Raw genomic sequence first — 57671 nt, forward strand, 5'->3', positions numbered from 1 at the left:
GGTGGCTTTGTCGACGTTGCGCTTGATGTTGTCGGCCGGCATATTGGCCGCCTTGGCCTTTTCAATGGCCAGGCGCAGGCGCGGGTTCATGGCCACGTCACCGCCACCTTGGCGCGCGGCGACGATGATTTCACGCGTCAGCCTGGTCCAAATCTTGCCGCGCTTGTCGTCTTGCCGACCTTTGCGATGCTGGATATTGGCCCATTTGGAATGACCTGCCATTGTTTTGTTCTCCTTGTGCAAGCTCCGCCACGCACGCGCAGGCGTTCAAACGCGGGGGCGAACCCGTGCCTGGCGTGGGCGAGTGGCTTGGTTAGACTTTGATTCTAACTTTTCCCTATACGGAGACTGACGCATGGCTGAACCCATTGCCCTTGCCCGTCACGGCCAGACCGTCTGCGAACTCTTGCCCGAGCTGGCCAACCGCCACGGGCTCATCACCGGGGCCACTGGCACGGGCAAAACCATCAGCCTGCAAAAGCTGGCCGAATCGCTCTCCGCACTGGGCGTGCCGGTCTTCATGGCCGACATCAAAGGGGATTTGAGCGGCATCTCGCAGCCGGGCAAGCCCTCACCCAAGCTGCTGGCCACACTGGCCGAACGGGGGCTTGAACCGCCTGAGCCCCTGGCTTGCCCCACCACGCTGTGGGATGTGTTTGGCCAGCAGGGTCACCCGGTGCGCACCACGGTGTCGGACATGGGCCCGCTCTTGATTGCGCGCATGCTGGACCTCAACGACACGCAGGCGGGCGTGCTGCAGCTGGTGTTCAAGATTGCCGACGACCACGGGCTGCTGCTGCTGGACCTCAAAGACCTGCGCGCCATGCTGCAGCATGTGGGCGACAACGCCAGCCAATTCACCACCGAGTACGGCAACGTCTCGGCCGCCAGCATTGGCGCCATCCAGCGCGGCTTGCTGCAAATCCAGGCCCAGGGTGGCGACCGCTTCTTTGGCGAGCCCATGCTCAACATCCAAGATTTCATGCAGTGCGTGGGCGGGCGCGGGGTGGTGAACATCCTGGCGGCTGACCAGCTCATGACGGCACCGCGGCTCTACGCCAGCTTCTTGCTGTGGATGCTCTCAGAGCTGTTCGAAACTCTGCCCGAGGTGGGCGATCTGGACAAACCCAAGCTGGTGTTCTTCTTCGACGAGGCGCACCTGCTGTTCAAAGACGCACCGGCGGTGCTGGTGGAGCGCATTGAGCTGGTGGTGCGCCTGGTGCGCTCCAAAGGCGTGGGCGTGTACTTCGTGACGCAAAACCCGCTGGACATTCCCGACACGGTGCTGGGCCAGCTGGGCAACCGCGTGCAGCACGCACTGCGCGCCTTCACGCCGCGCGACCAAAAAGCCGTCAAGAGCGCCGCCGAAACCATGCGCGCCAAGCCAGGGCTGGACATTGCCAGCGCCATCAGCGAGCTGGGCGTGGGTGAAGCACTGGTGAGCCTGCTGGACGCCAAAGGCCGCCCCAGCGTGACCGAGCGCGTGTACATCCTGCCCCCGGGCAGCCAGATTGGCCCCATCACGGCGCCGCAGCGGCAGACCTTGATGAACGAATCCTTGGTGGCCGGGGTGTATGAAAAAGCGGTGGATCGCCACTCCGCCTACGAGTCCTTGACGGGCCGCGGCACTGCGGACCAGGCCAGCGCTGCAGGCGGCAGCCCCAGCGCACCGAGCAGCGCCCGCCCCCTGCCTGGCACAGCACCGGGCACCCCGACTCAGGAGCAGGACAGCAACGCGGGTTTGATAGGTGGGCTCAAGGACTTGTTGCTGGGCTCCACCGGCCCACGCGGTGCCCACCGCGAAGGCCTGGCCGAGGCTGTGGCCAAGTCAGCGTTGCGCTCCATCGGCTCCAGCGTCGGGCGCGAGATCGCGCGCGGCGTTTTGGGCTCCCTGCTGGGTGGTGGCAGACGGCGGCGCTGAGGCGGGCACGAGCGTTTGCTGCACGAGCTCGCGCAGCAATGCCCAGTGGGCGCGCTGCGCAGCAGGGCTGCTGCGCGCCCAGTGCGCCAACTCCGGCTGCAGCGCCACCAGCTCTGCGCGCAGCTGCGCCGAAGCCGCCTCGGGCTTGGTCAGTGCGGCGCTGGCGCGTCGGCACAGCAGCTGTACGTAGCGGCGCTGCAGGCGCTCGCGCAACAATTGCTGTGCAGGGCTCAAGGTCGGCGCCGCCGCAGGGGCCAACACGCTCTGGCGCAAACCCTTGAGCAAAGCGGCCACTCCAAAGTCTGAGCCCTGTGCTTGCTGCAGCTGCAGCTGAGTCAGGCGCTCAGGCTCCAACAAGCGCTCCAGCGTCATGCCCTGTGTCGCTTCAAGCCACTGCAGCACGGCGCCAGGGGCAAGGCGCTGCGTCAAGGGTGCTTGCAGCCACCAATCCGGGGCACGCTCAAACAGCTGTTCGCCCAAGAAAGCCAGGGCTCGGCGCTGCTGCGCGGCAGAGGCGGCGCGGTATGTGCTCCCGGCCTGCGCGGGACTGAGGAACCGGTAGTCCCAGCCCCCCACCAGGGCCACCACGTGCTGCAGCATTTGCGCCCAATGCCGCTGCCCGGCCAAGGCCAAATCTCTGAGGGTGTCCTGCGGCAGTGTGTCATCTGCGATCATGCCCGGCAGGGCTTGAACCAAGCGCCGAACATTGCGGATGCCCAGGCCGCTGGCAGTCACGGCGTCAGCGTCGCCCACAGCCTCGTTGACCACACCATAGTCAAAACGCGCTTGCGGCGGCGTGAAGCGCAGCCAGGGCGTGTCGTTTTGCACTTGCACCCAGCGCCGCAGCGTTGGCAGTTCCGCATCTGCTGAGTCGGCACCTTCCACCGGCGCATAGCCCCAGTGAATGGCAAAGCGGTCATAGGGCCCGATGCGCGGCACCAACAGCGCGGGGTCGATGTGGTCTTCCGGCTGCACCAGGTAGTTGAAGCGCGAGTAGTCCATCACCGAGGGGGTATGCCCCATTTCGCGCAGCCACTGCGGGTCGCGCAGACGCTCCACCGGGTAGGTGGAGCTGGCCTTCATATTGTGTTGCAGGCCCAGCGAGTGGCCGACCTCATGGGTGACCACATAGGCCACCAACTCGCCCATCAACGCATCAGGCAGCGGCAGGTGGCGCGCGCGCGCATCCACGCCACCCACCTGGGCGATGTAGGCCTCGCGCAGGAGCTTGATGAGGTTGTGATAAACGACGATGTTGGCGTTGAGAATTTCCCCGCTGCGTGGGTCAGCCAAATGCGGTCCGTAGGCATTGGGCGTTGGTGAAGGCACCCAGCGAATCACGCTGTAGCGCACATCCTCAGGGTCAAACTCGGGGTCTTGCTCAGCACTGGGATAGGGGCGCGCCTGCACCGCATTGCGAAAGCCCGCCTGTTCGAAGGCCTGATTCCAAGCCTCAATGCCCTGTTTCACGTAGGGCACAAAACGGCTGGGCGTGGCTGGATCGATGTACCAAACAATGGGCTTGATGGGCTCACTCACTGCGGCAGCTGGATCGCGCTTTTCGAGCCGCCACCGCGAGATGTAGGCCACGGTCTCATTGCCCCCAAGCGCTGAGCTGTCAATCCCAGCACGCTTTTCGTAGAAATAGCCCACACGATCATCAAACAGGCGCGGCTGCATGGGCTGGCTGGGCAGACGCACAAAGTTGTAGGCCATGTCCACGGTTGCGCTGCGCGCGGGCTGCGAGCCCGGAGGCGGGGGTGGCAATCCCGGCACATCCGATGCAGGCGCCAGAACATAGGTCTGGGTCGAAGCCACACGCACACTGCCTGCAAACACTTTGACCGGGCCCACATAGCTGCGAGAAGCATCCAGGCTGCTCGCCCTGAGCAAGCCACGGGCACTGAAGTCGCCCACCTCGGTAGTGAACAAACGCGTGGCCTCAAACAGTGGCGCGCCTTGAGGGCTCTGAGCCAGCACATCGAAAGAGGCCAGAACCACGTCGCGTTCCGCGGCCAGGGTATTGGCGCGCAGCGCATGATCGCCGGCGATGTGATAGCTGCTGTTGAGGCGTTGCAGCAGCACGCGGCGACCCACACGCACAAAGCGCACGGCCACACCCTCGATTTGACGCCCCACGTGATCAGCACTGGCGGGCACACCCACCGCATGAGCAGCCATCAGCAGGGGCTCCCCCAGCAGCGCCGGGGGAATCTCCATATAGAGCTTGCCATCACCCTGGTACAAGCACAGCAAACCGCAGGAGCGCACCATGGGGGCAGCCACCAGCTGTGCATAAAGCGGCTGCCCCGCAGGTGATGTTGTCGCGGGTGGTGGTGCAGCAGGTGCGGCCACTGCGCCCGGCGGCTGTGCTGCGGCGGCCCAAAGCTGGGAACTCAACCCCACAGCACAAGCGACGAGCCCCACCCAGCGGCCCAATGACTTCAAAATCATGAAACGTCTCCACACAAAGCGAGATGGGCCGGGTCTGCTGGACTCCGGCCCGAAGGGATGCCACACCTGGGCGGCTCACGCCACCCAGTGGCAGATCAGAAGGCTGCTTTCCAAGTCAGGGTGTAGCGCGCCAGACGCGGATCGACAGCACCGCTGACACCCAAGGCCGAGCTGTTGGAGGGGAGCAGCACCTGCGGCCTTTCGTTGGTGAAGTTGATCAGACCCAAGGTGATGCGGCTATTGCCCAGGCCCCGCGCCAAGGCCCCATCAGGCGTGTGCAGCGTGCCTCGACCAAAGTCGTACCACAGTGCGGCGTTGAACTGCCGGGTGGGCCGATAGGTCTCGGCCAGGGTTGCGTTGACCTTGTAGCTGCCCTGCCAGAGCATGGTGAGGTTGCTACCCAGGCCCGCACGCTGCCAACTCACCGACGCCGTCGCACGGTCTGGACGTGTGGCCGTGGTGACGTTGCTGCTAGGGGCAGCACCGGCAAACGGGACACGCTCGTACACGCGAGTCTGGGTCAGGCCCAACTGGGCGTCCCACTCACCCCAGCTGCTGCGAACGCGGTAACGCAGCCTTGTGTCGAGCCCAGCAGTACGGAAGTAGGCGATGTTCACCGGCAAGCGGTCCACCGCTGTGATCGCGCCAACCTTGTAACCATCCGCCACATCGGCCGCTGTCAGCGCAGCGCGAGTAAATTGCTCCGGGAAGAAATACAGCCGCTCTTGGTCAGACAGCGACGCCACTTGATCTTCCACACGCGACTTCCAGTAATCCATGGACAGCGACAAGCCCTTGAGCGCGGTCCAGGGTGACTCCAGCACCAGCCCGAAATTCTGGTGGCGTGAAGTCTCTGGCTTGAGAGCGGGGTTGCCCTTGGTGGTGCCAACCAAAGCCGTCACCGCTTCATTGTTGCGATAAGGGTCCAGCAAGTCGCTGCTGGGCGGCAATGCCACAGGATCAGTAAAGGCGCCCTGGCGCAGGTCGATGAGTTCAGGAACCTTGTAAGCACTGGAGTGACTGGCGCGCAGCGAGATCCAGCGCACAGGCTGAGCCAAAAGGCTCAGCGCCGGCTTGGTGGCCTGACCAAAATCGCTATAGCGGTCGTGGCGCACAGCGCCGGTCAGGGTCAATGCATGCAGCAGTGACATCGAGTTCCCCACCTTGGGCGACACCAGCGGCACAGACACCTCGGCATAGGCCGAGGTGATGGTGCGCGGCTCTTCAGGCAGCAAGGCTTCGGTGAAGGAGAACAAATTGGTGTAGCTCACGGTCTCACGCCGACGCTCCAGGCCCACCGCGAGATTGATGCTGTCCGAGCCCAGTTTCCACAGCGGCCCGTTGGCACTGGCTTGCATCGTGGTGCTGCGCTGGGAGTCGTCATAGGGCTGGCCTTCAGTGACCAAAGCCTCCAAGCGCCCCGGGGTATTCACTGCCGCACCGCGCCAGCTGTCGTTGAGCACCAGCAGCGGCGGCGTGGCTGCAAATTCTTTGGACAGCGCCGTGCTGTCCAGACGCGCCAAGCTGGAGTTGATGGTGGAACGGCTGTAGGCCTGGGCCAGTTGCAGGTCGTAAACCCATTCGTGCGACAACTCACCACGAGCGCCCACCACGGCGTCGCGGGTGCGGTAGCGGTAGAGGCGTTCGGGCTGACCCAGCTCCCAGAAATACTTGTCCACGATCACCGTGGTCTTGAAGGGGTTGCCCGGGTAGTTGGCCGGCAGGCGCAACGAAGTCACAGTGATGGGGTCGGTGGGCGCCGAGTTCTCCACCCAGCGAGCAGCAAAGCTGCCATACAGCTCCAGGCCCGGGCCATGTTGCCAAGTGGCGTCCAGCGACATGCTGCTGCGGCGCGCGTCGTTGATGGCATTGAGCGTCTGACCACGGTCGTACTGAGGCGTGGCGGCGGCGCCAGCGTAGTCAGCCACCGTGAGGTTTTGCCCTGTGGAGTTGGCAGGAATGTAGGCCACCGAGGTATTTAGGCCAGGCAGATTGCGCCCGTTGGTGGAACGCACGCGCCCACCCACCGGCAGCGTTCGGGTTAGGCCGTTGGCGCCGCCGAATTCCCGCCGGTCGTCGGAGCGCAGCCAGCCACGGTCACGCCGCGCCAAGGCGTTTTGGTCTTCGTATGTCCCCATGGCACGCAAGCTGAAAGCGCCCTGGCGCATGCCATGCGCCAAGCTGATGCGGCCGTTGGAGGCGTCTTTGTTGAAGGTGTTGTCATAGGCTGCCTCCAGCTCAGTGCCGCTGTAGGACTTGCGCGTGATGAGGTTGATGACCCCTCCGACCGCATCAGCGCCATACACGGCGCTGCCGCCGCTGAGCAAAATCTCCACACGCTCGATGGCCGACAGCGGAATGCCCGTGCTTTCGTAGCCCTCACCACCGCTGCGCTGGCCACTGCGCGGCAGGCGCCGCCCGTCCACCAGCACCAGGGTGTTGGCACTGCCAAAACCCCGCAAGTCAAAGAGTTGGCGCCCATCAGGCGTGCTGCCGCTGGAGTTGCCGTTGTTGACGCCCGCAGAACCAACGCCCAGCTGCGGCACCAAAGTGGCCAGATCAGCCAAGGTGGTGGCACCGGAGCGCTCAATATCCTGGCGCGTCAGCGTCAGGACAGGCTGCGCCCCTTGCTCGCCCACAAGGCTGCGCAGGTGCGAACCCGTCACCACCACCTTGTCCAGCAGCTGGAGTTTGCCGGTTTGAGGGTTTTGCCCCAGTTGCTGTTCGCTTTGGGCCTGAGCAGTCAAGGTGGCGCCTGCCAGGAGCAGAGCCAAACAAAGTGGACGCAAACGGGGCGCCCCATCAGAAGAGATTGGATAACTTTTCACGGCGATCGATGACAGTTGAGCGAGGGTAGGCCTGCTTGACGACGCCCCACCAAGGGGGCAGTTCTGCGCACACAGGTTCTGGGCGCGGCTAGGCGCTGAGCGCCCCTTGCCGCGGGCCATATGCTCAAGGCATCGATCAGCTCAAAATGAAAAAACTCCCAAAATTCGCCTCACTTGAGACAACATTTTTCAAGTTACCACCCGAATGAGTGGTTTTAGACAGATCTCTCTACAGCACTCACCAAGACAAACAGTCGAAATGCCGCGGGTTAACCTGAATACTCCAAGCCCCCCAAGGGCGTGTAGGGCCAGATGTCGCCAAACCAGTTGCCACTTTCTGCGCTGCCATTGGGGGACTTCAAGTCGCAGCCAGACCCTCAGTTCAGGCGCACAGGAATGAAGATCTTGTCGCGCCCGCGCTGGATGAGCAGGGCCACAGACTTTTGCGCCTCACCCACGAGCTTGCGCACCTGCTCGAGGCTGTTCACCGGGGTGTTGTTCACCGCCAGCAGCACATCACCAGGGCGCACACCAGCAGCTTCGGCCGGGCCGCCGGCCTCCTCGATCAGCAGGCCTTCGCGCACATTGCCAAGCTGGCGGCGCTCTTCCGGCTGCAAGGGGCGCAGCGCCAGACCCAGGCGGCCTTGCTGGCTGGCGTCACGCTCGCCCTCGGCCTTGGCCTCACGGGCATTGGCATCACCCAGCGTGGCCGTCAGCGTCTCGCGCTTGCCATTGCGCCAGACTTCCAGCGTCACGCGCTCGCCCGGGGCGTAGAGGTCCACCAGGCGCGGCAGATCGGCGCTGCTGGAGATGGCTTCGCCCTTGAGCTTCAAGATCACATCGCCTGAGCGCACGCCGGCCTTGGCGGCGGGGCCGTCGTCCTCCACATTCACCACCAGCGCGCCTTCGGGGCGCTCGAGCTTGAAGGAATCGGCAAAGCTTTGGTTCACCTCTTGCACCAACACACCCAGCTTGGCGTGCTGCACCTTGCCGTGCTTCTCGATTTGCTGGCGAATACGCTGCGCCACCTCGATGGGAATGGCGAAGGACAAGCCCTGGTAGCCGCCAGACATGCTCACGATTTGCGAGTTGATGCCCACCACCTCGCCGCGCGCGTTGAACAGCGGGCCACCGGAGTTGCCGGGGTTGATGGCCACATCGGTCTGGATGAATTGCACGCGGTTTTCTTGCGCCAGCGAGCGGCCTTTGGCGCTGACCACACCGGCGCTGACGCTGTTCTCAAAGCCCAGCGGCGAGCCAATGGCCAGCACCCACTCGCCCACGCGCAGCGCGTCGGTGCTGCCAAAGCGCACGGTGGGCAAGCCCTTGGCTTCGATCTTGATCACGGCCACATCGGTGCGCTTGTCCGCACCCAGCACCTTGGCCTTGTACTCGCGCCGGTCGGTGAGTTTGACCACCACTTCCTTGGCGTCTTGCACCACGTGCGCATTGGTGAGAATCACGCCGTCGGCACTGACGATAAAGCCCGAGCCCTGGCCGCGCGTGGGGGCCTCGCGCTGCGGACCTTGCGGCGGGCCAAAACGGCGGAAGAACTCGTAGAAGGGATCGTCCGGGTCGAGCTGCGGGCCGCCACGCTGGCGCATCGAGCCCGTCACGCTGATGTTCACCACCGCCACGCCTTGGCTGGCGGCGATGCTGGCGAAGTCTGGCAGTGCCACGCCGGGGTTGGTCGTGGGGGTGGCTGGAGCGCTGGGAGCGGGCTTGCTGGGCGCAGGGACCAGCGCGGCTTGAGCGGCGACGGGCGCATCGGATTGCGTTTTGATGGCCGTGGCCTTCATGGCCAGGGCACCGCCGGCGGCACCCAACACCCCAGCTGTGGCCAGGGCCCAAACCACTTTACGTGCAGGAATCATCTTTTCCACCTTCTCCATGGTGAGTTGCTCCAATTGCTCGGGTCGTTGCTCACGACGTGGCAGAGTCTGCGCGCGTCGACTTAGGGGAATCTGAAGGCGCCGCCCCTTGGGCGGTGTTCAACAAAGGCAGACGCAGCTCCAGGCGCAAACCTCCCAGCGCCGTGCTGTGACGCAGCGCCAGGCTGCCGCCGTGCGCCTGCGCCACACGCTGCGCAATGGCCAGCCCCAGCCCGCTGCCGCTGGCTTGCTGAGCCTGAGCGGGGGCGCGGTAGAAGCGGTCAAACACGCGCTCGCGCTCGGCCTCGGCAATGCCTGGGCCATCGTCTTCCAGCACCAGCAAGGCCTCGCCACCCTCGGCCACGAGGCTGAGGTCGGCGCGTTGGCGACCGTATTTGATGGCGTTGTCCAGCACATTGCGCAACAGCATGCGCAGCGCCTGGGGTTGGCCTGCCACGCTCAGGGCGTCACAGCGGCCCAGCCCCAAGTCCAGGCCCCTGTGCTGCGCCAGGGTGCTGGCTTCCACCACCGCCTCGCGGCACAGTGCGTCAAGCGCCAGTGTTTGGGGGCTGCCCAGGGCAGCGCTGTCTTGGCGCGCCAGCGCCAGCAACTGCTCCACCAAGCGCGCGGCGCGGTCTATGCCCTGCCCCAGCCGGTCTTGCGCTGCAGCCTGGCTGGTGGCATCAGCCGCACGGCGCAGGGCTTCGAGCTGCAGCTTCAGCGCCGCCAGGGGGGAGCGCAGCTCGTGCGCGGCGTCCGCCACAAACTGCTGCTGCGCATCAAAGGCTTGCTGCAGGCGTGCCAGCAGCTGGTTGAACTCGCGCACCAGGGGCTGCACCTCGGTGGGCAGCTCGGTGGCATTGACGGGCTCCAGCGCGCCGGGGTGGCGCTGGGCCAGTTCGGCCTGCACACGCGCCACGGGCGCGAGCGAGCGCCCCAGCACCCACCACACCAGGGCGATGAGCAGCGGCAACATCAGCGCAATGGGGGCCACCGTGCGCCAGGCCAGCTGCGTGGCCATGCGCTGGCGCACGGCCAAGTCCTGCGCCACCTGCACCAGTTGCGAGCGCCCCAGCACAGCCAGCACACGGTAGCGCTTGCCCTGCAGCTGCACGGTAGAAAAGCCCAGCACCGCGCGCTGCGGCAGCCAGGCGGGCCCAGCCGTGCGGTAGAGCGGCGTGCCATCCAGCCCCCAGACCTGCACGATCAAGTCCAGGCTTTGCTCGTCGCCCAGCGGCAGGGGCGCGCCCTCGCCCATAGCCGCACGCAGCGTCAGCGCCACCTGCTGCATTTGGTAGTCGAAGATGTCATCGGCTTCAGCCAGCGCGGTGCGGTAGGCGCTGGCCCCTTGGATGACCGCTGCCAGGCCCATGGCCAGGGCCAGAAACAGCATCAAGCGGCTGCGTAGCGAGCTCCCCTGCCGCCTCATTGCACCGCCACCCGGTAGCCCACACCGCGCACGTTCTGGATCAAATCAGCCCCCAGTTTTTTACGCAGGCCGTGGATGTAGACCTCCACGGCGTTGCTTGAGATTTCGTCGTTCCAGCCATAGAGCTTTTCCTCCAGCTGCTGGCGCGACAGCACCACGCCCGGGCGTGCCAGCAGCGGCTCCAGCACCGCCCACTCGCGCGCCGACAAAGTCACCGGCTTGCCCTGCGCACTGCACTCACGCGTGGCGGGGTTGATGCGCACGCCCAGGTGCTCGTACACCGGCTCAGCCCGCCCGGCGGAGCGCCGCAGCAAAGCACGCAGCCGTGCCAGCAACTCATCCAGCTCAAAGGGCTTGAGCACATAGTCGTCCGCCCCCGCGTCCAGGCCCGCCACGCGGTCGGCCAAGGCATCGCGCGCTGTGGCGATGAGCACCGGCACACGCTGCTGGCGCGCGCGCAGCTGGCGCAGCACCGCCATGCCGTCGCAGCCCGGCAAACCCAAGTCAAGGAGCACCAAGTCGTAGTCATGCGCGCGCAGCGCTGCCTGCGCGGCCAAACCCTCACGCACCCAGTCCACGGCATAGCCCTCACCCCGCAGCAAGTCCTGCAGCGGCTCGCCAATCATGGCGTCGTCTTCTACCAATAGCAGTCGCATGGGCTGCATTTTGGGCGAATGCGCAGGCACTCCCTTCACTGCTGCAGTCCGTTGCGCTGTGCGGCAATAGTTGACAGCCGCGCGCCCAGGCACTGTGGCAGTGCAGGACCGCCCACAACACAATCCACTGCCAGGCATTGGCAAGACTTGCCCCAAAACTTTCAGGAGTGCGCCATGGCTCAAGAAGACCTCCAGCTCCACATGACGGTGTTGATGACCCCGGACATGGCTAACTTCGCTGGCAACGTCCACGGCGGCGCAATACTGCGGCTCATGGACCAGGTGGCCTACTCCTGCGCAGCGCGCTACGCCAGCTGCTATGTGGTGACAGCCTCGGTGGACCGCGTGTCGTTTCGACGCCCGGTGCGGGTGGGTGAGCTGGTGACTTTCATGGCCTCGGTGAATTACACCGGGCAGTCCTCCATGGAGGTGGGCATGAAGGTGGTGGCCGAGGAGATTTGCTCACGCACCCAGCACCACTGCAACAGCTCCTACTTCACCATGGTGGCGGTGGACCCATGTGGGCGCCCCGTGCAGGTGCCGCGCCTGGTGCCCGTGACGCTGGAGCAGTGGCGCCGCCACGAAGAGGCGCAAATCCGCCGTCGCCTGAAGTACGAGATGGAGCAGCAGCACAAGGAGCTGATGGCTCAACTCGACGCGCTGCCGCCGGGCAACTACCGCATGTCCTCGGAGGTGGAGTACATGCAAATCGCGTCCTGAAGCCGCTGCAGGCGGCCGTCAGCTCGGTGCCGCGTTGCGCAGCACCGTGGGCTGTGCGTATTCCCGGCCCACCACGGCACGGGCAAAAAGGTAGTTTTCCCGCGCTCGCTCGCTCAGCCCATCGAGCTCTACTTGGCCCTGTGAATCACAGGGAAAGGTCAGGCTGCGACCGCTTTGAAAGAGCGACTCAAAACGCAGCTCAAAGCCCAGAGCCTGAGCTGCGGAAGTCTGCTGTGAAGCCTTGTCCATGGACTTGCTCCTGCCCCAAACACACGGGGCCTGTGCGCACACAGTAGCGCGGCGCGGCCGCCGCTGTGACGCCAATCAACGCTGGTTTTAGGCTGCAGTTGTGCTCACCGGCAGGGCCCCGAACACCTGCAACTCCAGCTCCGCCGGAGCGTTGATGGTGCGAATGTGATGGTAGAGCGCCTGTGCCTCGGCGTAATGGCGGCGCAGGTAGTTCAGCCACTGTTTGAGCCGACCGGCCTGGTGGCGCGCAGCCACCTTGCTGCGCACCTGGGCCCAAAAGCCTTGCATGAGCACCAGCACCTCGGCCCAGCCCAGTGCTTTGGCGCTGCCGCCATGCAGTGCGGCGTGCACGGCCAGCGCGAGCCCGGGGTTAGCCACCATGCCGCGGCCCAGCATGAACGCGTCACAACCCGATTCCGCGCGGCAGCGCAAGGCGTCCTCCACGCTCCAGATTTCGCCATTGGCCACCACAGGCACGGCCACCGCCTCGCGCACCCGGGCAATGCGGTCCCAATACGCCGGCGGCTGGTAGCCCTGGCGCTTGGTGCGCCCATGCACCACCAGCTCACAAGCGCCTGACTGGGTCAAGGCCTGAGCACACTCCAGCATGCGGCCGTGGTCCTCGTTGCCCAGACGCATCTTGGCCGAGACAGGAATGTGCGCAGGCACAGCCCGGCGCACGGCCTGCACGATATGGGCCAGCAGCTCAGGCTCGTCCAGCAGCACGGCACCGCCGCGGTGGCGGTTGACGGTTTTGGCGGGGCAGCCAAAGTTCAGGTCTATGCCCTCGGGATTCAGGCCCGCCAGGCGCGCAGCGTTGTCAGCCAGGCAAGCGGGGTCAGAGCCCAGCAGCTGCGGACGCACAGGCACGCCTGCAGCCGTGCGGCTGCCCGTGCGCAGCTCAGGCACCACGCGCGTGAACACGCGCTGGGGCAGCAACTGATCGGTGATGCGAATGAACTCCGACACACAGCGCTGCACACCGCCCACCCGGGTGAGGGTGTCGCGCAGCATGTGGTCCAGCAGCCCCTCCATGGGCGCCAGCAGAATCATGGGAATAGGCAGTCCTGAGCCGACAAGGGGCGAGAGCATAGCCCAAGCCCGCCTGCGACTTGGGGCAGGCCCACACGAAGGCCAGATGGCGCCAGCGGCGATGAACAGACTCAGCTCGACGGCGCCCCGGGCAGCTCCCGCAGCGTGAGCCACAGCCGCAGGTCGAATTCGAGCTGGGCATAGGCGGGCTCCATGTGGTGGCACAACTGGTAGAAGGCCTTGTTGTGATCCAGCTCGCGCAGATGAGCCAGCTCATGGACCACGATCATGCGCAGGAAGTCGGCTGGGGCCTCCTTGAAGAGCGTGGCCACGCGGATCTCACGCCGCGTCTTGAGCCGACTGCCATGAACCGTGGTGGCACGGGTGTGGGTGCCCAGAGCATGTTGAACCACTTTGAGCTTGGCGTCGTAACTCACACGCGCCAGCGGCTCAGCATTGCGCAGATGGCGTTGCTTGAGTGCCTGGGTGTAGTCAAACAGCGCCTTGTCGCTGCGCACCTCGTGCCCCTGGGGATAGCGCTCGGCCAGGTAGGCCTCCAGGCGTCCGGCCTCGATCAGCCCCTGAACCTGGGCCAGCAAGGCAGACGGATAACCCGCCAGGTATTTGAAGGAGGGCGTCATGGGATCAGGTCGTGCACCGTGCCCACCACCCTGCCCAGCAACACCAGAGTAGCCACCAGCGGCAGAACCATCAGTAAACCGGTGACAAAGGTGCGAAGCAGATGGTGGCGAGCCGAAGCGGCAAGAGTTTGGACCGAGTTCATGGCAGTTCCGAGCGCAAGTCTTAACCCCACAGCGGCGGACAGGCAAGAAAAGCCGGCATCATGCCAGCATGGATGACCACTGCCCCGACCTCTGCGGGACAGACGCCACGGGCCTGGGCCCAGCAGGCGGATTGAAGCTCCGGCCAGAGCCATGAACGAGCGGGGGCATCGTCGCGGCGCACCCTCACTCATCCCCAGCTGCTGTGGACAAGTCCGTGCACAGCCTGCAGACGGCCGCGGCAAGTGCTTGATTTCACGCCACTATCCTGAGCCTGCTAAAAATAGTGGCAGCACCGCTGGCGGCGCCGGTCGCGGGCCTGGGACAATCGACAATCGCACGCTTTGCCCGTCAGACCCTCCCATGCATCGCACCATCTTCAGCACACCACTTGTGAACAGCGCCCTGCGCGCCTTTTCACGCCTGTTTCTCAGGCTGAACGGCTGGACGGTGGAGGGCGCGCTGCCGGCCGATCACCCCAAGTGCGTGCTGATCGCCGCTCCGCACACCAGCAACTGGGATCTTCCGTACACCCTGATGGTGGCCTTTGCGCTGCGACTGAACATCTATTGGCTGGGCAAGCAACAGATCTTCCGCTGGCCTTTTGGTCCGGTGATGCGCTGGCTGGGAGGCATTGCGGTCAACCGCGAGCAATCTACCAATCTGGTGGCGGCCTCGGCCGCGGCCTTGCGGGCGACAGATGGGTCGGTGCAACTGATCGTGCCGCCGGAGGGCACCCGCAGCAAGACCCGCTACTGGAAAACAGGCTTTTACTGGATCGCGCACGAAGCCAAGGTGCCCATCGTGCTGGCCTATATGGACTATGCGCACAAGCGCAGCGGCCTAGGGCCGGTGTTCCAGCCCAGCGGCGACATCGAGGCCGACATGGCCGAGATCAAGCGCTTTTATGCCCCCTTCAAGGGCAAGCACCACGATCAGTTCGACCACCAATGAGCCCCCCGCCCCATAGTCCTCGCCAGGACCCGCTGCACGGCATGACGCTGGAAGCCATCGTGACCGCCCTGGTGGCCTACTTCGGTTGGGCTGAGCTGGGGCAGCGCATCGCCATTCGCTGCTTTCAGAGCGACCCCAGCGTGGCCTCCAGCCTGAAGTTCCTGCGCAAGACCCCCTGGGCCCGCGCCAAGGTGGAGAGCCTGTACCTCTACATGAAACGCCAGCAGCGCGACCGTCAGTCCAGGAAAGCCACTTGACCTCGTCGGCAAGTTTTTCATCAGCCCCTCCTTGGGCTGTTGCTTGCGCACGAAGGCAGCGGCGTCGTTAGATCACTAGGCCGCTGCGGCCGGCCCCAGAGGGCATGAACTCAGCGCTGGGGCTCGGGAAGCTCGATCTTGACTTCCAGCACTTCCAGGTTGTCTTGGCGCTCCATGTGCACCTTGATGTCGTCCGGGTTGATCGTCACGTACTTGGAGATCACCGCCACCAGCTCGCGCTGCAGCTGGGGCAGGTAGTCGGGGCTGGCACTGCGCCCGGTACGCTCGTGGGCAAGAATCAGCTGCAGCCGCTCCTTGGCCACGCTGGCGGTTTTCTTCTTCTCACCCAAAAAGAAGGACAGGAATCCCATGTTCACTCCCTCCAGGCTCAGCGGCCGAACAGCCGCTTGAAGAAGCCAGGCTTTTCAGCCTCGATGAAACGCATGGGTTTTTCCTCCCCCAAAAAGCGCGCCACCACATCGGCATAGGCCTCGGCCACGTCGCTGCCCTTCATGTGGATGGCGGGCACGCCCTGGTTGGAAGCCTGCAGCACGGATTCACTCTCGGGAATGACGCCGATGAGCGGTGTGCGCAGGATATCGTGGATGTCCTCCAACGACAGCATTTGTCCGCCCTCAACCCGATTGGGGTTGTAACGCGTGATGAGCAGGTGTTCCTTCACCGGATCGAGCCCGTCGATGGCGCGCCGCGTCTTGCTGTTGAGCATGCCCAGGATGCGGTCGGAATCGCGCACCGAAGACACCTCGGGGTTGGTCACCACCAGCGCCTCGTCGGCGTAGTGCATGGCCATGAGCGCGCCGGTCTCAATGCCTGCGGGGCTGTCGCAGATGATGTAGTCAAAGCCCATTTCCTTGAGCTCGATGAGCACGCGCTCCACACCCTCTTGCTTGAGGGCGTCCTTGTCGCGCGTCTGCGAAGCGGCCAGGATGTAGAGCTTGTCGAGCTGCTTGTCTTTGATCAGCGCCTGGCTGAGCTTGATCTCATCGTTGATGACGTTGATGAGGTCATACACCACGCGGCGCTCCACGCCCATGATCAGATCAAGATTGCGCAGGCCCACGTCGAAGTCGATCACGCAGGTTTTGTAGCCGCGCAGGGCCAAACCGGTTGCAAAGCTGGCGCTGGTGGTGGTCTTGCCCACACCGCCCTTGCCCGATGTCACCACGACAATCTTGGTCATCGATGCGTTCCTTTCTGAGTCTGAATTTGCGTTTCATCGGGCACGCGCGGGTCGCGTGCCAATACTTTCAAAGTCCCAGGGCTTCCATGACCAGCTTTTCGCCGTCCAGACGCACCTGAGCCGCCTTACCCGCCACTGCCGCTGGCAATGGGTGTTCCGAGGTGCGGTAGATGCCGGCAATCGACAGCAACTCCGCCTCCAAGCAGGTGGCAAAAATCCGCGCACCTGTGTAACCGCGAGCCCCTGCAATGGCCTTGCCGCGCAAGGGCGCGTAGACATGGATGCTGCCGTCAGCAATCACCTCCGCGCCGTTGTTCACCGCCGCGAGCAGCACCAGATCCGCCCCCTTGGCATAGACCTGCTGGCCCGAGCGCAGAGGCTTGTCAACAATCACTGTGTTGGCGGCGGCGGGCACTTCGCGCTCCACCACGACCTCGCGCACCACTTCACGCACCACCTCGCGCACGGGCTCAGCGGTGTTGGCGCGCTGCGGGGCGGCCGCATCCAGCGAATCCGCCAGCCCCAAATCCAGGGCAGCTTGCAGCTCCGCGGCCGTGCCGCCTTGCACGCCCACGGGCTGCAGGCGGTAGCGCCTGAGCAGCTGCAGCAAGGCTTGCAGGTCAACACGGCTGACATCACGCGGAGCGCTGGGGAGCTGAGAAAAATCGATCAGCACCGGGTCATGATGGAAAGCATCGGGCGTGGCCGCCAGGGTGGCCTCCAGCGCCGGCCCCCAGGACTCGGATTCTTGCTGCTTGAGCACCAAGGACAGCAGACTCAGCGACGCGCTTTTGAAGTCAAAGGAATCTTGGGCGCGTGGCGCGGGCTTGCCGGACATGGGCATGAGCAAAGCTCTGTGTTGGAAGAATGTTTCAGATTTTAGCGGGCGCATCTGCCACATCTGCTCGGGCTTGCTCTGCGTTGCTCAGAGCGCAAATTGCGCGGGTTTTTCCCGCCAGATCCTCGTTTTAGACGATGTCCACGGGGTCGCATGTCTTGACTTATCCCCATTGCAGCGCCACCGACCCTCCTCCGGTCTCGCTGCTGCATCGCAGCTGAAGGAAAACCCGAAATCTCTCTAAGTGGTTGATTTATATAGACGAAGAAGTGCTGCCCAGAAATGAAGCAGCTTAAGGCAATGCCCCTATCCAAGCGGGTTTGGGGGCTTGCCAGCATGGTTTCCCACAAAGTTATCCACAGATGCAGTGGACAGCTTCCCCAGCCCTTCCAAATCAGCCACTTAGCGTCATTGGTGAGGATGCACTTGAAGAACAACGCCTATCTTTGACCCCATTTCTTACCTTTGAGGCCCGCAGCCGTCTGCGCGATGAGGCAGCTCGGTGCAGTGCAACAGCAACTAAAATCCGCCCCTTCGCCCCGAATTCGATTTCCCCGGGGCCACCAGCCTCAGCACCCGCCATGACACGCAAGCTCTTCGTTACCACTGCCCTGCCCTACGCCAACGCCAACTTCCACATTGGCCACATGATGGAGTACACGCAGGCCGACATCTGGGTGCGCTACCAGCGCATGCAGGGCCACGAAGTTCATTTCGTCTGTGCTGACGATGCCCACGGCGCGCCCATCATGATTGCGGCTGAAAAAGCCGGCAAAACACCGCAGCAGTTTGTGGCCGACATCGCCGCCGGGCGCCAGCAGTACCTCGACGGCTTTCACATCCGCTTTGACAACTGGCACTCCACCGACGGCGCCGAAAACCACGAGCTCTCCAAAGCCATCTACGTGGCGCTGCGCGAGCAGGGTTTGATTGAGGTGCGCACCATCGAGCAGTTCTTCGACCCCCAAAAGGCGATGTTCCTGCCCGACCGTTTCATCAAGGGCGAGTGCCCCAAGTGCGGCGCCAAAGACCAGTACGGTGACTCCTGCGAGTCCTGCGGTGCGGTCTACACCCCCACCGAGCTGAAAAACCCCTTCTCCGTGCTGAGCGGCGCCACGCCCGTGCTCAAAAGCTCGGAGCACTATTTCTTCAGGCTCTCAGACCCGCGTTGCATTGAGTTCCTGCAGCAGTGGACGCACAGCAGCGGACGGCTGCAGCCCGAGGTGCTGAACAAGATCAAAGAGTGGTTTACCAAGGACGAGGAAGGCAACGGCGGCCTGGGCGACTGGGACATCAGCCGCGATGCGCCCTACTTTGGCATCGAAATTCCTGATGCGCCGGGCAAGTACTTCTACGTCTGGCTGGATGCGCCCGTGGGCTACCTGGCCTCGCTCAAAAACTACTTTGCCAAGACCGGCCGCGACTTCGACGCCTTCCTGGCCGACCCGACCGTGGAGCAAATCCACTTCATCGGCAAAGACATCACCTATTTCCACACCCTGTTCTGGCCGGCCATGCTGCACTTCAGCGGCCGCAAAACGCCCGACCGCGTCTATGTGCACGGCTTCCTGACCGTCAACGGCGGCGAGAAGATGAGCAAGAGCCGCGGCACCGGCCTGGACCCGCTCAAATACCTGCAGCTGGGCATGAACCCCGAGTGGCTGCGCTACTACCTGGCGGCCAAACTCAACAACCGCGTGGAAGACCTGGACTTCAACCCCGAGGACTTTGTGGCCCGGGTGAACTCAGACTTGGTGGGCAAGTACATCAACATCGCCAGCCGCGCCGCGGGTTTTCTGAGCAAGCGCTTTGAAGGCCGACTGGCCGCTGAGCTGGGCAGCGATGGCGAGGCGCTCTTGACGGCGCTGCGTGCCGCAGCTGCGCCACTGGCCGAGCTCTACGACGGGCGCGAATTCGGCAAGGCCCTGCGCGAAATCATGCTGCTGGCCGACCGCGTGAACGAGTACGTGGACCAGAACAAGCCCTGGGAGTTGGCCAAGCTGGAAGGTCAGGGGCAGCGCCTGCAGCAGACCTGCAGCGTGTGCATCGAAGCCTTCCGCGTGCTGTCCATCTACCTCAAGCCCGTGCTGCCAGCCTTGGTAGGCAAGGTCGAGACCTTCTTGAAGGTGGCGCCCCTGCAGTTCTCTGACGCTCAAAACGCCCTGGGCGCGCACCAAATCGGCACTTACGAGCACCTGATGCAGCGCGTGGACCCGCAGCTGCTGGAGGCCCTGTTCGAGCCGCCCGCACCGCCCAAGGTGGTGCCCGGTGGTGAAGAGCTGGCGCCGGAGATCAAGATCGACGACTTCGCCAAGGTGGACCTGCGCGTGGCTAAAATCGTCAAGGCCGAGCATGTCGAAGGCTCTGACAAGCTGCTGCGCCTGACACTGGATGTGGGCGAAGGCCGCCTGCGCAACGTCTTCAGCGGCATCAAGAGCGCCTACAAGCCCGAACAGCTCGAAGGCAAGCTCACCGTCATGGTGGCCAATCTGGCTCCGCGCAAGATGAAGTTCGGGCTGAGCGAAGGCATGGTGCTGGCCGCCAGCCACGCCGATGAAAGCGCGCACCCGGGCATATTTGTGCTGGAACCCTTCCCTGGCGCCCAACCGGGCATGCGCGTGCGCTAAAGCCACCACAGGCCCACACGTAAAATCGCCCCAAACCCAACCACACGCAGCCGCCGCGCCGCCACGACCATGCCTTTGTTCTGGAAACCCTATCAGTCTGATGTCACGCAGTTCATCGAGCAGCTCAAAGCCCAGCGCCCGACGCTGGAGCAAGAGCAGCGCGAAGGGCGCGCGCTGCTGTGGGACAAGCCGGTGGACCGCCAGGCGCAAGCGGAGTTCCGCACCGCCCGCGTGGCCCAGCAACCCTATGTCTACCAGAACAAGGTAGGCTGAGGCGATTGCCCGGCGCCACACAGCCCATGAGCACAGAGCTCACGCCCGGCGCCCCCCAAGAGCTGGCTTTGCCGCAAAGCGAGGCCAGCGACTTGCCCGAGGTCGTCGACGGAGTGGCTGTGGCGCGGCTCTATGGCGAGCCGCTCTTCAAGCTGCCCCAGGACCTCTACATCCCGCCCGACGCGCTGGAGGTCTTTCTCGAGGCCTTCCAGGGCCCGCTGGATTTGCTGCTCTACCTCATCCGGCGCCAGAACTTCAACATTCTGGACATTCCCCTGGCCGAGGTGACGCAGCAGTACCTGAGCTACGTCGAGCAAATCCGCCGCCACAACTTGGAGCTGGCCAGCGAGTACCTGCTCATGGCGGCCATGCTCATCGAAATCAAATCGCGCATGCTGCTGCCGCCCAAGAAGGCGGACCCCAACAGCGAGCCCGAAGACCCGCGCGCCGAACTCGTGCGGCGGCTTTTGGAGTACGAAAAAATCAAGCTTGCGGCGCGGCGCTTGGATGAGCTGCCGGTGCTGGGGCGCGATTTTTTGCGCGCGCAAATTCACATTGAACAGTCGCTCACGCCGCGCCTGCCCGAGGTCAGTGCAGACGATCTGCGCGCGGTCTGGGCCGACATGATGCGCCGGGCCCAACTCAAGCAGCACCACAAAATCTCGCGCGAGCAGCTCTCGGTGCGCGAGTACATGAGCCACCTGCTGCGACGCCTGCAGGGCCAGCGCTATGTGGAGTTCGAAGACTTGTTTGAGCTCGACCGCGGTCCGCAGGTGCTGGTGGTGAGCTTTATTGCCATGCTGGAGCTGGCTCGCGAACGCTTGGTGGAGATCACCCAAGCCGAGGCCTTTGCGCCGATCTACGTGCGGCTGGCCTACACACCCGCTTGAAGCCGAGGCAGGGCTTGCGGCCCCGCTTGGTGGGTTTTAGCGCACCATCGCACTCAAGACACCGCTGGCTTGGCGCTGCTGCGCCATCTGCCCCACAGCCAGCACAGCCTGCGTGCGCGAGTTCACACCCAGCACTTTGAGCACTGCGGCCACATGGTCCTTGACGGTTTCCACCGAGACATTGAGGTCGCGTGCAATGGCCTTGTTGGACTTGCCCTGCAGCAAGCGGGCCAGCACATCGGTCTGGCGCGGGGTGAGCTGCAGGCCTTCGAGCCCGGGCATGACTTGATGCGGGCTTTGCGAGGCCAGGGCCTGCACCGACGCAATGCCGCGCGCCACCACCGAGGCACCTGCATAGGCCGGTGGTGGGTCTTCGCTGCTGAGCGACATGGGCGGCACGTAAATGCCGCCAGACATCACCAAGCGCAGCGCCTGAGCCAGCACCTCGTTGCTGGTGCGCTTGGGCACAAAGCCCATGGCGCCTTGGTCGATGGCGCGAATGACATCGCTGGCGCGGTCTGAGGCAGAAATCACCACCACGGGCATGTCGGGGTATTTCTGGCGCAATTCGGTCAGAACATCAAATCCATTGGCGTCGCCCAGCTGCAAGTCCAGCAGCACCAGATCGAACGCGGCCTGTTCGGCCAGCACTTGACGTGCGTGATCGGCGGTTTCGACCCCCAGCACTTCCACGCTGGACTCCAGGCTCTGAATCAGCGACCGCAAGGCCGCCAAAATCAGCGGATGATCGTCAACCAGCAACACCCTCATGGGGACTCCTATCACTTGTTTGCAATTGGCGGGAGATGATGACGGCAAGCGGCACATACCCACGCGCGTACTGCGGTCAATCATAGAGCGCGGCCCACGCCTCTGAATACGCCCCCAAAGGGTGGGCGAACGGCCCTGTCTTGCGCGGTCTGCAGCGACAATACCGCCATGTTTGCCCCCTCTCAAATTGACGTGCGCCGTTTCTTTTGCGGCACCTACCGCAAGTGGCGCGACGCCCTGCCCCTGACCCCCATGGAAGCCCTGGCAGCGACTTGGATTGAGGCGCACCCCGAGTACCACGCTGAGTTGGCCGATGAAGAGGCGGCGGTGGGCGCGGTCTACCAAGTCGAAGACGGACGCAGCAACCCGTTTTTGCATATCGGCATGCACCTGAGCCTGACCGAGCAGCACCAGATCGACCAACCGCGCGGCGTGCGTCAGGCGCTGGACTTGTTGGCGGCCAAGCTCTCCTCCCAGCACGAAGCTCACCATGTGGCCATGGAATGCCTGGGGGAGATGTTGTGGGAGTCGCAGCGCAGCGGCCTGCCGCCCGATGGGCACGCCTACTTGGACCGGCTGCGCCAGCGCGCCACGCGCTGAGCGCAAAGCAAAAAGGCGGCCTCTGGGGCCGCCTTTTTGCTGCGCATGGCGTTCAAGCTTGGATGGAGTTGCCCAAAGAGTTTTTACGCTCTGCCTTGCCTTGGGCCGAGTAAAGCCCAGCCTGGGTATCGGGCATGAGCACGTCAATGGCCCGGTCCAGCGCAGCAGTGGCGCGGGCCAGAGACTCCCGCTGTGCCGCCACATGGCCACCGGCTTGCATCAAACGGTTGCGCAGACCCGGTGGCACTTCGCCGCTGCGCGCAGCGGTGGTGAAACGGTCGATGGCATGCGCCAGCGCCAGGTGCAGCGCCGCGGCGTGCGCTTCAATGGCTTGAGAGTCGCGGCGCAGCAGCGCTTCCCCGAGCTGGCTAAGGCAGCTCTCCACCTCGACCAGGGGCTTTTCCAGCTCCTGCGTCAGCAGGTCGAACGGGTCCTTGGAGACAGACATGGGGGCCTCACCTCAAATCAGTGAGATTGACCCGACGAAGTTGTCGAGCCAGAGCCCGACCTTGCCAGCATCTCTTGCACATTGGCAAGTAGCTTGTCGGCAATGGCCTCGGCGTTGACCGTGAATTTTCCATCTGCAATCGCTTGCGATATGCGCTTGACCTTCTCGGCATCAAAGGAGGACTCGTCGCGCCCGCCCGCCAACAGCTCCGAGGCCTGGGGCGATAGCGCCACTTGCGCGCTTTGAGTTCCTTCAGCGGCCTTGGCCCCGGCTGGGGCGGCAGACTTACCTTGGGCGCCCTGTGTGGTGCGCTCCGCGGTGGCCTGCTTGTAGGCTTGCAGTTCAGGGTTGTGACCGATTTTCATGGCTTCTCTCCAAGGGGCCTCCGGCAGAGGCCCGCCTCGCATTGTTCGGTATTTCGGCGTGTGAGCGCTGAACTTGAGAAGTATTTTTCGAGACGACGAGCGGTCATGGCATCTCCACCAATCTTTGCCCTACAGCACGGCCTTGCACCACGCGCCCTGCGTCAGTGCGCACCCGCACATCTTGCCCATCCAAGCCCGGACCCAGCGCCTGCCCCTCGGTGTCCACGGTGAATCCGGGGCCTTGGGTGCGCACATTGACACGCTCACCCGTGGCGAACCACTGCAGGCGTTTGAGATCATCCTGACGCAAGGCTTCGCCCTGCGCCAAAGGACGCTGCAGCACACGCCCCAAGGGCACGGTGGCTGCGGCAATTGCGTTGCTGGTCCCGTCTGCAATATCGACTTCGGCCAGCTTCAGCATGTCTTGAGTCAGCGCCGTGCCCATGGGCAGAGGCTGGGCAGCCACCCAGGCCTGAGCCCACACGCGCACCTGCAGCGGCAGCGTCACGCTCCAGCGCTTGGGGCCCTGCAAGCAGCGCAGCCCGATGCGGGTGCGGCCCCACATGCGCAGGCCCGGCGGCATAAAGGGCTCCACCTGCTGGCAGGGCGCCAGTTGCAGGCGGGGGTCTAGCGCGCCAATTTCCACAGCCAGGCGTGCCGAGGCAGGCAGCCCCTGCTGCGCCGAGCTTTGTGCCAGCTGCTGCAACTGCTGTTGCCAGGCTTGGGGCGTGTTGTCTTGCGCATGAGCGCCACTGAGGGCAGCCAAGCCAGCAGCCAGCAGCCCACGACGCAACGCCGCAAACGTGCTGCGGTGCTGTGGGCGGGGGGTGCGACGGTCTGACATGGCTGCCAATGTAGGCGGCCCGGACATGCAGCAGCCGCGGGAATTGCACGGCAAAGCCCATGTTTATTCCCCTCATGTTTGGACGACTGCCTTCCCACAATGCCGTCACCTGCCCATGGTTTGCGAGCAGGTGGAGCCCAGCATGATCAACCGCCTCACCGATGCGCTGAACTTTCAAGCCCAGGCGCTAACGCTGCGCGCTGAGCGCCAGCGGCTGCTGGCCAGCAATATTGCCAACGCCGACACGCCCGGCTACCAAGCCCGCGACATGGACTTCTCGCGTGCTCTGCGCGAAGCCACCGGGCAGCTGCCCACCGCAGGTGCCCTGGCCACCACGCAAAGCGCGCACATGGCGCCTGAGTTTCCACTGGGTAGCGCACGCAGCGAAGAAGGCTTGCTGTGGTCACGCAGTGCTCAAACCAATCTCGACAGCAATGGCGTGGACATGGATAGGGAGCGCGCCAGTTTTGCGGACAACACCGTGAAATATGAAGCCACGCTGCGCTTTTTGAACGGCAGCGTGCGCACCACGCTGGACGCGATGAAGTCGCCCAACTCGCCCTGATGCACTGCCCAGCGCTTGAGCGCCTAAGGAGCCCTCCATGTCCATGTTCAGAATCTTTAACATCTCTGGCAGCGCCGTCAGCGCGCAAAGCCAGCGCCTCAACGTGGTGGCCTCCAACCTGGCCAACGTCGACACCGTGGCCGGCCCCGATGGCCAGCCCTACAAGGCGCGGCAGGTGGTGTTTCAAACCCAGCTCATGGGTGCCAAAGACGACATCACCGCCTCAGGCGTGCGCGTGGCTGGGGTTCGCGAAGACCAAACCCCGGCACGGCGCGTGCACGACCCGCGCCACCCGCAGGCCGACGCTGAGGGCTATGTGACCTACAGCAATGTGAGCTCGGTCGAGGAGATGGTCAACATGATCAGCGCCTCGCGCTCCTACCAAAACAACCTGGAAGTGATGGGTACGGCCAAGTCGCTGCTGCTCAAAACGCTGCAACTGGGTCAATCCTGACTCGCACACCTGAGGCCCACACATCATGGACTACTCCACCATCAACGCCACGCAAAGCAGTGCCGCGTCCGCCAGCTCGGGCGCCAAGCTGCAGCAAGGCGCGGCAGACACGCAGGACCGCTTTCTCAAGCTGCTCATGGCGCAGATGAAGAACCAGGACCCGCTCAACCCCATGGACAACGCACAGGTGACGACGCAGCTGGCGCAGATCCAGACCGTCACCGGCGTGGGCACGCTCAACACCAGCATCCAGACCCTCACCACGCAGATGAGCCAAATGCAGGCGCTGCAAAACGTAGCTTTGGTGGGCCGCGATGTGACGGTGGCCAGCAATGCCGTGGTGGTCAAAGACGGCCAGGCGCAGCTGCAGTTCGATCTCGCCAGCAAGGCCGACAAGGTGAAGGTCGAAGTGCTCACCAGCAGCGGCGGCGTGCTGGACTCCATCGATGTAGGCGCCAGCGGCGCGGGGCGCCAGTCCATCACCTGGGATGCCCAAAAAGCTGCGGGCCTGAGCGGGCTGCAATTCCGCGTCACCGCCACCAGCGGCAGCACCAAGGTCGACGCCACCGAGCTGGCGCGCGACACCGTCTCGGCGCTCAACACCTCCGGCACGGGCTTGCAGCTGCAGCTCAAAAACCTCGGCAGCGTCGACTACACCAAGATTTACGCCGTCAACTGACCTCCCCCATTTCAGCCGCCTGACCAGGCGATTTGTAAGGACTCGACATGAGCTTTCAACAAGGTCTCTCCGGACTCAACGCCTCCAGCAAAAGCCTGGAGGTGATTGGCAACAACATCGCCAACTCCAGCACCTACGGCGCCAAAAGCTCGCGGGCGGAGTTCTCCGATGTCTACGCCACTGCGCTCAATGGGGCTGGCAGCAACCCTGTGGGCATTGGCGTGCGCATCGCGGCGGTGGCCCAGCAGTTCACCCAGGGCAATATCAGCATCACCGAAAACCCCATGGACCTGGCCATCAACGGCGCGGGCTTTTTTCAGGTGACTGACGGTGCCAACCCCGTGGTCTATACCCGCAACGGCCAGTTCAAGGTGGACCGCGACGGCTACATCGTCAACAACGATGCGCTGCGTCTGTTGGGCTACCCGGCCGATGTCACCGGCGTGATTCAACCCGGCCTGGCCCAGCCCCTGCGCCTGCCCACTGGCGGCATTGAACCCAAGCAAAGCAGCACGCTGAACATGGAGTTCAACCTGGACTCCCGCGCCAAGCCCACAGCGCCCTATGTGCTGGACAACGCCACCGTACCGCCCAGCAAGGTGGACCAGCCGGGCATGACGCTCAACGACCCCAAGACCTACAACAACGCCACCTCCATGACCATCTACGACGCCAAGGGGCAACCCATCGCGTTGACGGTCTACTTCCAGCGCACCAACGAAACCCTGCCCGACGCCAACGGCCAGCCACAAACGCAGTACCGCGTGTTCGTCACCGCCAACGGCAAGCCGCTGGAGTACGACGCCCAGGGCAATGACATCACCCCGCTGGACCCCAACAACCCCCAGCAGCCCTACACCACCATGCTGTTCCCAGTCAGCGGTGGGCGGCCCAACTTCCCGGGGCCGAATGATTTCTTGAATCTGAAAATTCCCGGCAGCGTCAACGCCGCCGGTGCCCCTACCCTGCCCATTCCTGCGCCACCAGCCGACTCCAGCGACCCCACCGTCAAAGGCATCACGCTGGACCTGCGCAGCGCCACGGAAAACGGCTCCAGCTTTGGCGTGACCAACCTCAAGCAAGACGGCTATGCGCCGGGTCAGCTGGTGGGCATCAAGATTGAGAGCTCGGGGGTCGTGACGGCGCGCTACTCCAACGGCGAATCCAAACCCGCTGGGCAGCTGGAGCTGGCCACCTTCCGCAACCCACAAGGACTGCAACCCTTGGGTGGCAACATCTGGGCGCGCACCAACACCTCGGGCGACCCCATCGTCGGCGGGCCTGGCGAGGGCAATATGGGCAAGCTGCAATCGGGCTCGCTGGAGGACTCGAACGTGGACCTGACCTCCGAGCTGGTGAATATGGTCACCGCACAGCGCGTCTACCAAGCCAATGCCCAGACCATCAAGACCCAGGACCAGGTGCTGCAAACCCTGGTGAACCTGCGCTGATAGCGCCAAGGTCAGGCCCATAAAGGGGGTTCCGCATGGACCGCATGATCTACCTCTCGATGGCGGGCGCCAAAGCCGCCATGCAGCGCCAGGACGTGTTGTCCAACAACCTGGCCAATGTCTCCACCAATGGCTTTCGCGCCGAGCTGGCGGCCTTTCGCGCCGTGCCGGTGCGGGGCGACGGCGCCAGCACGCGGGCCTATGCGCTGGAGACCACCATCGGCTACTCCGACGCGCCGGGTGTGATCACCAACACCGCACGCAACCTGGACGTGGCCATGAAGGGCAACGCCTGGCTCAGCGTGCAGGCGCTGGACGGCACGCAGGCCTACACCAAGGCTGGCAGCATGGACGTCAACGCCGAAGGGCTGCTGGTGCTGCGCAACGGCCTGCCCGTGCTGGGCGACGGGGGCCCCATCAACATTCCCGCCGGTGCGGAGGTGCAAGTCGGCGCGGACGGCACGGTGACAGCACGCAAGGGCAATGAGCGCCCCGCCAACGTCGGGCGCATCAAGCTCGTGACCCCCGAAGCACCGCTGCAGCGCGGCCCCGACGGCTTGTTCCGTGCCGCCGACGGCAACGAACTGCCCGCTGACGCCACCGCGCGCTTGCAAGACGGCGCGCTGGAAGGCTCCAACGTCAGCGCAGTCGACGCCATGGTCTCCATGATCTCCGCCGCACGCCAGTTCGAGCAGCAAATGAAGCTGCTGCAAATTTCCCAGACCCAGGCGCAAAACGCCGCCAAGCTGCTCGCGCCGAGCTGACCCCTGCTGGAGAACACACCATGATCCGCTCGCTCTGGATTGCCAAAACCGGCATGGAAGCCCAGCAAACCCAGCTGGACACCATCTCGCACAACCTCTCCAACGTCTCGACCAACGGCTACAAGCGCTCGCATGCCGTGTTCGAAGACTTGATCTATCAAAACCTGCGCCAAAGCGGCGGCGCCACCACCGAACAAACCCAGCTGCCCACGGGCTTGCAAATGGGTCTGGGCGTGCGGCCCGTGGCCACCTCGCGCATCTTCAGCCAAGGCAATCTGCAGCAGACCACCAACAACCTGGACATGGCCGTCAAAGGCAATGGCTTTTTCCAGATCCAGATGCCCGACGGCACCACCGCCTACACGCGTGACGGGGCCTTCCAGCTCAACGCGGGCGGGCAGATCGTGACCAACAACGGCTACACCCTGCTGCCCGGCATCGTGGTGCCACCGGACACCAAAAGCCTGACCATCAGCCAAGACGGCATCGTCACCGTCACGGTGGGCACCAACCCCGCACCGCAGCAGCTGGGTCAGTTGCAGTTGGCCAGCTTCATCAACCCCGCCGGGCTGGAGCCGCTGGGGCAAAACCTGTTTGCGGAAACCGTGTCGTCCGGCACCCCCAACGCCGGCGCCCCCATGGCCAACGGCCTGGGCGGCCTGCAGCAAGGTTTTCTGGAAACCTCAAACGTGAATGTGGTCGAAGAGCTGGTGTCCATGATCCAGACCCAGCGCGCCTACGAGCTCAACTCCAAGGCCGTGCAGACCTCGGACCAAATGCTGCAAAAACTCGCCCAGCTCTAAGCCCAAGCCATGCGCCGCATTGCCCGCTTTCTCAGCACCACCGCGCCCTGTCTGGCTCTGGCTAGTCTCTTGGGCGCGTGCTCGGCCCTCTACCAACAGCCGCGTGTGGAGCTGGACCCGCCGCCGGTGGTCAACCCACCGCAGCAGCCCACACAAACCACGGCCAACGGCGCCATCTACCAAGCCAGCAGCTACCGCCCGCTGTTTGAAGACCACCGCGCACGCCTGGTGGGCGATGTGATCACGATTCAAATCGTCGAGCGCGTCACGGCCTCGCAGTCCAGCTCCAGCGAGCTGAACAAAAAGGGTGAAGTCGCCTTGGGTGTTTCTGCCATTCCGGGCATTGCCGCCAACTCCTTCACCGGCGGCCGCTTGGATCTGACGGGCAGCAACAACGCCAAAAACAGCGGCAAGGGCAGCAACGAGAACACCAACAACTTCTCCGGCACCATCACCGCTGTGGTGGTGGCCGTGCTGCCCAATGGGCACTTGCTCATCAGTGGCGAGAAGCAAATCGGCGTGAACCACAACGTCGACGTGCTGCGCTTCTCCGGCCAGGTCGACCCGCGCACCATTGCCGCTGGAAACACCGTGCCCTCGGCCTCCGTGGCCAATGTGCGCATTGAACAGCGTGGCCGCGGCGCCACCGCCGACAGCCATTCAATTGGCTGGCTCTCCCGCTTCTTTTTGAATCTTTCGCCGATCTAAAGATTCTCACAATCGGTCCGAGCGCGCCGCTGGGCGGCAACAAGGGCAACACAGCTGCCCCCCAAAGCCCCAGCTCAACGGTGCAACGCCTCTGCCCTGGACCGATATGCCACACCGCCACACCGCCTTTGCCAGCCGCCTTCGCCTCCGCCTGAACTGGCTGTGGCGCACACCGCAGGCGTTGAGCCTGCTCATGCTGGTGCTGGCCTTCACGCTGGTGCTGGGCGATGCGGCCCAGGCCGGCACCCGCATCAAAGACGTGGCCGCCCTGCAAGGCGTGCGCAGCAACACCCTGACGGGCTACGGGCTCATCGTGGGGCTTGACGGCACCGGGGACCAAACCACGCAAAGCCCCTTCACCGGGCAAAGCCTGGCGGCCATGCTGCAGCAGTTTGGCGTGACCCTGCCCCCAGGGGTGGCCATGCAGCCGCGCAATGTGGCCGCGGTCATGGTCACCGCACAGCTGCCGGCTTTTGCGCAGCCTGGGCAATCGCTGGATGTGGTGGTGGCCTCGCTGGGCAACTCCAAGAGCTTGCGCGGCGGCACCCTGGTCACCACGCCGCTCAAAGGCGCGGACGGGCAAATCTACGCCCTGGCCCAAGGCAATGTGCTGGTGGGCGGCGCAGGCGCCTCGGCGGGCGGCTCCAAAGTTCAGATCAACCACCTCAGCGCCGGGCGCATTCCCGGTGGCGCTTCTGTAGAGCGCAGCGTGCCCACGGCCGCGCTGCAGCAAGGCGAGCATGTGCAGCTGGACCTCAACGCCAGCGATTTCGGCACCGCGCGTGCCGTGGCGCGCGCCATCAACCGTGCCAAAGGCGAAGGCACAGCTCAAGCGCTAGATGGTCGCGTGGTGCGCGTGCGTGCGCCCACGGCTCCGGACGCGCGCGTGGCCTTTTTGGCCGACATGGAAAACCTGCCACTGGAGCTGGAGCAGCCCGCGGCCAAGGTGGTCATCAACGCCCGCACAGGCTCCATCGTCATGAACCAGACCGTGACCGTGGCGCCCTGCGCCGTGGCCCACGGCAACCTGGCCGTCACCATCAACAGCACGCCCCAGGTCAGCCAGCCCAACGCCTTGTCCGGTGGGCAGACCACGGTCACGGAGAAGGCCGACATCTCCATCAGCCAGCAGCCCGGCACGCTCATCCAGATGCCTGCCGGCACCAAGCTGGCCGATGTGGTCAAGGCCCTCAACGCCATGGGCGCCACGCCGCAGGATTTGCTCGCGATCTTGCAGGCCATGAAGAGCGCGGGCGCATTGCAGGCAGAACTTGAGGTGATCTGATGAGCACCACCCCGCAAAGAATCAACACCCCCACGGGTGACACGCGCAGCATCGAGGCGCTCAAAGCCGCCGCCGCGCGCGACCCCAAGGCCGCCATCAAAGAAACAGCGCGCCAGTTCGAGGCGCTGTTCATGCAGGAAGTGATGAAAAGCATGCGCCAGGCCACGCTGTCCAGCGGCATGCTGGACAACTCTGCCACGCAGCTGGGCACCGAGATGCTGGACACGCAGTTCGCGGGCAAGCTCACCGGCATTCCCGGCGGGCTCTCGCAAGCCATTGAGCGGCATTTGCAGCGCCAGATGGGCTTGAGCGAAACCACCCCGGCCACCGGCCGTGGCGCTGGGCCTGCCGCGGCAGCGCCCGCCGCCCTGCCCACGCTGGCGCAGAAAAACGTTCAGCCCCATGTGCAGAGCTTCATCCTCAAACACGACGCCTCAGCCCGTTACGCCCAGGCCAAAACAGGCATTCCCGCGAGCTTCATGATTGCCCAGGCCGCCCATGAGTCGGGCTGGGGCAAGCGCGAAATCATGCAGGCCGACGGCAGCACCAGCCACAACATCTTTGGCATCAAAGCCGGTGCCAACTGGAAGGGCAAAGTGGCCGAGGTGCAAACCACCGAATACATCGACGGCAAGCCCCAGCGCGTGACAGCGCGCTTTCGCGCCTACAGCAGCTATGCCGAGGCTTTCAAAGACTACGCCCAGCTGCTGACCAGCAACGACCGCTACCGCGACGTGGTGGCCAAGGCCGGTAACGCGCAGAGCTTTGCCCAAGGCCTGCAGCGCGCGGGCTACGCCACCGACCCGGAATACGCCAACAAGCTCACCCGCGTCATCAACACCACCATGCGCGTGCAGCGCGCCCTGGCCTGATGGCTAAGGCCGCACCCCTGCAACCACACAAGGAATAGGCATGAGCACCTCCGGTCTACTCTCGCTGGGCATGCGTTCCATGTTTGCCTCACAAGCAGCGCTGCAGGCTGTGGGGCAAAACATTGCCAATGCCAACACGCCGGGCTATTCGCGCCAGCAAGTGGTGCTCACCACGCCGGAAGGCCAGTACACCGGCGCGGGATTTTTCGGCAAAGGCGTGATGGTGCAAACTGTCACGCGCGCGCACAACGAATTTCTCACCCGCGAGGCCGTGGGCGCCAAGTCCAAGGCCTTCATGGACTCCACCGCGCTCAATCAGCTGCAGCAGCTCGAAAAGCTCTTCCCCACCGGGGAACAAGGCATGGGGCAGGCCGTCAACCAGTTCCTCAACGCCATGGTGGATGTGGCCAGCCGCCCGGCCGACCCTTCGGCCCGCCAAGTGGCACTGGGCCGCGCCTACGAGCTGGCCGCGCGCTTTCAGTCTGCCGGGCAGCAGTTTGCTGACTTGCAAGCCGGTGTCGTCAGCGACATGGATGCCGACGTCAAAGTCGTCAACCAGCTCGCCCAGCAAATCGCCGAAGCAAATAACGAAATTGCCCGCACCGCGGGCGACTCGCATACACCCAACGACCTGCTAGACCGGCGCGATCAACTCATCTCCGAACTCAGCCAGTACGTGCAAGTCAGCACCGTGCCCAACGGCAACGACGGCACCGTGGGCGTGTTCATCGGCGGCGGCCAGCGCTTGGTGCTGGGTGGCATTGCGCAGCAGCTGGCCGTCATTGCCGACCCCTACGACAGCTCGCGCGCGCAGCTGGCCATGAAGGAAGCCGGTGGCAACTTGGTGTTGGACCAAAGCGTACTTACCGGCGGCAGCTTGGCAGCCATGCTGCAATTTCAAAACGTGGACCTCAACGACGGCCGCAACATGATGGGGCAGCTGGCGTTGGCGCTGGCGCAGCGCGTCAATGACCAACAAAGCCTGGGGCTGGACCTCAATGCCCAGCAAGGTGCAGCCTTGTTTGCACTGGCCGACCCCCAAGCTCGGCCCGCCGCCACCAACACCGGCGGCGCGGATTTCAAAGTCAGCGTCCTGCCCGGTGCCGCCAGCCGCGTGCCAGCGTCCTCGCTGCTGGTGCAGGCCGACCCCGACCAGCTCCCGGACCGCTATCGCGTCACCATACAGCCCAATGGCAGTACCGAGCTGCTCACGCGTGAGGACATCGAGAAACGCTGGGGCTTGAGCTTCAATCTGCAAGGCAGTATGGCGCCGGGAGACAGCTATAGGGTTGAACCGGTGGCCAATGCCGCGGCCAGCTTTCGTCGCGTGCTCGACAACCCCGTGGGCCTGGCCGCCGCCTCGCCGCTGACGGCAATACTCGATAGCAAAAACCGTGGCACCGCGACCCTCGATTCGGTATACGCCGTCAACAGCCAGTTTGATCCCAGCAATCAGCCCATCAGCCTGCAGTTCGGTGCGGTCGATAACCTCACCAAGACCATTGCTTACACCCTTACGCTGTCTGATGGCACCATCTACAACGGCAGCTGGAAGTCTGGCGCCACCATTGGCAACGACCCGCAAAACGGCATCGACCTGGGCTTTGAGCTGCGCTTAAACGGCATGCCAAGGGGCGAAGAAATCGACCCCAGTACCGGCATCGTCAAACCCGGCGACATCATCGTGCTGCAGCGCTCCAACGCCGCGGTGAGTTCCAACAACGGCAACGCCAAAGCCTTCTTGAACCTGCAGCGAGAGCCCATTGTGGGCCGCGTGCTGCAGCCCGACGGCAGTTTGTCGCGCGGTCAAACCATGACCGAGGCCTACGGCACGGCCATGGCCAATATCGGCGCACGCGTGCAAGGGGCGGGCTATTTGTCGGAAGTCTCCACAGGCGTGGCCGCCGACGCCGAGGCCACACGCGCAGGCTTTGCCGGGGTCAATCTGGACGAAGAAGCAGCCAAGCTCATGCAGTTCCAACAAAGCTACCAAGCCGCCGCCAAGGTGATGCAAACCGCTCAGGCCGTGTTTCAAGAATTGCTCAGCATCATGCAGCGCTGAGTGAGGCAGCACCAAACTTGATCCCCTTTTGGAGACGCCCATGCGCCTGTCCACCTCCAACCAATTCGACGCCGCCATCGCCCTGCTGCAAAGCCGCCAGCAACGCCTGCAGGAAACTCAGCAACGGCTCACCTCAGGCAAGCGCATCGAGCAAGCCAGCGACGACCCCACCGCCGCCGCACGTGCCGAGCGCGCTCAAACCACCATCGGCCAAGCCGACGCCAGCCAGCGCGCCCTGGACGCCAGCCGCAACGCCATGACCTTGGGCGAGGCCGCTTTGGGCGACGCCGCCGAACTCCTGCAGCAAGTGCGCGAAACCTTGGTGGCTGCCGGCAATGCCAGCTACACCGATGCCGAACGCAAAGGGCTGGCCGACAAGATCAAAGGATTGCGCGACCAAGTTTTTGCCATTTCCAACCGCAATGACGGTGCGGGCACCTACCTCTTTGGGGGGCAAGGCACTGACGGCCCTCCCTTTCTCAGTTTGCCCCGCCATGACGCCAGTGGTGCCCCCATGCCCGACGGGGGCGTGCGCTACGTCGGCACTCCTGGAACCATCAGCACGGGCAATCTGGAGAACTACCCACTGTCAGTGGACGGCCGCAGCGTCTTTGAACAAACGCGCACGGGCAACGGCAGTTTTGTGACGGCACCGGAGCCCAACCTGATCGACCCCAATATCGCGCAAGGCGGCTGGATTGACTCGGGCCGGCTGATCGACCCGTCCAAGCTGACTGGGCACGACTACCGCATCGACATCAGCGGCAGCGCCCCCACCCAGACCTACGCCATCACGGACCTGACCAGCGGCACCCCCGTCGCGCTGACCGACAACACCTTCAAGCCCGGCATGACGCTGAGCTTTGACGGCATGGCCATGACCATCGCCGGCGCACCGCGCGACGGCGAGAGCTACAGCGTACGGCCTTCCAGCAATGAGCTGCGCTTGTTCGAGGTGCTTGACAGCGCCATCGACGGCCTGCGCACACCCCAGCGCACTGGCGCCCAGGTGGCCCAGGCCAACCACATTGCCTTGCGCGATCTCGATGCCGCCATGGGCGGCGTGCAAAACATGCGCGCCCAGCTGGGCGAACAACTCAATGCACTGGATGGCGCCGAGACCCGCCTGTCTACCCTCAAGTTCTACAGCCAATCCGAAAAATCGGCGGCCGAGGACCTGGACATGACCCAAGGCATCTCCGACTTCCAAAACCAACAAAACGGCTACGACGTGGCCCTCAAAACCTATGCCATGGTGCAGCGCATGACGCTGTTCCAATATTTGAACAACTGAAACCGCACGACTTCTTTGGCACCCCTCCATGAGTGAAACCAACGTCAATTTGGGGCGCCTGGCCCTGGGCTATGCACCATTGCTGAACAAAGGCAACGACGTGCTGGGTACGCGCGTCACGCTCATGCCGCTGCGTGCCGATGCTGAGCTCGACGCCGCGCCATTGCTGCAAGTGCTCGAAGAATTTTTAGGCAGCCAGCCCGTGGTACTCAATGTGCAACACGAAGCACTGCTGCGCGACCTCGTGCAAATGCCCTTGCCCGAAGCCTGGCGCCTGGAGCTGCCCGCTTTTTTGGCCGCCGACGCCAGCCTGGCCGCGCCGCTGGAGACCTTGCGCCGCCGCCAAGCACTGCTGCTGCGCGGCACCGCCACAGCGCCCAGCGCCCAGCAAACGGTGGTGCTGGACGCCGATCAACTCGCCCATCATCTGGCCCAGGGCCAGGTGCTCAGCAACCCCGTGCTGCTGTGCAGCGTGCGTGGCCAAACCGCCCTGGCGCAAGCCTTTGAACGCGGCGCCAGCGGTGTCATGGGCTGGCCCATGGGCGGTCACTACGAAGCTCTGGCGGACCAAACGCGCCAAGACGTGGGGGCCGATCTGCGCGTCATCATGGACTTGATGTCCAAGGTAGACCAGGGCGAGGACGTGGAGCAGCTCGAGACCACGCTCAAGCGCGACCCCAATCTGGCCTTCAGGCTGCTGCGCTACATGAACTCCGCCGCCTTCGGCCTGCCGGTGGAAGTCTCCTCCTTCCGCCATGCCCTCATGCTGCTGGGCTATGGACGGCTCAAGCGCTGGCTGGCGCTGCTGCTGGCCACTGCCAGCAAAGACGCCCGGCTGCGCCCCATCATGTTCGCGGCGTTGCGCCGCGGGCTGCTGCTGGAAGAACTGGGCCAGTCGCTGAGCGACGCCACCCAGCGCGACGAGCTCTTCATCTGTGGGCTGTTCTCCCTGCTGGACCACCTGCTGCAACAGCCTTTTGCCCAGCTGCTGGACAGCATTCCCGTCCCACAGCGCGTGCACCAAGCCTTGGTGGAGCACAGCGGCCCTTACTTGCCCTATGTGCAGCTGGCTCAGGCCATCGAGGCCGAATCGCTGTTTGACATCCGCGACACAGCCACTGCCTTGATGATCACGCAGAGCGAAATCACCCGTGCCGTGTTGTGTGCCCTCGCCAAGGCCCATGTGCTGAGCTGATCCCCCCCACTACACTGGGCAGGTGCAAGCCCCCCTGCCCCCCCTCCTTTGCGACGGACCAGATCCCGCGCCCCTGGGTGCGGCCGTCGGCCCTGCCCCCCTAGACACCCAAGCCCTGCAAGCGTTGTTGGACACCCCCCAGCAGGCAGTGCTATTGCTGGACGACCAGCTGCGCGTGCTGCAGGCCAATGCCCTGGCGCAGCGCGCCCTGCACCTGCCCGCCAACACGCCGCTGCCTCAGCTGCCACCGCTGCGCACCGGCGCAGGTGCACGCTTGAGCGACTGGCTGCGCCAAGCCGCACAGGCCCAGCGCGAAGGCCGCCGCAGCCCGCCCGAGCCCACGCTGCGCCAAGTCGACGGCAGCCGCCTTGTGTTTCGCCTGCAGGCGCTGGAGCCGCTGAGCGACCCTGCTTGGCCGCACCCCGCCTGCTGGCTGTTGCGCGGCCTGCCAGGCCGAGCCGCAGCCCAGAGCAGCAGCACAGCCAAATCGGGCGCCGTAGGCCTGCCCGCAACGCCGGCCCTGCACCTGCTGCCTGAGCTGCTCACCCCTGCCCTGCTCTACGACCTGCAAGGCCGCATTCACCACTGCAATGCCGCCGCCCAGCAGGCCTTGGGCGAATGCCCCGAGCACATGCAGCAGCTGCCCGGCGAGTTGGCACAAAGCCTGGGCTGGCCCGAGCTGGCTGCCGTGCCGGACAAGCCCCTCATGCACAGCGTGCTGTGGCGCGACGCGCAAGGCGCCCCGCGCTGGGCCCGCACCCAAGCCAGCGCCTGGGCTGCAGCGCCGGGCTGCGTGCTGGCCAGCTGGGTGGACGACAGCGCCAACGCCGCACTGGAGCTGGCGCGCCAGCAGCTCGAAGCACTGAGCGACCTCTCCGGCGCCGCCCTGGCCAGCTACCAAGACGGTGTGGGCTGGCTCAACACGCAGCCCCAGTTCTACACCCCACGCCGCGTGCAAAGCAGCGCCGCACAGGGCGTGAACCGCGACATGGTCTGCCCCGAAAGCCTGCCCGCCTACGAACAACTGCGCCAAGCGCTCAAGCGCGGCGAGCATGCCGAGCTGGCCTATGCCGTGCAGCACCCCGAGCTGGGGCGGCGCTGGCTGCGCACACGCGTCACACCCAGCGTTTTGCCCCTGGGCCAGCGCGTCACCACGGTGGTGACCTTGGACACCAGCGCACAGCAGCAAGCCCTCAGCCGCAGCGAGCTGCTGCGCCAGGAGCTCTCCACGCTCATGGACGGCGCAGGCCTGGGCCTGGCCTGCCTGCGCAACGGCCAGCTGCTGCGCACCAACGGTGCCTGGGGTCGCATGCTGGGCCACGAGGCAGAGCCTGCCCAAGGCACACCGCTGGCGCGCGTGTTTGCCAACTGCCCGCCCGAGGTGCAGCAGCAAATCCAGCAAGCCCTGCCCGAACTCGACGACCAAGGCGTGGTGCTGGAGTTCTGCATGCAAGAGCCCCAGCGCTGGCTCAGCCTGGCGCTGCGCCGCGTCAGCGAGGCCCCCGACGACAGCGATGCACCGGCCGAGCTCATCGCCGTGCTCACCGACATCAGCCGCCTCAAGGCCCAGCAGGCCGAGTTGGCGCAGCTGGCGCAGGACCGCGAGCTGATGTTCAGCCTCACCGATGTGGGCATTGCCTTCATCCGCGGCGAGCGTCTGGAACGCGCCAACGAAGCCCTGGCCGCCGCCCTGGGCTACCGCATCCACGAACTCTCCGGCCTGGAACACCACGAGCTGTTTGAGTCGCGCGGGCACTACCAACATGAGTCGGCCCTCATTCAACAGGCCCTGCGCCAGCAAGGCCAGTGGCGCGGCGAGCGCCGTGTACGCCGGCGCGACGGCTCGGCGCTATGGATGCAAGTCAGCATGCGCCTGCTGCGCCCAGGCGACGCGCTGGCCGGCGTCATCGCCACCTACGTGAACGTGGACGACCGCCACCGCGTGCAGCAGTCGCTGCTCATCCAGACCGAGCGCGAACGCGCGGTGCTGGACTCGGTGCTGGTGGGCATCGTCACCGTGGGGCGCGGCGGCATTGAGTGGATGAACCGCTCGGCTCGGCGCATGTTTGGCGGCGTGCTGGCAGAGTTTGCGGGCAAGCCCATGGAAGTGGTAGCGACACCCGACCCCGACCACCCCTTCCGCCTCACCCATTACCTGGACGAACTGGCCGAAGGCCAGGCGGAGACTTTCGAGTGCCGCCTCAAGGCACGCGATGGGCGCGAGTTCTGGGTGGTCGGCAACGCCGTGGTCACCGACGGTGGCAACGGCCGCCAACTCACCTACGCGCTGCTGGACATCGAGCGGCGGCGCCAGGCCGAGGCGCTGTCTGAGCGCGCGCAAGCCTCGCTGCGGCGCATCATCGAAGCCGCGCCCATGGCCATCAGCCTGCACGACGCGCGCACGCTGGAGGTGCTGCAGCTCAACCAAGCCGCCACCGAGCTGGTGGGCCACAGCGGCACCTCGCCGCACAGCCTCAAAGGCGCCAGCCTCGACGCGCTCTTTGATGTGCAGCAACGCCAGGCCATACGCGCTGACATGCAAGCCGCACTGCAAAGCAATGCCGTGGCGCAGCACGAGTACCGGCTGCACCGCGACGATCAGCCCCAGGTCTGGGACGTGCGCATGCTGCACCTCAGCAGCGTCAGCGACGCCGACCCCGACTCCGAACAACTGCTGCTGGTGGCCAGCGATGTGACCCAGCAACGCGCCCAAGAAGCCGAGCGCCTGCAAGACGCCATCGCCCAGCGCGAGCTGCTGGTGCGCGAAGTGCACCACCGCATCAAAAACAATTTGCAGGGTGTGGCCGGGCTCTTGCAGCAAATTGCCGCGCGCCGGCCTGACGTCAAAACCATCCTCACCGAAGCCGTGGGCCAGGTGCAAGCCATTGCCCAGGTCTACGGCCTGCAGGTGGGTGCCAGCGGCTCACTGCGCATGGCCAAGGTGGTGGAAGCCATCACCGCTTCGGTGCAGCGCATGTTTGGCCGCCCCATCCACACCCACATCGACGGCCCACTCGCCGCCCAGGCCATGCGCTGGACCCTGCCCGAGGCCGAGTCCATCCCCATCGCCCTCACGCTCAACGAGCTGCTGACCAACGCCATCAAGCACAGCGTGGACGCGCCAGTGCGCTGCACCCTGGTTTGCGAAACCGACCGCGTGCGCGTGGACATCGTCAACCAGGGCCAGCTGCCCGAGGGCTTTGACCTCGCGAAAATCCCCAGCGGTGTCTCAGGTCTGGGCCTGGTGCGTGCCCTGCTGCCCCGGCGTAGCGCCACCTTGAGCCTGGAGCCCGCAGGGTCCAACGAGGTGCGCTGCAGCGTGCTGATCCTGCCGCCCAGCGTGAGCTTGGCCGATGAATAAATTCAATGGGTGACAATTACAAGAACACACAGAGAAAGATCAAGGGGCGGGAAGTGAGCAACAAAGGAAAGATTCTGGTTGTCGACGACGACCGGCTCGTCTTGGCCACACTGGTGCATGGTCTGGCCCAGGCGGGCTACGCCATCATCGATGCCGACAATGGTGACGAAGCCATCTTGCTGGCCCGCCAGCACCGCCCCGATCTGGCCTTGCTAGACATCCGCATGGAGGGTCTCAGCGGCTTTGATGTGGCGCATTACCTGCGCGACCACCTGCGCATCCCGTTTATGTTTTTGTCGGCCTTCTCCGACGAAGACACCCTGCGTCAGGTCAAAGACCTCGGCGCCCTGGCCTATCTGGTCAAGCCGCTGGATATCCACCAAATCGTGCCCGCGGTAGAGGCTGCATTTGCCAACCGCCGCGCCGCGCCAGAACCTGCAACCAAGCCCAGCACGCCAAGCTTGGCCAACCTCGACCCACTGGCTGTGGCGCTGGGCATCGTGATGCAGCGCCACGACCTCACGCGCACGGCCGCCTTGGCTCGGCTGCAAGAAGAAGCGCGGCTGGCCGAGCTCACACCGCAGGGCTGGGCGCAGCGGCTGATTGCAACTCTGGAGGCGCAAGCGGGAGCGTGAAGTAAAAGCGCGCGCCCTGCCCCACGCTGGACTCCGCCCAAATGCGCCCGCCGTGGCGCGCCACGATGCGCTGCACCGAGGCCAAGCCCACGCCCGTGCCCGGAAAATCGCTGGCACTGTGCAGGCGCTGAAAGGGGCTGAAGAGCCGCTCGGCAAAGCGCATGTCAAAACCCGCGCCGTCGTCTGAGACCACCAGCACGGACTCCTCGCCCTGCTGCTGTAGCTGCAGCGAGATGTGGGCACAAGCGCACTTGGCGCTGTACTTCCAGGCGTTGCCCAAGAGGTTTTCCAGCAGCATGCGCAAGAGCGTGGGGTCGCCCTGCACCCACAGCTGGGGCTGAATGTGGCAAACCACTTGGCGCGACGGCGTGGCGCGGCGCAGCTCTTCGAGCACCTGCTCGGCCAAGTCTGAAAGGTGCACGCGCTCGCTGCGCAGAGGCTGGGCCGAGAGCTGCGACAGCGACAGCAGCGCGTCGATCATGTGATGCATGCGCGCGCTAGCACCCAGCACACGGTCCAGGTGGTCTTGCGCCAGTGGGTCCAGCTGCGGGCCAAAGTCCTCTTTGACGATGCGCGTGAAGCCCTCCACCACGCGCAGCGGTGCCCGCAGATCGTGCGAAACAATGTAGCTGAAGGTGGCCTGCTCGGCCTGCAGCATCTGGGCCGCTTGCAGCGCCTGGGCCTGCAATTGCAGCTGGGGGTTGCGCCGCCAAGCACGCAACAGCACGGCCCCGGCCAGGGGCAGGTCCGGGTGGGAGAAGGCATGGCGCTGGCAACGCCATGTGCTCGCGCCACTGGGCAAGTCCTGCAGGGCTTTGTTCAAGCTTTCGGGGAGCCTTTCGCGCAAGGTGCGCCACGCCGTGCCGGTCGCTGCGCTGGCATCACTGTGTAAAGCCAGCGCAGCAGCATTGGCATGCAGCAATACGGCGTCGTCGCCGCTGCCACTGAGCAGCCAGCACGGGCTGCTGCCGGGTTCCATCAGCGCGTCGAGCACCCCTTGCGGACACAAACGCCGCGCACTGCCCAAATGCCCATCAAAATGGCCCACACGGTCCCACAAGGGTTGGGCCTGAAGGCGCCACAAGGCGCCACGCTCATCAAGGGCCAGCGTCGCGGGAAGCGCCTGGTGGGCCAGCAGGGCCTGGCCCAGCGTGGGCTGACCGGACTGTGGCAACAGGCAGAAATGTTCCGCCAGCACATCACCCGGCTGCAAGGACCAAGCGGTTTCAGCGGCCAAGCCTTGAGGCGCTTCACTGTGTTGCCAGTGCAACAGCCGATGGGCGGCATCGGTTTGCCATTGCACGCCAGGCACCAAGCTGCGCAGGCACAGGTATTGCTGGCGCAGCCTCAGCACATCGCTGCCTTTGCGGCCATGAACGTGGCGCAGTGTCAAATACCAGCTCTGAACCGAGGCCGCCAAACCCACCAACAGCGCAACCGTCAGTGCCCAGCGCAGGGCTTGCTGCCCCTCTTCACCCCAAGCCCAGCCCAGCACCGCTGCCAGCAGCACGAGCAGCAGCAACAAAGCAGCCCAGCCAAACCAGGCACGCCACAACATGCGTCTCCCAACCGCAGGGTCACCGGGAAATCTCATGCGCTGCATTGTATGTAGGGCTTTCAGGCGTTCTCAGCGAGCCCGCTGTGGCAAAGAATCTCACAGGTCTTGCCCAATTGACTGGAGTCCGTGGCAGACATTCATGCGACCCTAGGAACTACGGGAGTTGTTCGCCCACAAAACAACATGAGCTTTGACACGATCACCACAGCTGTCTCTCACTTGGACCCATCTGCCTTGCAAAAACTGCGCGATCTCGACCCCGAAGGGCAGCATGGCCTGCTGGCCCGCTTGGCCCAGGCTTTTGAGCAGTCGCTGGAGCGCTATGTGCCGGTGCTGCACCAGCCGCGCCACAGCGAGCAGGACTATGAGGCGCTGCGCCTTGTGGCGCACACGCTCAAATCGTCAGCTTCCAGCCTTGGGGCTGTGGCACTTTCCCGTCTTTGCGCGCGCATTGAGCTGCTAGCCCACCAGCGTGAGGAAGCCGAGCTTCCTGCCCTGCTCAACAATGCCCTGACCCAAATTGAAGAGGTGCGCCAGGCCCTGCGCGATTTGGTCTCAAATTAGCTTTCGGCGCCCGCCTCAGTTCATGCCGTTCACGCCCTCGCTCCAAGAAGCACCGCCCCAACTGTTGTTGGTAGACGACGACCCTTTGTGCCGCACACTCACCGCTGCAGCATTGGAGGCTCAGGGCTTTGCCGTGAGCTGCTGCGACAACGGCTTAGCCGCCTTGCGCAGCGCGGCACAGCAGCGCCCAGATCTCGTGCTGCTGGACGCGTTGATGCCCGGGCTGGATGGCTTTCAGACCTGCGAGCTGCTGCGCTCCAGCCACGGTCTGGAAGACCTGCCGGTGCTCATGCTCACCGTACTGGACGACGATGCCGCCATCGAGCAGGCCTACCGTGCTGGGGCCACCGATTTCTTCGTCAAATCCAACCACTGGACGCTTCTGGCTGGGCGTTTGCGGCATTTGCTGCGCTCGGCACGTACGCAAGTAGCGCTGCAGCGCAGTCAAAGCCGCCTGGCTCGAGCCCAACAGCTCGCGCGCATGGGGAGCTTTGAGTGGCTGCGGCTGCCGCGGCTGGGGCCCGCTTTTCAACTCAGCACCGAGGCGCTGCAGGTGCTGGGCCTGCAGCCGCAATCGCGGCGCGATTTCATCGGGTTGTTGCGCCTCTTTGGCGCCGCCCAGCGCCATGTGCTGATGCGTCAATTGCGCTCGGCTTGGTCCATGCGCTCGCCCCTGCAGCTGGACTTGACGCTGGGCAGTGAAGTGCCGCGCACCATCCACCTCGAAGCCGAGCCCCAGTTCGATGCCTTGGGGCGCCTGAGCGGCTACAGCGGCATTGTTCAAGACGTCAGTGAGCGCCGTCAGGCCGAGGCCCGCATACGCCAGCTCAACAACTACGACCCACTCACCCGGCTGCCCAACCGCCACCAACTGCAGCTGCGCGCCGAGCGCGCGCTGGATGCGGCGCGCCAAGGCTTGCACCCCATGGGGGTGCTGATGGTGGACCTGGACCGCTTCAAAAACATCAATGACCACCTAGGCTATCAGGCGGGTGATGCCTTGTTGGTGGCCGTGGCCGAGCGACTTCGCAGCTGCATTCAGCACGTCAACACCATGCCCGCGCCGCGAGGCTCGCCCCAGCACCACCGCCTGCTCGAGGGGCTGTTTCGCCTGGGTAGCGATGAGTTTGTGGTGCTGCTGCCCGATTTGCAGGACGTCGCCCAGGCCGAAGACACCGCACAGCGCCTGCTGCAAAGCCTGCGCGAGCCCTTCAATCTGGGCGGACGCGATTGCTTCGTCACCGCCAGCGTGGGCACCGCCCTGTACCCACGCGACGGCAACTCCCTGGGTGAGTTGCTACGCAATGCCGATCTAGCCCTCAACGCCGCCAAGGCCCAGGGACGCAATGTCAGCGCCATGTATGCGCCACACCTGCGCAGCGGGGACTGGCGCGAGCGCCTGGAGCTGGACAATGCCCTGCACAAGGCCGTAGAGCGCGACGAGTTGTTGCTGCACTACCAACCCAAAATCGACGTACGCCGAGCCGAGTGCCACGGCCTGGTGGGCATGGAGGCGCTCATGCGCTGGCAGCATGGCCAGCGCATGGTGCCCCCGGACGAGTTCATTCCTCTGGCCGAAGACAGCGGACTGATCGTCCCGCTGTCCGAGTGGGCGCTGCGTCAGGCCGCACGCCAGGCGAGGCGTTGGTTGCAGCAGTTCGGGTTTGAGGGCAGTATCGCTGTCAACCTACCCACCCGCATGTTTGAGCGCACCGACTTGGTCGAACTCATCCACAGCTGCGCACGCGAAGCCGACGTACCCCACCGCATGCTGCAGCTGGAAATCACCGAGACGGGACTGATGAAAGACCTGCAGTCCGTGATCCCAGCGCTGTACCGGCTCAACGAGATTGGCGTCCAAGTCGCCATTGACGACTTTGGCACCGGCTACTCCTCTTTGGCCTACCTGACCACGCTGCCGATTGCCGAGGTCAAGATTGACCGCAGCTTTGTGCGCGGCCTGGGCAGCACGCCGCAAAGCACCGCCGTGGCGGGGACCATCGTCACACTAGGGCGCAGCCTGAATTTGCGCGTGGTGGCCGAAGGCGTCGAGAACCTGACGCAGATGCAAATCCTGCACACCCTGGGCTGTCACCAGATGCAGGGATTTTTATTCAGCCAACCCCAGGCGGCGCCCGAGCTGGAGCCCTGGCTTGCACAATGCACGCAAGGGGCTCAGATCAGCTGGCTGGCTGGCGCTGCGCAGGGGCCAAGCGCCTCGCCCCTTCCCCAATTCGTGCAGAGCTCCTTGGAATGAGCACATCCACCACACCGGCTCTGCTGGCCAAGGCCGCACTGTCGCGCTTGGCCAGAACCAAGCAAGAGCCCACGCCTGAAAACTACGCCCGCGCCTACGCCGCCGAGCTGGGTGAAGCGCCCCGCCCCGAGGCCCTGCCCGCGGAGCTGCACAAGTTGCTAACCCAGCTCACCCAGCTGGGCGTGAGCGACGCAGCCCAGCGCCAAAAACTGCAAGCCCTGTTGCGCGAACAGCGCTATGCCGAAATGCTCGAGGCCCTGCCCAGGCAGTCGCCGCAAGCGCTGGGCGAGGCTCTGGCCACCACGCTTCAGCGCCTCACCCGCGAGCTGGAGCGCGGCGGCAGACAGTGGACGCTGGCGCGCAAGAAGGACGCCCTGCAGCGCGTGCTAGACACCCAGCGCAGCGACGCCCACCGCCTCACCGCCAGGCTGCAGCAACTGGTGCAGAGCTGGTCACGCGACGCCAGCGACAACGCCCCCGAGGTGGACGCAGCCGATGAAGAGGCCTGCACGCCCAGCCAGTTTTTTGAAGAAGACGCGCCCCCATCGCAGCTCGAAGAGCTGGCGCCAGAGCTGCTGCCCGACGCCCTCAGCACCGCGTCAGAACCCGACCCCGTGCACTGGCCGCACATCAGCACCAGCTTGCACGGCACGGTGCAACACGCGCTGCGCACCGACGACAGCGCCCGCGCCACCGAGCTCATGCTGGAGCTGCAGTCACTGCACAGCCTGACGCTGCAGCAAGGCGCCAACGCACCGCGCGCTGAGCAAATACAGGCCCTGAGCCAGCGCGCGCAGCGCCTGCTGGACCACCGCGGCCACGCTTTTTCGGCCCTGGGCGAGCTCTGCCAGGACTTGACGCGCAGCCTGGCCCTGCTGGCCGAGGACGACGCCTGGGCGCAGGGCCAATGCCAGGCCATGACGCAGACGCTGGAGGAAGGCTTGAGCACGCGCTCGGTGCGGGCCGTGCGTTCCATGCTCAGCAGCACGCGTGAGCGCCAGCAGGGCCTGCGCGAGGAGCGCAGCCGCGCGCGCGAGTCCCTCAAAAGCCTCATCAACCGCATGCTGCAGGAGCTGGCTGAACTGGGCCAGCACACCGACCGCTTCCAAAGCAATGTGGGGCGCTACGCCCAAGTCATTGAAGAAGCCGACTCGCTGGAGACCCTCACCGATGTGGTGCGCGAGATGGTGGAAGAAAGCCGCAGCGTGCAGTCCCTGGTGCAACAAACCCAGGAGCGCTTGAGCCAAGAACACGCCAAGGCCGATGCACTCAACCGCCGTGTCAGCGACCTCGAAGAACAGCTGCGCCGCCTGGCCGAAGAGGTGCAAACCGACCAGCTCACGCAAATCGCCAACCGGCGTGGGCTGCTGGAGCGTTTTGCGGTGGAGCAAGCCAAGATTGAACGCGACCCTCGCGACTTGGCCCTGGCGCTGCTGGACATCGACAACTTCAAACGCCTCAACGACCAGCTCGGCCACGCCGCGGGCGACGAGGCCCTCAAAGCCCTGGCCACACGCGTGAGCACCATGCTGCGCCCGCAGGACCAGGTGGGACGCTGGGGTGGCGAAGAGTTTGTGCTGGTGCTGCCCGACACGCCGCTGGACGAAGCGCAGGCCGTGCTGCTGCGCCTGCAGCGGGCGCTGTCTGCGGCGCTCTTCATGCACGAGGGGCGCGATGTCTTCGTCACCTTCTCAGCCGGGCTGACGCTCTACCGCGCGGGTGAATCGCTGGAGCAGGCGCTGGAGCGCGCCGACGAAGGCCTTTACGAAGCCAAACGCAGCGGCAAAAACCGCTGCTGCGTGGCACTCTAGACCTCCCCTCAACGCCCCCCAAGCACCTTCAAAACGCAAGCGACACTGCCGAGCGCGCGACCTCGCACAGTACGCTCAGAAATGGAAAGCCAGGCGTAAACCACCCCAATGGCGGCCCTGCACGGTGATGGGTGCGGCCGCCTCTTTGAGCAAGACGAAGTTGCCACCGCCCATGTCGCGGCGGTAGGTTTGCAGCAAAAAGGGTTTGGTGTTGCGCGCCGAGGCCAGCCCAGTGCGGTCGTTGAAGATGCGGCGGTAGCGGCTGTGTGCGGTGTTCCAGGCCACATCGCCGCTGCGCTGGGGCTGGCAATACTGGCGGTTGTGCGTGGGCACGTAGCCGTTGCGATCAACCGCGATGCAAAACACCACCTTTTTATCCAGGCTCAGAACGGGCTCCTGCAGCGCAGGGAACAGCCGGTCGGCCAGCGCGGTGAACGCAGCCGTGAATTGCTGTGGCTGTGTGCCGGGAATGAGCCGGTAGTCCTCGTCAAACAAGTCCGCCGGGCTGAGCGCGCCGCTGGCCAAGGCCTGCTCCAACGCGGCTGAGATGTCCTCGGCTGTGCGCTGCACCGCCTCGATATAGAAGCTGTCTTGCACCTGCACGCCCGCACCGGCGATTTGCGCAATCATGTCTTCTGACAGGCGCAAAAAGCGGTCGCTGCAGGCAAAGGCGGCGTCCATGTTATGCATGGCTTTTTGCACGTCCTGCGACAGGCCCTGCACCCGCTGCCCCAAGGCTTGGGTGGTGTTCAAGCTGCTTTTTGCGGCCTCGCCAATGCGCGCCACATCGCTTTCGACTTCGGCAAAGGCTTGGTGAACGCTGCTGCGTGCTGCGGCGTTGCCAGAGGCGCTGAGCTCCGCCGCAAAGGCCGCCACGCGGGCATCGAGCCGACTGATGGTGCCCATGATGGCTTTGGATGAAGCCTCGACACGGCCGGCGAGGTCTTTCACGGCATCGGCCACCACGCCAAAGCCCCGGCCCGATTCACCCGCGCGCTTGGCCTCGACCGAGGCGTTGAAGGCCACCAATCGGGTTTGCAGCGCAATGCCTGTGATGTCCGAAGCCACTTGCGAGACTTGGTGCAGGGTGTTGACGATGTCGGCCACCTCGGTGCCCATCTGGTTCAGCACGTCGCGCGCACGCGCCACGGTTTGGCGGGTTTGGTCGGTGCAGCGGTGAATGCTGTCTTGGGCGTTTTGCACCGACTCCAGTTCGGTACCCAGTGCATCCATGGCCTTGATTTGGTCTGTCACCACCTGCTGGGTGTCGTCCAACAAACCTCGCACCTCGGCGGCGTCTCGCCCCAGGCTCGACACGCCGCTGCTGAGTTGTGTGACCACCCTTGCCAGCGCAGGCGGTGTGGCTGCCACGTCTGTCATATCGATTCGTTCAAGTGCTTGACCGGGCGACACGGAAGTTTGAGTGCGCCTGAGCAACTGATCCAACCACATAAGTTGTCTCCTTGGGCCTATTCACGGCACGAACAGGCCGGGACAGCACTTCGCTGCATGCGCCCATTCGTCCAACTCCACAGCGATCCATGATGCCAGCCACGGGGTAGTCCATGGCTTCGAAATATGCAACTTATGGCCGTTTACCAAGTTGCGCATGCACTTCGGACATCGAGTTCAACACCAAAAGTGGCAATTCGAAAGATCTTATGTTTCGAATTTCACAACTCAATTGTTAATAAATATTTGTTTTTCATACAAAAACAGGGAAAACCACCGATTTCCAATCCATTGTTAATTTTCATTTTTTCCTATGATTTTTTCGTGAACTCAGCGGACAGTTTTCTTGGCCCGCACACCGAAGGCACGTTCACTAGCGCTTTTGTTCGAATGACATTGCCCAGGCCTAGCGACTTGGGCAAGACATGCAGGACCCATTGCAACCTAGGCCGACGGACCAGGAGCGGCCAACAACCGAAAAACTGGACGAGGAGAACCGAGATGAAGATGCGAAAGAGCCGCCGCCTCTTGAGTGGCATTTGTGTCAGCAGTGCGCTGTTGAGTGTGCCGGCATGGGCGCAGCAAACTCCGACAGAAGCGCGAACGAACAATACTTTGGACAAGGTGGAGGTCACCGGCATCCGCGCTGCGCTGATCAAGGCCCGCGACGAGAAACGCTTCAGCCCGGAAATTCTGGACGCCGTATCGTCCGAAGACGTGGGCAAATTCCCCGACAAAAACATTGCCGAAGCACTGCAACGCGTCCCCGGCTTGACGATTGACCGCAATCGGGGCGAGGGTAACTTTGTGTCGGTGCGCGGGCTGCCCGCTTCGTTTGTGCGCGGCTCGGTCAATGGCCGCACCATTGTGAGCGCCACCGAGTCGTACAACTCCACCCTCAGCGGTGGCGTGCAAAGCAGCACCGGGCGCGAGACCAATTTCGATGTGCTGCCGTCGGAAATTGTGGACGTGATGCAGGTCTACAAATCCAACTCCGCCGAGCACATCGAAGGCGGCGTGGCCGGCGTGGTGAATATCCAGACAGCCCGCCCCCTGATGCTGGGCCACCGCGCCACGCTGTCGGGCTCCGACCTCTACAGCACGCTCAGCGGCAAACACGCGCCCAATCTGTCGGGGCTGTGGAGCTGGAAGAACGCCGACAGCAGCTTTGGCGCCTTGGTCTCGGCAACGTTCTCCGAGCGCCACATCCGCCAGGGCAATGCCGACAGCTTTGCCTACTCCACCAACGGCACCTTTGGCTACAGCGACAAATTCGACACCAAGGGCGCGGGCAGCACCAACGCGCAAAACGTCCTCTTCCCCTTCTCGCTCAACCCCGAGGTGTTTGACGAAAACCGCAAGAACCAGGGTCTCAACACCACGCTGCAATGGCGCCCCGCCAAAGACACCGAAGTGCGCTTCGACGCGCTCGTTCAGCAACGCCGCTTGAAGCACACCAGCCTGCAGGGCATCTATCAAGTCTCACCCGGCTTGTTCAGCGACATTTACAGCAGCGTGCCCAGCGTTTTCGGCCCGAAAAATCCGGACGGCAGCATCCCCTTCGCGAGCCTGGTGGTCGGCCCGGACAACACCGCTCGCACCTACCAAACCGCAGCGGACTTGACCTCGGTGACCGATGTGCAGGCGGGCGACGATCGCAGCGTCAACCTGGGTCTCAATGCCAGCACCCGGCTGAGCGACTGGAAGCTCAGCGCCGACCTCGCCTATGCCAAGGCCCATGGTGAGGAGCGTTTTGACCGCGCCACCTTCATGCCCAAGATCGGTCTGAACGCCATCCCGGGCTTGGTGACGGTCAACACCACAGGCGGAGCCATCGCCGTCACCCCCGACGCGGCGTTTGCCAAAACCATTGCTGATGCCTCGCTCTACCGCACCAACAACTTCCAGCAAGAAAGCCGCAAGAACGACGACAGCGAACAGGCTTTGCGGCTGGACGCGGAGCGCGCGCTGTCCAACCTGCCGTTCTCTGAGTTCAAAGTAGGGGTGCGTCTGTCGCAGCGCCGCAAAGAGCTGGCCGCCAATGCCCTGGCCTCAGGGCAGTTCAAAAACGCGGCGGGTCAGCCGGTTTCCCTGTCGCTGACCGAAGCCAATGCAGGCGTCACCCACCTGCCCACCGACTTGGTGCCCGGGCTGAGCCTGGGCTGGAACCATGGGCTGATTCCCTTCGCCCAAGACCCCACGGCGGTGATCAACGCCCTGGCCAAGCTGGCCAAACCCGGCACTTTGGACCCGATCTTCAACGCGCTGCAGTCGTATTCGGTGGAGGAAAAGACCTCGGCCGCCTATGCGCAACTAAACATTGACACCCAGCTGGGCGCCACCCCCATCACCGGCAATGTCGGCCTGCGCTATGTGTCGACCAACACCACCGCGACCGGCTATCGGCGCCCCTTTGAAATCGTCACGGAAAACAACCTGGGCACCATTCATTACACCTCGCCCGACGTCAGCACGCTGAGCTCGGACAGCCACGATGTTCACTGGCTGCCCAGCCTGAACCTCAAGGCCGAGCTTACGCCTGAACTGGCCGCGCGCTTTTCGTACTCGAAGTCGCTGACCCGCCCGCTGTTCTCCGACCTGACGCCGGCCTATACCGGTACGCCCAACCCCACGCAGAAGACAGCCGCCATCGGCAACTCGAATCTGAAGCCTCTCACCGGCGAAAACTTCGACCTGGCGCTGGAGTGGTACCGGGGCAAGGACGGCATGGTCAGCCTGGGCGGCTTTTCCAAGCGGCTCAACGGCATTGTGGGCAACACCACGGAGTTGAATGTCAATTACGACAACAACCAATGGGTGTCGCTCACCAAGCCCAGCAACCTGGGCAAGGGCCGCATCAATGGCGGCGAATTCTCGGTGCAGATGCCGCTGGATGCACTGTCCACCGCCCTCCAAGGTTTGGGCCTGACCTTCAACTACACGCGCACCAACAGCAGCACGCACGACAACAAGGGTGCAACCATTCCCTTCCCTGGCGTGTCCAAGTACAGCCTCAACACCTCGGCGTATTACGAGCGCGGCCCAGTTCAAGTGCGCTTGGCCTACACCTACCGGGACCAATACATGGTGTTGTCCAGCGATGTGTTTGGTCAGCAGATCTTTGCCAAGGGCTATGGGCAGATGGACCTGAGTGCCGCATATGACCTCAACAAGACGGTGTCCCTGTTTGGCAATGTGATCAACCTGGGTGGTGCGCGGGAAACGCTGTTCTCCAGCAATGTGGCCAACCCCGCCACGGCGGACTCGCGGCCGCAAAGCGTGAGCGACGTCGGCCGGCGCTTTGTGCTTGGCCTGCGCATCAAGCTCTGACGCCGCAAGACACCCGAAACCTCCAACTCCTCGGTACAGACCACGATGCGCACAGGAATCATCGGTTTGGGCGACCGCAGTGGCCACCTGGTCACCGCCTTTCACACCATCATCCCTAACTGCCAATTCGTGGCCTATGCCGACCCTCAGCCTGCGCGGCTGGGGGCCTTGGAGGCCAAGGGCATTCCCATGGGGCAAGGCTATGCCAGCCATCTGGACATGCTGCGCCAGGAGCGGCTGGATCTGGTGATCGTGGCCTCCCCCAATCACCTGCATCTGGAGCACATCCGCGCCTGCCTCAATGCCGGGGTTCGGGTGTTTGCTGAAAAGCCGGTGGTGCGCACCGAAGCGGAGTCCTTCTTGCTCATGGACTTGCTCAAAGTCCACGGCCGTGACGCCGTGATGGTGGGCCTGGTGCTGCGCTATGCCCCGCTGTACAAGGCCTTGATGGCGGCGCTGCGCGCGGGCCAGCTGGGTGACGTCTTGAGCCTGGAGGCCGCCGAGCACATCGCACCGGAGCACGGCGCCTTCTTTCACCGCGACTGGCGCCGCCATCAGGATCATTCGGGCGGCTTTATGCTCGAAAAGTGCTGCCATGACCTGGACATCTACAACAGCGTCATGGGTTGCCGGCCGCGGCGCGTGGCCAGCTTTGGCGGCAAACGGCACTTCGTCGCGGCACGCCAAGCGCTGGAAAGCGACCCGGTCTACCACCAGCGTCAATCGCGCTGGGGTGGTGGTGAGCGGGCTTTTGGCTCGGACTCGGACATCGTCGATCACCAAGTCGCCCTGCTCGAGTATGAAAACGGCGCGCAAATGGCCTTTCACACCAATATGAACGTGCCCGACGAATACCGGCGGTTTTGCGTCGTTGGCACCGATGGGATGGCGGAAGGCGACTTCGTGCGCAACTTTCTCAAGGTGCACGATGCCCGCAGCGCGGCCTGCCTGCTGGATACCAACTTTGCGCTGGGCGACCCCACGGTCTCGATTCATTACGGCGCGGAAGAGCTGATGGCCCAAGAGGTGCACGAGCACCTGCACCTGGGGCAGCCCTTGCCGGTGTCCGTGCTGGACGCCCTCACGGCCGGTCTGACCGCCATCAAGCTCGACGAAGCGCGCGTGATGGGTCAGGTCTTGGATTTGTCGCCCATGTGGGATCGCTTCGATGCCTACGCCCTTTGAGCTCCCACCCAAAGACTGAACGCCATGCACACTTTTGACTGGATGATCATTGCCGGGTTTGTCCTGGCCTCCGTGGGTTTGTCGCTGTGGCGTGGGCGCCATGCCGGGAAAAGCGTGGGTGAGTTTTTCATTGCGGGCCGCTCCCTGGGCTGGTTCATGGCAGGCACCTCCATGGTGGCCACCACGTTTTCGTCAGACACCCCGCTGTTCGTCGCGGGCGCGGTGCGCCAGGATGGCATTTACGCCAACTGGATTTGGTGGAGCAGCGCGCTCGCTACCCTGGCGTCGATCTTCTTCTTCGCCAACCTGTGGCGGCGCTCGGAAGTGACCACTGAGGTGGAATTGATCCACCTGCGTTACACGCGCAGCCCGGCCTCCAATGCGCTGCGCCTGTTCAAAGCGGTGCTCGATGGCGTGGTGATCAACGCCATGATCATGGCCTCGGTCACCTTCGCCGCCATGAAAGTGGCCACGGCCATCATGGGCCTGTCCAGCACGCCGCAGTTCACCCTGCCGCTGCTGGGTAGCGTGACGCCGGTGATGCTGGTCATCGCCGTGCTGGGCACGGTGGCCGTGGCGTATTCCACCGTCACGGGTTTCAATGGCGTGGTCTATTCGGACGCCATGCAGTTCGGCCTGGCCATGCTGGGCGCGATGGTGCTGGCGGTGGTGACCTGGCTGGACGTCACACAGCAAGGGCCGTTTGCCGAAGTGGTGTTGGCCGCCGCTCACGACAAGCCCAAGCTGCTGCACATCTTTCCGGAGGTGGAGGCCTCGCTGCCCTTTGCCACCTTTGTGATCCTCATCACCGTGTCCTGGCTGCCGCTGGCTCCCGGCACGGGCTACTTTTTGCAGCGGGTGCTGGCCTCCAAAACCGAGCGCGATGCCGTGCTGGGCTTTTCCTGGTTTGCCTTTTGCCACTACGTGCTGCGCAGCTGGCCGTGGATTTTGGTGGGCGCGGCCTCGGTGGTCTATTTCCCCGCGCTGACCGATGCCGAAAGCAGCTATCCGCTGATGATCAACCACATGCTGCCCTGGGGCCTCAAGGGCTTGATGGTGGCCTCGCTGCTGGCGGCGTTCATGAGCTGCATCACCAGCCAGCTGAACTGGGGCAGCTCCTACATCGTCAACGACATTTACAAGCCCTATGTGGCCCCCGGCAAAGCCGAGCGGCACTATGTTCGGGCTGCGCGCCTGTCCATGCTGGGCCTGGCGCTGGTGACCGCACTCATCATCCCCAGCCTGCAAAGCATTTTGGGGGTCTACAAATACCTGGGCGTGGTGGCCACGGGCTCGGCGGTGGCCTTGATTGGCCGCTGGTACTGGTGGCGCATCAATGTGTGGAGCGAGATCACCGGGGCCGTATCCGGCGTGGTGGTGGGCAGCCTCTTGTTTGTGATCTGCCCCGACAGCCCGGGGCAAGACCTGTTTGCCATCCGCCTGCTGCTGAACCTGCTGATCTGCTCCGTGCTGACCTTGGCCGTGGCCTATTTCAGCAGCCCCGCAGAGCCAGATGCCCAGTGCCAGGCCTTTTACAAGCAGGTTCGCCCGCCAGGGCCAGGCTGGGAGCGCGTGCGGCGCATGCCAGGCATGCCCGCCTCGCCCGACCACTTGCGGGGCGCCGCAGGCCGTTGGGTGGCCGCGGCAGCCCTGCTGTACGGCGCCTTGCTGTTTCCAGGCTTTGCCCTGCTGGGCCAATGGCCCGCGGCTGCGGCCTGGCTGGCGCTGGCGGGCCTGGGCGGCTTCACCCTGTGGCGGCTACACACCGCGCCCCGAGTGCCCGCGCCTGGGCACGTCACCGAACCTTCCCACTGAAAGGACGACCATGAAATTCAAAGCCTGGATGCATGCGCTGGCGACCTCGCGGCGCTGGCCCTTGATGCTGGCCGGAGCGCTGGGTGGCCTACTGACCGCTGGGGCGGCGTGGTCGGGCACGGATTGGGACATTCCCAGCGACAAGACGAAGTTCCACGTCTTCATCATCGGCGGGCAATCCAACGCCTCGGGCGTGGCCCCACTGGAGGCGGGTGATACCAACCCCGTGCCGCATGTGCTGCGCATCCCCACGGTGGGCAACCTCGCCTGGGGGGCCGCCGCCCACCCCTTGCACAACCGGCTCAGCTCCGACCAATTCGGGCTGGGTTTGGATTTCGCCCGGCAATACATGAAGACCCACCCCGGCGTCACTGTGGGGCTCATTCCCGTGGCTTGGGGCGGCGCGCCGATTTCGTATTTCGCCAAGGGCTCGGTCACCTATCAAGACATCATCACCAAAGTGAACTTCGCCAAGCAATCCGGCGTGCTCAAGGGCATGCTGTGGCAGCAGGGCGAAAGCGACACCGTGTACCAAAGCCTGGCGGACGCCTATGAAGCCGCGCTGCACACCTTGATCAGCAACATCCGCGCCGACACCGGCGAGCCCAACCTGCCCTTTGTGGCCGGAGAAGTGGGCTCGTTCTACGGCGCGCCGGACGACCCCGAGCACCTGCCCAATATCAGCCGGATTCGCACGCTGCGAGGCATCTTTGCGACCCTGCCCAGCAAGGTGTCTTACACCGCCTTCGTCAGCAGCGCGGAGCTAGGCCACATCGGTGACCACGTCCATTTCAACCGCGCCAGCCTCATCACTTTGGGCCAGCGCCATGCCGACGCCCTGGCTACAGCCAAGTCCCAGCGGCCCGCGATGATCACGCCGTCGAGCATTTCCCTGCAGGCCAGCCACGAGCTCAACCACAACGGCAGCTACTATGCGGTGAGCCACCTCATCGATGGCAGCGGCCTGAGCAGCAGCGCCAGCGTGACCAACGCCGGCACCGTCACTCACAGCTCCAGCTTGGCCAACACCTGGTGCACCCTGGAGCAGACCTTTCCCAACTACGTGAGCTCCAGCGCCAACCCGAACCCGGTGTTGGTTGCCACGCTGCCCACGCTCTCCAACATCCAAGCCTTGGTGACTTGGGGCTATGGCGACGGCGGCCCGGGCAGTGGCAATTCGGCGGCGAAATTCCTGGTGGAGTTTTCCTCCGACCAAGGGCAGACCTATCCGCTGTCCGAAACCGTCAGCACCACACATTTGCTGCAAAGCGCCTCCCAGACGCTGCAATTTCGCCGCAGCTATCTGGCCAGCCACATCCGGGTGACCGTGCTGGCCAATGCTGCCGGTCTGGGCCATGGCGGCTCTGGCGGCGACCGCCACTGCATGAGCGAGCTGCGCTTTGTGGGCTACGCCAGCCAAGCCAACGCCAGCTACAGCGTCATCAAACCCAGCAGCATTTCCCAAGATGTGGGCAGCTCAGAGTTTCCGCTGATCAACATCATCAACGCCAGCGGCCTGAACGCCGAGCCCACGGTGGGCGGCCTCAATGGCAGCAGTCATGTGCTGGATGGCGCCAATGTCTGGGCCACTTGGTACAGCCCACCGCAGTACTTTGACGGCAGCAATCCGAATCCCCGCATGACCCTGACCCTGCCCAGCGCGCAAACCCTGGAGGGCTTGATTCTGTGGGGCTACGGTGGCATTGCCAACGCGGCCACCAATTTCGATTTGGAGTTCTCCGCCAACGGCGGCACGACCTGGTCCTCGAGGGTCACGGTCAACACCACATCGGAGCTGGGTTTGGCCTGCGAGGTACTGAGCTTTCCGGCCGTGCGTGCCAATGCGGTTCGCATGACGGTGCATGGCAATGCCCGCTTGCGTTCGCAGGGCAGCCAACTTGGCGGTGACCGCGTGGGCATCAGCGAAATCCGCTTTCTGGGACGGCCTTGAAGGCCCTGGGCACATCGCGCCCATCCACTCTTTTAGGAGACATCTCATGACGTCCATTCGCACCCACCTGGCCGGCACCTTGGTCGGCCTCGGCATCTGCGGCATCGGGCTGCCCGTCGCGTTGGCGCAATCCGCAGGGCAAGGCCAAGTCTCGGTGTACGCCAACGATCTGATCACTGACTCCGGCTTTGAATCCGGCGCGTTGACGGCGTACAAAAACAGCGCCTATGCAGTCATTTCAACCGACGCCTATTCGGGCGGCCGATCCGCCAAGCTGGCGCGTAGCGGGGGCTGGGCTTCGGTGTCTCAACCTGTGACCGGGCTGGTGCCGGGTGCCGCCTACACCGCGGTGGTCATGGCCAAAACCAGCGATGCGGCCATGCCCCTGTACTTCACCTCCTCCCAGTCGCCCAACGGCCCGGATGACACGATCACCATGGCCAGCAACAGCTGGCGAACGATGTCGGTGGATTTCACGGCTTCGTTTGCCAACGAAGGGAAGTCCTACGTCTATTGCTCGGTCTATGGCACGGCCACGGGGGCGGGCTATTGCGATGACATGCATGTCTACCGTGTGACGCCGCTGCCCGTGGCCGACTCCGGCTTTGAAACCGGCACGCTGAACCTCTGGACTTACTCGGCCGGTGCCGAGATCGACAGCAGCATCAAACACAGTGGCAACTATGCGGCCAAGATCAGATCTGGGGCGCTGGGTTGGGTTTCAGCCGGCATGGCCGTCAAGCCGCGCACCAGCTATATCGCCACGGCATGGCTGCGCACGGGCGGAACGGCCACTGTGGCACTGGAGGCCAGCCTGACCCAATCCAGCGGCTGGATTTCCAGCCCCGCCCTGGCCAGCCCAAAGGCCGGTGAATGGTTCAAGCAAACCATCACCTTCACCACCGGCGACAGTGACGACAACCTGCACCTGTACTGCGGCAACAGCCAGCTGGGGGGGGATGTTTGGTGTGACGACTTTCAGCTGCGGGAGCTGGTGCCCAACCACCAGTCCGGCTCCGCCTCGGTTCAAAGCGCAGCTTTGACGCTCAAAGCCGGGCACCTGTCGCTTGGCGTGGACGCCAGCGGCACGGTGGTCAATCTGGTGGACCAACGCAGCAAGCTCAACTATGTCGCGCCGGGTAAAACCGCGCCCTTGATCAGCCTGGTGATTGACGGCAAACGCGTGGCCCCAAGCAGCGTGGCACGCCACGCCACCGATCCTGAGGTTTGGGTGTTTTCCAACGCCGAATACGACTACGTTGTCCACGTTCGGGTGCATGAAAAAACCGGCTACGCCAAGCTGACCTTGGAGTATTACCGTGCGTCGCGGGGCGACGTTCAAACCGTACTCTGGGGCCCACTGGCCAGCACCATCAAGGGTCGGGTTGGCGATGCCGTGGGCCATGTGCAAGAGGGCAACTTCACCCTGGGGCTCAAGCCATTGAACGCCAAGACTGAAGCCGGTTGGCCCAGCGATCAAACCGACGTGGTCGGGTTTGCCGACATCGTGCACCCCATCTTCTTGCAGACCTACCACGCCTGGGCTTACCAGGCGGCCCAGGAAACCACCTGGGGTTCGGTCCTGCGCGCCTTCACGGTGGACTACACCA

49 protein-coding genes (2 of these 49 cut by a window edge) are annotated in these 57671 nt (G+C 64.3%); 30 read left to right on the forward strand and 19 right to left on the reverse strand.

The window, feature by feature from the left end; genetic code table 11:
• Positions 1–222: the 5' portion of a YebC/PmpR family DNA-binding transcriptional regulator gene (locus ACG0Z6_RS07600; RefSeq protein ID WP_394460081.1), read on the reverse strand. Its footprint begins 504 nt before the window's first position; 222 of the gene's 726 nt are visible here — the first part of the coding sequence; it begins with the start codon at positions 220–222; its stop codon lies beyond the left edge, outside the window.
• A 133-nt stretch (positions 223–355) separates the two neighbouring features.
• On the opposite strand from ACG0Z6_RS07600, the gene ACG0Z6_RS07605 reads away from it, so the two are divergent.
• A complete protein-coding gene (locus ACG0Z6_RS07605; protein WP_394460082.1) occupies positions 356–1921 on the forward strand; it encodes a helicase HerA-like domain-containing protein in 1566 nt (521 codons plus the stop codon).
• Here the strand turns inward: ACG0Z6_RS07605 and ACG0Z6_RS07610 are convergent.
• The 5 genes from ACG0Z6_RS07610 to ACG0Z6_RS07630 all read right to left on the reverse strand — a co-directional run bounded on the left by ACG0Z6_RS07610 (position 1829) and on the right by ACG0Z6_RS07630 (position 11159).
• Entirely contained in the window at positions 1829–4375 is a 2547-nt protein-coding gene (locus ACG0Z6_RS07610) for a zinc-dependent metalloprotease (RefSeq protein ID WP_394460084.1), read from the reverse strand. The two genes, ACG0Z6_RS07605 and ACG0Z6_RS07610, sit on opposite strands and share 93 nt — an antisense overlap.
• Before the next feature lie 95 nt (positions 4376–4470).
• The gene (locus ACG0Z6_RS07615) at positions 4471–7122 is read right to left on the reverse strand and encodes a TonB-dependent receptor plug domain-containing protein (protein ID WP_394460086.1); all 2652 of its coding nucleotides are present in this window, start codon (positions 7120–7122) and stop codon (positions 4471–4473) included.
• 458 nt (positions 7123–7580) lie between these two features.
• Complete coding sequence (locus ACG0Z6_RS07620) at positions 7581–9095, reverse strand: DegQ family serine endoprotease (protein WP_394460087.1); 1515 nt, start codon at positions 9093–9095, stop codon at positions 7581–7583.
• A 31-nt stretch (positions 9096–9126) separates the two neighbouring features.
• Positions 9127–10467 carry an ATP-binding protein gene (locus ACG0Z6_RS07625; RefSeq protein ID WP_394460089.1) on the reverse strand — a complete coding sequence of 447 codons (1341 nt, stop codon included), beginning with the start codon at positions 10465–10467 and terminating at the stop codon, positions 9127–9129.
• 32 nt (positions 10468–10499) lie between these two features.
• Positions 10500–11159, reverse strand: coding sequence for a response regulator (locus ACG0Z6_RS07630; protein WP_394460091.1), 660 nt, complete (start codon positions 11157–11159; stop codon positions 10500–10502).
• Between the two features lie 174 nt (positions 11160–11333).
• On the opposite strand from ACG0Z6_RS07630, the gene ACG0Z6_RS07635 reads away from it, so the two are divergent.
• The gene (locus ACG0Z6_RS07635; RefSeq protein WP_394460092.1) at positions 11334–11879 is read left to right on the forward strand and encodes an acyl-CoA thioesterase; all 546 of its coding nucleotides are present in this window, start codon (positions 11334–11336) and stop codon (positions 11877–11879) included.
• Between the two features lie 18 nt (positions 11880–11897).
• Here ACG0Z6_RS07635 and ACG0Z6_RS07640 read toward each other — a convergent pair whose 3' ends face one another.
• The 4 genes from ACG0Z6_RS07640 to ACG0Z6_RS07655 all read right to left on the reverse strand — a co-directional run bounded on the left by ACG0Z6_RS07640 (position 11898) and on the right by ACG0Z6_RS07655 (position 13944).
• Positions 11898–12128 (reverse strand): hypothetical protein, encoded by a 231-nt coding sequence (locus tag ACG0Z6_RS07640; protein ID WP_394460094.1) that lies wholly within the window; start codon positions 12126–12128, stop codon positions 11898–11900.
• 87 nt (positions 12129–12215) lie between these two features.
• Positions 12216–13181, reverse strand: coding sequence for a tRNA dihydrouridine synthase (locus ACG0Z6_RS07645; protein ID WP_394460096.1), 966 nt, complete (start codon positions 13179–13181; stop codon positions 12216–12218).
• A gap of 110 nt (positions 13182–13291) precedes the next feature.
• Positions 13292–13801, reverse strand: coding sequence for a YgjP-like metallopeptidase domain-containing protein (locus tag ACG0Z6_RS07650; protein WP_394460098.1), 510 nt, complete (start codon positions 13799–13801; stop codon positions 13292–13294).
• Positions 13798–13944, reverse strand: a complete 147-nt coding sequence (locus ACG0Z6_RS07655; RefSeq protein WP_394460100.1) for a hypothetical protein — start codon at positions 13942–13944, stop codon at positions 13798–13800. Before ACG0Z6_RS07655 ends, ACG0Z6_RS07650 begins: the two co-directional genes overlap by 4 nt.
• Positions 13945–14305: 361 nt before the next feature.
• Here ACG0Z6_RS07655 and ACG0Z6_RS07660 point away from each other — a divergent pair, with 361 nt between their 5' ends.
• Positions 14306–14896, forward strand: coding sequence for a lysophospholipid acyltransferase family protein (locus tag ACG0Z6_RS07660; protein ID WP_394460101.1), 591 nt, complete (start codon positions 14306–14308; stop codon positions 14894–14896).
• Positions 14893–15153, forward strand: a complete 261-nt coding sequence (locus ACG0Z6_RS07665; protein ID WP_394460103.1) for a VF530 family protein — start codon at positions 14893–14895, stop codon at positions 15151–15153. Before ACG0Z6_RS07660 ends, ACG0Z6_RS07665 begins: the two co-directional genes overlap by 4 nt.
• A 110-nt stretch (positions 15154–15263) precedes the next feature.
• Here the strand turns inward: ACG0Z6_RS07665 and minE are convergent, their stop codons facing one another.
• The 3 genes from minE to minC all read right to left on the reverse strand — a co-directional run bounded on the left by minE (position 15264) and on the right by minC (position 17192).
• Positions 15264–15524 (reverse strand): cell division topological specificity factor MinE, encoded by a 261-nt coding sequence (gene minE, locus ACG0Z6_RS07670; protein ID WP_394460105.1) that lies wholly within the window; start codon positions 15522–15524, stop codon positions 15264–15266.
• Positions 15525–15541: 17 nt separating this feature from the next.
• Complete coding sequence (gene minD, locus ACG0Z6_RS07675) at positions 15542–16354, reverse strand: septum site-determining protein MinD (RefSeq protein ID WP_394460107.1); 813 nt, start codon at positions 16352–16354, stop codon at positions 15542–15544.
• Positions 16355–16421: 67 nt separating this feature from the next.
• Positions 16422–17192: a septum site-determining protein MinC gene (gene minC, locus ACG0Z6_RS07680; protein WP_394460981.1), complete on the reverse strand. Its 771-nt coding sequence runs from the start codon at positions 17190–17192 to the stop codon at positions 16422–16424.
• A 581-nt stretch (positions 17193–17773) separates the two neighbouring features.
• Between minC and metG the strand changes: the two genes are divergently transcribed.
• The 3 genes from metG (at position 17774) to ACG0Z6_RS07695 (ending at position 20982) form a co-directional block, all read left to right on the forward strand.
• A complete protein-coding gene (metG, locus tag ACG0Z6_RS07685; protein WP_394460109.1) occupies positions 17774–19819 on the forward strand; it encodes a methionine--tRNA ligase in 2046 nt (681 codons plus the stop codon).
• A 69-nt stretch (positions 19820–19888) separates the two neighbouring features.
• Complete coding sequence (locus ACG0Z6_RS07690; protein ID WP_394460111.1) at positions 19889–20092, forward strand: DUF3460 family protein; 204 nt, start codon at positions 19889–19891, stop codon at positions 20090–20092.
• Positions 20093–20118: 26 nt separating this feature from the next.
• Entirely contained in the window at positions 20119–20982 is an 864-nt protein-coding gene (locus ACG0Z6_RS07695; protein ID WP_394460113.1) for a segregation and condensation protein A, read from the forward strand.
• 36 nt (positions 20983–21018) lie between these two features.
• Here the strand turns inward: ACG0Z6_RS07695 and ACG0Z6_RS07700 are convergent, their stop codons facing one another.
• The gene (locus tag ACG0Z6_RS07700) at positions 21019–21753 is read right to left on the reverse strand and encodes a response regulator (RefSeq protein WP_394460116.1); all 735 of its coding nucleotides are present in this window, start codon (positions 21751–21753) and stop codon (positions 21019–21021) included.
• Positions 21754–21921: 168 nt separating this feature from the next.
• Between ACG0Z6_RS07700 and ACG0Z6_RS07705 the strand changes: the two genes are divergently transcribed.
• Positions 21922–22353, forward strand: coding sequence for a DUF1841 family protein (locus tag ACG0Z6_RS07705; protein ID WP_394460118.1), 432 nt, complete (start codon positions 21922–21924; stop codon positions 22351–22353).
• Positions 22354–22405: 52 nt separating this feature from the next.
• Here the strand turns inward: ACG0Z6_RS07705 and ACG0Z6_RS07710 are convergent, their stop codons facing one another.
• From ACG0Z6_RS07710 to flgA, 3 genes are all read right to left on the reverse strand, one after another.
• A complete protein-coding gene (locus ACG0Z6_RS07710) occupies positions 22406–22801 on the reverse strand; it encodes a hypothetical protein (protein WP_394460120.1) in 396 nt (131 codons plus the stop codon).
• A gap of 17 nt (positions 22802–22818) precedes the next feature.
• On the reverse strand, positions 22819–23166 hold the full coding sequence (gene flgM, locus ACG0Z6_RS07715) for a flagellar biosynthesis anti-sigma factor FlgM (protein WP_394460122.1): 348 nt from the start codon (positions 23164–23166) through the stop codon (positions 22819–22821).
• Positions 23167–23269: 103 nt separating this feature from the next.
• A complete protein-coding gene (gene flgA / locus ACG0Z6_RS07720) occupies positions 23270–24010 on the reverse strand; it encodes a flagellar basal body P-ring formation chaperone FlgA (protein WP_394460124.1) in 741 nt (246 codons plus the stop codon).
• A gap of 142 nt (positions 24011–24152) precedes the next feature.
• On the opposite strand from flgA, the gene flgB reads away from it, so the two are divergent.
• From flgB to ACG0Z6_RS07790, 14 genes are all read left to right on the forward strand, one after another.
• On the forward strand, positions 24153–24575 hold the full coding sequence (flgB, locus tag ACG0Z6_RS07725) for a flagellar basal body rod protein FlgB (protein WP_394460125.1): 423 nt from the start codon (positions 24153–24155) through the stop codon (positions 24573–24575).
• Positions 24576–24612: 37 nt separating this feature from the next.
• Complete coding sequence (flgC, locus tag ACG0Z6_RS07730; RefSeq protein ID WP_394460127.1) at positions 24613–25029, forward strand: flagellar basal body rod protein FlgC; 417 nt, start codon at positions 24613–24615, stop codon at positions 25027–25029.
• 25 nt (positions 25030–25054) lie between these two features.
• On the forward strand, positions 25055–25708 hold the full coding sequence (locus tag ACG0Z6_RS07735) for a flagellar hook assembly protein FlgD (RefSeq protein ID WP_394460128.1): 654 nt from the start codon (positions 25055–25057) through the stop codon (positions 25706–25708).
• A gap of 47 nt (positions 25709–25755) precedes the next feature.
• Entirely contained in the window at positions 25756–27159 is a 1404-nt protein-coding gene (flgE, locus tag ACG0Z6_RS07740; protein ID WP_394460130.1) for a flagellar hook protein FlgE, read from the forward strand.
• A gap of 35 nt (positions 27160–27194) precedes the next feature.
• Complete coding sequence (gene flgF, locus ACG0Z6_RS07745) at positions 27195–27923, forward strand: flagellar basal-body rod protein FlgF (RefSeq protein ID WP_394460132.1); 729 nt, start codon at positions 27195–27197, stop codon at positions 27921–27923.
• Between the two features lie 20 nt (positions 27924–27943).
• Positions 27944–28726 (forward strand): flagellar basal-body rod protein FlgG, encoded by a 783-nt coding sequence (gene flgG, locus ACG0Z6_RS07750; protein WP_394460134.1) that lies wholly within the window; start codon positions 27944–27946, stop codon positions 28724–28726.
• Between the two features lie 9 nt (positions 28727–28735).
• Entirely contained in the window at positions 28736–29434 is a 699-nt protein-coding gene (locus tag ACG0Z6_RS07755; RefSeq protein ID WP_394460136.1) for a flagellar basal body L-ring protein FlgH, read from the forward strand.
• Between the two features lie 193 nt (positions 29435–29627).
• On the forward strand, positions 29628–30719 hold the full coding sequence (locus tag ACG0Z6_RS07760) for a flagellar basal body P-ring protein FlgI (RefSeq protein ID WP_394460984.1): 1092 nt from the start codon (positions 29628–29630) through the stop codon (positions 30717–30719).
• Positions 30719–31591 carry a flagellar assembly peptidoglycan hydrolase FlgJ gene (gene flgJ / locus ACG0Z6_RS07765; RefSeq protein ID WP_394460138.1) on the forward strand — a complete coding sequence of 291 codons (873 nt, stop codon included), beginning with the start codon at positions 30719–30721 and terminating at the stop codon, positions 31589–31591. Before ACG0Z6_RS07760 ends, flgJ begins: the two co-directional genes overlap by 1 nt.
• Before the next feature lie 40 nt (positions 31592–31631).
• Entirely contained in the window at positions 31632–33653 is a 2022-nt protein-coding gene (gene flgK / locus ACG0Z6_RS07770) for a flagellar hook-associated protein FlgK (protein WP_394460140.1), read from the forward strand.
• Positions 33654–33693: 40 nt separating this feature from the next.
• On the forward strand, positions 33694–34947 hold the full coding sequence (gene flgL / locus ACG0Z6_RS07775) for a flagellar hook-associated protein FlgL (protein WP_394460142.1): 1254 nt from the start codon (positions 33694–33696) through the stop codon (positions 34945–34947).
• Between the two features lie 28 nt (positions 34948–34975).
• The gene (locus tag ACG0Z6_RS07780; protein ID WP_394460144.1) at positions 34976–36142 is read left to right on the forward strand and encodes an HDOD domain-containing protein; all 1167 of its coding nucleotides are present in this window, start codon (positions 34976–34978) and stop codon (positions 36140–36142) included.
• Positions 36143–36266: 124 nt separating this feature from the next.
• Positions 36267–39503 (forward strand): PAS domain-containing sensor histidine kinase, encoded by a 3237-nt coding sequence (locus ACG0Z6_RS07785; RefSeq protein ID WP_394460146.1) that lies wholly within the window; start codon positions 36267–36269, stop codon positions 39501–39503.
• 53 nt (positions 39504–39556) lie between these two features.
• Positions 39557–40138 carry a response regulator gene (locus ACG0Z6_RS07790; protein WP_394460148.1) on the forward strand — a complete coding sequence of 194 codons (582 nt, stop codon included), beginning with the start codon at positions 39557–39559 and terminating at the stop codon, positions 40136–40138.
• Here ACG0Z6_RS07790 and ACG0Z6_RS07795 read toward each other — a convergent pair.
• Positions 40077–41696 carry a sensor histidine kinase gene (locus tag ACG0Z6_RS07795; protein WP_394460149.1) on the reverse strand — a complete coding sequence of 540 codons (1620 nt, stop codon included), beginning with the start codon at positions 41694–41696 and terminating at the stop codon, positions 40077–40079. The two genes, ACG0Z6_RS07790 and ACG0Z6_RS07795, sit on opposite strands and share 62 nt — an antisense overlap.
• 183 nt (positions 41697–41879) lie before the next feature.
• Here ACG0Z6_RS07795 and ACG0Z6_RS07800 point away from each other — a divergent pair, with 183 nt between their 5' ends.
• Genes ACG0Z6_RS07800 through ACG0Z6_RS07810 form a run of 3 tightly spaced genes read left to right on the forward strand, consistent with a single transcriptional unit; the run spans position 41880 to position 46328 of the window.
• On the forward strand, positions 41880–42260 hold the full coding sequence (locus tag ACG0Z6_RS07800; RefSeq protein ID WP_394460151.1) for an Hpt domain-containing protein: 381 nt from the start codon (positions 41880–41882) through the stop codon (positions 42258–42260).
• Between the two features lie 22 nt (positions 42261–42282).
• Positions 42283–44517, forward strand: a complete 2235-nt coding sequence (locus tag ACG0Z6_RS07805; protein WP_394460153.1) for a putative bifunctional diguanylate cyclase/phosphodiesterase — start codon at positions 42283–42285, stop codon at positions 44515–44517.
• The gene (locus ACG0Z6_RS07810; protein WP_394460155.1) at positions 44514–46328 is read left to right on the forward strand and encodes a GGDEF domain-containing protein; all 1815 of its coding nucleotides are present in this window, start codon (positions 44514–44516) and stop codon (positions 46326–46328) included. Before ACG0Z6_RS07805 ends, ACG0Z6_RS07810 begins: the two co-directional genes overlap by 4 nt.
• Positions 46329–46403: 75 nt before the next feature.
• Here ACG0Z6_RS07810 and ACG0Z6_RS07815 read toward each other — a convergent pair whose 3' ends face one another.
• On the reverse strand, positions 46404–47708 hold the full coding sequence (locus tag ACG0Z6_RS07815) for a methyl-accepting chemotaxis protein (RefSeq protein ID WP_394460157.1): 1305 nt from the start codon (positions 47706–47708) through the stop codon (positions 46404–46406).
• Positions 47709–48281: 573 nt separating this feature from the next.
• On the opposite strand from ACG0Z6_RS07815, the gene ACG0Z6_RS07820 reads away from it, so the two are divergent.
• The 5 genes in view from ACG0Z6_RS07820 to ACG0Z6_RS07840 are tightly spaced (at most 46 nt apart) and all read left to right on the forward strand, a layout consistent with a single transcriptional unit that may run on beyond the window.
• Entirely contained in the window at positions 48282–51110 is a 2829-nt protein-coding gene (locus ACG0Z6_RS07820) for a TonB-dependent receptor (RefSeq protein ID WP_394460159.1), read from the forward strand.
• 45 nt (positions 51111–51155) lie between these two features.
• Positions 51156–52295: a Gfo/Idh/MocA family protein gene (locus tag ACG0Z6_RS07825; protein ID WP_394460161.1), complete on the forward strand. Its 1140-nt coding sequence runs from the start codon at positions 51156–51158 to the stop codon at positions 52293–52295.
• A 24-nt stretch (positions 52296–52319) separates the two neighbouring features.
• The gene (locus ACG0Z6_RS07830; protein ID WP_394460163.1) at positions 52320–54110 is read left to right on the forward strand and encodes a sodium:solute symporter family protein; all 1791 of its coding nucleotides are present in this window, start codon (positions 52320–52322) and stop codon (positions 54108–54110) included.
• A 10-nt stretch (positions 54111–54120) separates the two neighbouring features.
• Positions 54121–56061, forward strand: a complete 1941-nt coding sequence (locus tag ACG0Z6_RS07835; RefSeq protein WP_394460165.1) for a sialate O-acetylesterase — start codon at positions 54121–54123, stop codon at positions 56059–56061.
• A 46-nt stretch (positions 56062–56107) separates the two neighbouring features.
• Positions 56108–57671: the start of a carbohydrate binding domain-containing protein gene (locus ACG0Z6_RS07840; protein WP_394460167.1), read on the forward strand. Its footprint extends 1718 nt past the window's final position; 1564 of the gene's 3282 nt are visible here — the first part of the coding sequence; it begins with the start codon at positions 56108–56110; the stop codon falls past the right edge of the window.

This window comes from Roseateles rivi (assembly GCF_043555845.1).
Lineage (GTDB): Bacteria > Pseudomonadota > Gammaproteobacteria > Burkholderiales > Burkholderiaceae_C > Roseateles > Roseateles rivi.

Bases quoted from the DNA above. Each gene is read 5' to 3' on its own strand.
- ACG0Z6_RS07820 (WP_394460159.1), top strand. From the start codon at position 48,282: ATGAAGATGCGAAAGAGCCGCCGCCTCTTGAGTGGCATTTGTGTCAGC.
- ACG0Z6_RS07835 (WP_394460165.1), top strand. From the start codon at position 54,121: ATGAAATTCAAAGCCTGGATGCATGCGCTGGCGACCTCGCGGCGCTGG.
- ACG0Z6_RS07825 (WP_394460161.1), top strand. From the start codon at position 51,156: ATGCGCACAGGAATCATCGGTTTGGGCGACCGCAGTGGCCACCTGGTC.
- flgG (WP_394460134.1), top strand. From the start codon at position 27,944: ATGATCCGCTCGCTCTGGATTGCCAAAACCGGCATGGAAGCCCAGCAA.
- ACG0Z6_RS07625 (WP_394460089.1), bottom strand. From the start codon at position 10,467: ATGCTGTTTCTGGCCCTGGCCATGGGCCTGGCAGCGGTCATCCAAGGG.
- ACG0Z6_RS07800 (WP_394460151.1), top strand. From the start codon at position 41,880: ATGAGCTTTGACACGATCACCACAGCTGTCTCTCACTTGGACCCATCT.
- ACG0Z6_RS07645 (WP_394460096.1), bottom strand. From the start codon at position 13,181: ATGATTCTGCTGGCGCCCATGGAGGGGCTGCTGGACCACATGCTGCGC.
- ACG0Z6_RS07815 (WP_394460157.1), bottom strand. From the start codon at position 47,708: ATGACAGACGTGGCAGCCACACCGCCTGCGCTGGCAAGGGTGGTCACA.
- flgM (WP_394460122.1), bottom strand. From the start codon at position 23,166: ATGAAAATCGGTCACAACCCTGAACTGCAAGCCTACAAGCAGGCCACC.
- ACG0Z6_RS07610 (WP_394460084.1), bottom strand. From the start codon at position 4,375: ATGATTTTGAAGTCATTGGGCCGCTGGGTGGGGCTCGTCGCTTGTGCT.
- flgE (WP_394460130.1), top strand. From the start codon at position 25,756: ATGAGCTTTCAACAAGGTCTCTCCGGACTCAACGCCTCCAGCAAAAGC.
- ACG0Z6_RS07655 (WP_394460100.1), bottom strand. From the start codon at position 13,944: ATGAACTCGGTCCAAACTCTTGCCGCTTCGGCTCGCCACCATCTGCTT.
- ACG0Z6_RS07660 (WP_394460101.1), top strand. From the start codon at position 14,306: ATGCATCGCACCATCTTCAGCACACCACTTGTGAACAGCGCCCTGCGC.
- ACG0Z6_RS07630 (WP_394460091.1), bottom strand. From the start codon at position 11,159: ATGCGACTGCTATTGGTAGAAGACGACGCCATGATTGGCGAGCCGCTG.
- flgB (WP_394460125.1), top strand. From the start codon at position 24,153: ATGATCAACCGCCTCACCGATGCGCTGAACTTTCAAGCCCAGGCGCTA.
- ACG0Z6_RS07805 (WP_394460153.1), top strand. From the start codon at position 42,283: ATGCCGTTCACGCCCTCGCTCCAAGAAGCACCGCCCCAACTGTTGTTG.
- ACG0Z6_RS07780 (WP_394460144.1), top strand. From the start codon at position 34,976: ATGAGTGAAACCAACGTCAATTTGGGGCGCCTGGCCCTGGGCTATGCA.
- flgK (WP_394460140.1), top strand. From the start codon at position 31,632: ATGAGCACCTCCGGTCTACTCTCGCTGGGCATGCGTTCCATGTTTGCC.
- ACG0Z6_RS07665 (WP_394460103.1), top strand. From the start codon at position 14,893: ATGAGCCCCCCGCCCCATAGTCCTCGCCAGGACCCGCTGCACGGCATG.
- ACG0Z6_RS07620 (WP_394460087.1), bottom strand. From the start codon at position 9,095: ATGGAGAAGGTGGAAAAGATGATTCCTGCACGTAAAGTGGTTTGGGCC.
- ACG0Z6_RS07735 (WP_394460128.1), top strand. From the start codon at position 25,055: ATGGACTACTCCACCATCAACGCCACGCAAAGCAGTGCCGCGTCCGCC.
- ACG0Z6_RS07640 (WP_394460094.1), bottom strand. From the start codon at position 12,128: ATGGACAAGGCTTCACAGCAGACTTCCGCAGCTCAGGCTCTGGGCTTT.
- minC (WP_394460981.1), bottom strand. From the start codon at position 17,192: ATGTCCGGCAAGCCCGCGCCACGCGCCCAAGATTCCTTTGACTTCAAA.
- metG (WP_394460109.1), top strand. From the start codon at position 17,774: ATGACACGCAAGCTCTTCGTTACCACTGCCCTGCCCTACGCCAACGCC.
- ACG0Z6_RS07830 (WP_394460163.1), top strand. From the start codon at position 52,320: ATGCACACTTTTGACTGGATGATCATTGCCGGGTTTGTCCTGGCCTCC.
- ACG0Z6_RS07755 (WP_394460136.1), top strand. From the start codon at position 28,736: ATGCGCCGCATTGCCCGCTTTCTCAGCACCACCGCGCCCTGTCTGGCT.
- ACG0Z6_RS07710 (WP_394460120.1), bottom strand. From the start codon at position 22,801: ATGTCTGTCTCCAAGGACCCGTTCGACCTGCTGACGCAGGAGCTGGAA.
- flgJ (WP_394460138.1), top strand. From the start codon at position 30,719: ATGAGCACCACCCCGCAAAGAATCAACACCCCCACGGGTGACACGCGC.
- ACG0Z6_RS07795 (WP_394460149.1), bottom strand. From the start codon at position 41,696: ATGTTGTGGCGTGCCTGGTTTGGCTGGGCTGCTTTGTTGCTGCTGCTC.
- flgL (WP_394460142.1), top strand. From the start codon at position 33,694: ATGCGCCTGTCCACCTCCAACCAATTCGACGCCGCCATCGCCCTGCTG.
- ACG0Z6_RS07605 (WP_394460082.1), top strand. From the start codon at position 356: ATGGCTGAACCCATTGCCCTTGCCCGTCACGGCCAGACCGTCTGCGAA.
- ACG0Z6_RS07700 (WP_394460116.1), bottom strand. From the start codon at position 21,753: ATGAGGGTGTTGCTGGTTGACGATCATCCGCTGATTTTGGCGGCCTTG.
- flgF (WP_394460132.1), top strand. From the start codon at position 27,195: ATGGACCGCATGATCTACCTCTCGATGGCGGGCGCCAAAGCCGCCATG.
- ACG0Z6_RS07635 (WP_394460092.1), top strand. From the start codon at position 11,334: ATGGCTCAAGAAGACCTCCAGCTCCACATGACGGTGTTGATGACCCCG.
- ACG0Z6_RS07690 (WP_394460111.1), top strand. From the start codon at position 19,889: ATGCCTTTGTTCTGGAAACCCTATCAGTCTGATGTCACGCAGTTCATC.
- flgA (WP_394460124.1), bottom strand. From the start codon at position 24,010: ATGTCAGACCGTCGCACCCCCCGCCCACAGCACCGCAGCACGTTTGCG.
- minD (WP_394460107.1), bottom strand. From the start codon at position 16,354: ATGACCAAGATTGTCGTGGTGACATCGGGCAAGGGCGGTGTGGGCAAG.
- ACG0Z6_RS07705 (WP_394460118.1), top strand. From the start codon at position 21,922: ATGTTTGCCCCCTCTCAAATTGACGTGCGCCGTTTCTTTTGCGGCACC.
- ACG0Z6_RS07810 (WP_394460155.1), top strand. From the start codon at position 44,514: ATGAGCACATCCACCACACCGGCTCTGCTGGCCAAGGCCGCACTGTCG.
- minE (WP_394460105.1), bottom strand. From the start codon at position 15,524: ATGGGATTCCTGTCCTTCTTTTTGGGTGAGAAGAAGAAAACCGCCAGC.
- ACG0Z6_RS07760 (WP_394460984.1), top strand. From the start codon at position 29,628: ATGCTGGTGCTGGCCTTCACGCTGGTGCTGGGCGATGCGGCCCAGGCC.
- flgC (WP_394460127.1), top strand. From the start codon at position 24,613: ATGTCCATGTTCAGAATCTTTAACATCTCTGGCAGCGCCGTCAGCGCG.
- ACG0Z6_RS07650 (WP_394460098.1), bottom strand. From the start codon at position 13,801: ATGACGCCCTCCTTCAAATACCTGGCGGGTTATCCGTCTGCCTTGCTG.
- ACG0Z6_RS07695 (WP_394460113.1), top strand. From the start codon at position 20,119: ATGAGCACAGAGCTCACGCCCGGCGCCCCCCAAGAGCTGGCTTTGCCG.